This window comes from Rhodococcus sp. 06-156-4, assembly GCF_002259345.1.
GTDB classification, from domain to species: Bacteria; Actinomycetota; Actinomycetes; order Mycobacteriales; family Mycobacteriaceae; genus Rhodococcoides; species Rhodococcoides fascians_E.
Map to the genome: position 1 here is coordinate 228884 of NZ_NPGB01000020.1, position 57399 is coordinate 286282.

A 57399-nucleotide genomic window follows, 5' to 3' on the forward strand; every position below is an offset into this window, starting at 1 on the left:
CCGCGACCCGCGGGTTCCGTTTGATCGACGCGCCCGTCTCGGGAGGCCAGGCAGGCGCCGAGAACGCCACGCTGTCGATCATGGTCGGTGGAAGCGCGGAGGACTTCGCCTCCGCCAAGCCGGTTCTGGACGTGGTCGGAAAAACGGTGGTACACGTCGGTCCCAGCGGGTCGGGGCAGACCGTCAAGGCCGCCAATCAGTTGATCGTCGCCGGCAACATTCAGGTGCTCGCCGAGGCCATCGCATTCCTCGAGGCGTACGGAGTGGACCTCGCGGCGTCGGTCGAGGTGCTCGGCGGAGGCCTCGCCGGGTCAGCAGTGCTGAACCAGAAGGCACAGAAGATGCTGGACAGATCTTTCGAACCGGGGTTCCGAATCGACCTGCACCACAAGGACCTCGGCATCGTCACCTCCGCTGCCCGAGAGGCAGGCGTCGTCGTGCCGATGGGTGCTGTCCTGGCCCAGCTGATGGCGTCGGCCCGGGCCAACGGCGACGGCGGGCTGGATCATTCGGCTCTCTACCGCGGGGTCGCTCGCCTGTCCGGAACCCTCGACACAGAAACCACGGTGAACTGACATGCCCAAGATGCGCGCGGCCGATGCGGCCGTCAAGATTCTCGAACTCGAAGGCGCAACGACCGCGTTCGGTCTGCCCGGCGCGGCGATCAATCCCTTCTACGCCGCGATGCGGGAGCACGGCGGCATTCGCCACGTCCTCGCGCGCCACGTCGAAGGCGCCTCGCACATGGCCGAGGGGTTCACCCGCGCCGCCGCAGGCAACATCGGAATCTGTATCGGAACGTCCGGCCCGGCCGGCACCGACATGATCACCGGCCTGTACTCCGCGATGGCCGATTCCATCCCGATCCTGGCCATCACCGGCCAGGCTCCCGTTGCACGGCTGCACAAGGAGGACTTCCAAGCCGTCGACATCGCCGCGATCGCCGGGCCCGTCACCAAGATGGCGATGACCGTTCTCGAACCGGCGCAGGTACCGGGCGCGTTCGCTCAGGCATTCCACTTGATGCGGTCCGGCCGACCTGGGCCGGTCCTGATCGATCTGCCCATCGACGTACAGCTCGCCGAAATCGACTTCGATCCCGATACCTACCAGTCTCTACCGGTGCACAAGCCGCTGTGCTCTCGGGCGCAGGCCGAGAAGGCGATCGACATGCTCCTCGCCGCCGATCGTCCGTTGATCGTCGCCGGCGGCGGCATCATCAACGCCGACGCATCCGACCTCCTCGTCGAACTGGCGGAAATCCTCGACGTCCCCGTCGTTCCGACCTTGATGGGATGGGGCACCATTCCCGACGACCACCGCCTCGCCGCGGGCATGGTGGGACTGCAGACCGCACACCGGTACGGAAACGCCACGTTGCTGGCGTCGGACTTCGTGTTGGGCATCGGCAATCGTTGGGCCAACCGGCACACCGGGGGCCTCGACACCTACCGCAAGGGGCGGAAGTTCATCCACGTCGACATCGAACCCACCCAGATCGGACGCGTCTTCGCGCCCGACTACGGAATCATCTCCGACGCCAAGGCTGCCCTCGAGCAGTTCATCGCGGTCGCCCGGGAACGCAAGGCAGCGGGAACACTGCGCGATCTCGGTGACTGGGTCGCGGCGTGTGCCCACCGCAAATCCACCATGCACCGACGCACCCATTTCGACAACGTGCCGATCAAGCCACAACGCGTGTACGAGGAGATGAACAAGGTCTTCGGCCGGGACACCCGATACATCAGCACCATCGGTCTGTCGCAGATCGCGGGCGGACAGTTTCTGCACGTGTTCTCCCCGCGCAACTGGATCAACTGCGGGCAAGCCGGCCCGTTGGGTTGGACCATTCCGGCCGCCCTCGGTGCCGTCGCCGCCGATTCGTCGGCGAACGTCGTTGCCCTCTCCGGTGATTACGACTTCCAGTTCATGATCGAGGAACTGGCCGTCGGAGCGCAGTTCAACCTGCCGTACGTGCACGTCGTCGTCAACAACTCCTATCTCGGTCTGATCCGTCAGGCGCAGCGCGCCTTCGACATGGACTTCTGCGTCCAACTCGGATTCGACAACATCAACACCCAGGAAACAGAGGAGACCCTGCCCAAGGGATACGGCGTCGACCACGTCCGTGTCGCAGAAGGATTGGGATGCAAAGCACTTCGCGTGACCGAGCCGGAGCTGATCGGTGAAGCACTCGTCCGTGCCCGGACCCTGGCGTCGGAACACAAGGTCCCGGTCGTCGTGGAGATCGTGCTCGAGCGCGTCACCAACATCGCTATGGGCACCGAGATCGACAACGTCGGTGAGTTCGAGGAACTGGCCGTCACGTCGGCCGACGCACCCACTGCCCTGCTGATGATGGACTAGGAAAGGCACAGATGACCATCAAGGATTTCACTCACCTCACCGATCTCGCCTCACGCGCCCTGGGCGGAAGCGTCTCGGCCGCCAACGACGAACTGTTCGCCCAGCGGGAGAACCTGATTCGTCCCGAAGCACCGTTTTTCGATCCCCACGATTTCGGACACAAGGGCAAGGTGTACGACGGCTGGGAGACGCGGCGGCGACGCGACGACGGTGGCCACGACTGGGCAATCGTTCGTCTCGCGGCGCCGGGCATCGTCCACGGCGTGGTGGTCGACACCGCGTACTTCAAGGGCAACTATCCGCCTTTCGTGTCGGTCGAGGCCGCATTCGTCGACGGCTACCCGTCGATCGACGAGGTGATGAAGGCCGACTGGCAGACCATCGTCGCCAAGTCCCCGGCGGACGGCGACACTGCGAATCTCTACGAGGTCGCCGATCGACACCGCTGGACGCATGTCCGGTTGTCGATCTACCCGGACGGAGGTGTCGCTCGATTCCGTGTACACGGCAAGGTCGTCCAGGACCCTCGATTCCTCGGCGGCACAGTGGACTTGCTCGCCGCCGAGAACGGGGCCTCCCTGACCGAATGCTCCGACGCTTTCTACTCCTCCCCCGCCAACATCATCCTTCCGGGGCGCGCACGCAACATGGGCGAGGGCTGGGAGAACTCTCGTCGGCGCGGCGGCGGAAACGACTTCGCGATCTTCGAGCTGGCAGCAGCCGGCGTTCCCCGTCACGTGGAGGTCGACACCAGCTACTACGTCGGCAACGCGCCGGGATGGATCCGGCTCAGCGCGGTCGACTCTCGTCGGCGACACAAAGCGGACCACACCGCGTGGACCGAGATCCTCCCGCGCACAGCCGTACAACCGGATACCCGCCATCGTTTCCTGATCGATCGAGCCGAGTCGTACACGCACCTGCGCCTCGACGTCTATCCCGACGGCGGGCTGTCCAGGCTCAGACTCTTCGGCGAACTGGACGCCGAAGCGTTGGACAGCGTCGATCAGGCCTGGCAGGCGGCGTCCCCCTTCGAACTGGTCGGAGCCGACGGTGGCCGATAGGTTCGACCTGCTGATCAGGGCACCGCGCGCGATCGTCGACGGATGGGAGTGCGCGGTGTCGGTGGGAATTCGAGACGGGCGCATCGCTTCCCTCGATGCTCGGCACGCCGACGACGTCGTCGAACTCTCCGACGACGAAGTGCTGCTCCCTGGTCTCGTCGACACTCATGTGCACGTCAACGAGCCCGGACGCACCGAGTGGGAAGGCTTCGCCAGCGCCACCCGTGCCGCGCGGGCCGGCGGCATCACGACGATCGTCGACATGCCACTCAACAGCATTCCGCCGACCGTGGACGTGGACGCTCTCGAGATCAAGCGACGGGTGGCGGCCGATCGATCGGTGGTGAACGTCGGCTTCTGGGGTGGCGCAGTGCCGGGCAACGTCGACCAACTCCGTCCGCTGCACGACGCCGGTGCCTTCGGGTTCAAATGTTTCCTGCTGCACTCCGGCGTCGACGAGTTTCCACCGCTCTCGGCACCGGAACTCGAGAAGGCACTCATCGAAATCGCGTCGTTCGACGGGTTGATGATCGTCCACGCCGAGGACGCGGGCGTGATCTCGTCCGCGCCCCCGCCGTCGGGCACCGCGTATTCGGGTTTCCTCGATTCGCGACCCCGCGCAGCCGAGAACCTCGCCATCGCACAGGTCGTCGAGTTGTCCCGGCGCACAGGATGTCGTGTGCACATTCTGCACCTGTCGAGCTCGGACGCGCTGCCGCTGATCGCTGCGGCCAAGCAGGACGGAGTGCGCGTCACCGCCGAAACATGCCCGCACTACCTGTGTTTCGACGCCGAGGACATCCCGCCCGGTGCCACACAGTTCAAATGTTGTCCCCCGATCCGTGAGGCAGGCAACCGAGAACTGCTGTGGCAGGGCCTCGCCGACGGCATCATCGACACCGTGGTGACCGACCACTCCCCCTCGACCGTCGACCTCAAACGACTCGACACCGGCAATTTCGCCGACGCCTGGGGCGGGATCGCGTCGCTCCAGGTCTCACTGCCCGCAGTGTGGACCGAGGCGTCGCGTCGCGGACACTCGTTGGCCGACGTGGTGCGCTGGATGGCGGTGAACACCGCAGACCAGGTCGGCCTGCCCGACCGGGGGCGCATAGCCGTCGGCGCCGTGGCCGACCTCGTCGTCTTCGCCCCGGACCAGGAGTTCACCGTGGACGTCGCCTCCCTGCACCACAAGAACCCCGTCACCGCGTACGACAAGCTCGGCCTTCGCGGTGTGGTGCGTCGTACCTTCCTCGCCGCTCCGCAGCTCCTCTCCCGCAGGACCTGACCCGTCAATGCACACGAGTCCGCCCCGGAAGCCACATTCGGCCCCGGGGCGTCGACTTGTGTGCAGTCAGGACACGCGTGCGTTCTCGATGTCGCGGTGAATCGGACCTGTGGACTGCACGAGGGGCAGGCAACTGCCGTCCCGTCGCAGTGCGGTGAATTCCGCGGCGATGGACAGGGCTGTTTCCTCCGGGGTGCGGGCGCCGAGGTCGAGGCCGATGGGCGATCGCAGCCGCGACAGCTCGCGGTCGGTGAGCCCGACGTCCCTGAGACGGCTCAGCCGGTCGAGGTGCGTTCGCCGCGAACCCATGGCTCCGACGAACGCGACGGGTAACCGTAGCGCCACATCCAGCAACGGAACGTCGAACTTCGCGTCGTGCGTCAGGACGCAGACGACGGTGCGCGAATCCACCGGTGTGCGTGCGAGGTAGCTGTGTGGCCACTCCACCACCACCTCGTCGGCGTCGGGAAAGCGGGCCTCGGTCGCGAAGACCGGACGAGCGTCGCACACGGTCACTCGGTAACCCAGGAACTTCCCCAGCCTGGCCAGTGCGCCCGCGTAGTCGATGGCACCGAAGATCAGCAGTCGCGGCGGCGTGGCGTGAGACTGGACGAACACCTCGGCGTCGGGGCGGCATCGTACCGAACGGATGCCGGACGACCCACTTTCCAGCATGGCGAGCGCTTCGCTGGAGACCACGGCGTCGACGTCCGCGAAACCCGTTGTTCCCGTTGTCCCGTGCGCGCCGACCATCAGCACCGCACCGGTGGCGTCCAGCAGCTGGGCCACCGCCACGTCGGCACCGGTGGCCACCGCGTCGACGACGGACGCCGGCGGCGCGGTGGAGACGAACACCTCGATGACGCCGCCGCAGGTCAGTCCGACCGCGAAGGCGTCGTCGTCGCTGTATCCGAAGCTCTCCCTGACGGGCACACCCGTTGCGAGAACGTCGCGGCACAGCTCGTAGACAGCACCTTCGACGCATCCGCCGGACACACTTCCCAGTGCTTCGCCGTCGGCTGCGACGGCCATCGCCGCCCCCGGCAGGCGAGGTGCGCTGCCGGAGACGGAGACGACGGTGGCGATGGCGTACGGCATTCCGACGGAATTCCAGGTCGCCAGTGACGATGCGATGTCGCGCATCAGGAGATCCCGAGCGCTTCCTCGATGGGATGCAGTGCGAAGTAGACCAGGAAGACAGCGGACATCACGTACAGCAGCCAATGTGTCTGTCGCACTTTGCCCTTGGCCACGCGAACCAGGGTGTAGGCGATGACACCGGCTGCGACGCCGACGGTGATGGAGTAGGTGAACGGCATGAGCACGATCGTCAGGAACGCGGGGATCGCGATGTCGGTGTCCGCCCAGTCGATCTTGCGTACGTGGGTCATCATCAGCGCACCGACCAGCACCAGTGCGGGTGCTGCCGCTCCGACCGGCACCACTCCGGCCAACGGGGTGAAGAAGATCAGGCTGGTGAGCAGTCCTCCGGTGACGACGCTTGCCAGTCCGGTCCTCGCTCCTTCGGTGACACCGGCCGCGGATTCCACCACGGCGGTGTTCGCGGATCCGTTGAACGCGCCGCCGACGATGGCACCGATGCCGTCGACGGTGAGGATGCGGCTCAGTCCTGGCATCTTGCCTTTCTTGTCGACCAGGCCTGCTTCCTCGCCGACACCGAGGATGGTGCCCATGGCGTCGAAGAATCCGGACAGTACGAGGGTGAACAGGACCACCGAGGCGGTGACGACTCCGGCTCGGGCGAACCCGCCGAAGATGTCCACGTCGAACAATAGGCCGAATTGCGGTGTGGCGACGATGGAGTCCGGCACCTTGGGCACGACGGGCCCCCACGCCTTCGGGTCGATGTCGATCACCGCGTTCAGAACGATCGCCAGATTGGTGGCGACGAAGATCCCGATGAGCATGGCGCCGGGTACGCGTCGGACGAACAGCATGAGCATCACGACGAGACCGACGCAGAACACGAAGACCGGCCAGCCGGCGAGTTTGCCGAACGTCCCGAGAGTCACGGCGGTGGCGGCAGATTCGTGGTGTCCGACGAAGCCGGCGTCGACCAGTCCGATCAAGGCGATGAACGCGCCGATACCCACTCCGATGGCCTGCTTGAGCACCAACGGTATGGCGTCCATGATGAGCTGTCGAACTCCGGTGAGCGCGAAGATCACGATGACGACGCCTTCGAGTACGACGAGTCCCATTGCCTGCGGCCACGTCATGTAGGGCGCGGCCTGGAACACCACGATGGGGGTCACACCGAGGCCGGCGGCCATGGCCAGCGGTGCGTTGCCGACGACGCCCATCAGTATGGTCGTGAGCCCGGCGGACAGCGCCACCATCGTGGACAGCTGTGCCGGATCGAGGGTGGCACCGGTGACGTCCTTGGCGTCACCGATGATGAGCGGAATCAGGACGATCAAGTACGCCATGGCGACGAATGTGGTGATGCCGCCACGGATTTCTCGGGACACGGTGGATCCGCGCAGGGAGATCGAGAAGAACTTGTCCAGCGGCGAGGTACTGCGTTCGCGCGTGCCGGACGAATCGAGCTGAGTCATGTGCCCTCCTAGGGCGCGACGATGTGTTCGGGGCGGATGGGGACACGGGTCAGGGCAAGCCCGGTCGCGTCGCGGATGGCAGCGACGACGGCCGGCGTCGAGGACAGGGTGGGCGGCTCGCCCGCACCACGAAGGCCGTACGGCGCCAATGGGTCTGCATTCTCCAGGATGTCGAGTTTCATGGGCGGCATGTCGAGGATCGTCGGGATGAGGTAGTCGGTGAAGGACGGGTTCTTCACGAGTCCGTCCTTCACGACGATCTCCTCCATGACGGCCAGACCCAGGCCCTGCGCCGATCCGCCGTGGATCTGTCCTTCGAGCGAGAGCCGGTTGAGGATCTTGCCGACGTCCTGCACGGCGGCCATTTCGACGACCTTCACCAGACCCAGCTCCACGTCGACGTCGACGACCGCTCGGTGCACGCACAGTGCAAGCTGCGTGTGGCTCGCACCCTGACCGGTGACGGGGTCCATCCCGCTGGTCGGTCGGTGGTGAAATTCGCGTGTCTGCTCGATCACGCGGTCGCCCAACACATCCTCGATCGTCGCGAGTACTTCACCCGACGACACGATCTTTCCGCCGTCGAGGGTCAGTCCGCTGACGGCTCGTCCGAGGTGCAGGCTCGCAAGTACGAACACGGCGTCACGGACGGCCTCGCACGCGGCCTTGACGGCTCCGCCGGTCATGTAGGACTGACGCGACGCCGACGACGAACCTGCGTTCCCGACTGCAGTGTCGGCCGGATGAATGACCACCTTGGTCACGCCGAGCTCGGTGCGCGCGATCTGCGCCTCCAACGTGACCAACCCTTGACCGACCTCGGCCGCCGCGGTGTGCACCAGGGCGGTTGCCTCCCCGCCGATGACTTCGAGACGTACTCGGGCGGTGGAATAGTCGTCGTAGTTCTCGGAGAAGCAGATGTTCTTGATTCCGACGCCGTAGCCGATGCCGCGTACGACGCCTTCGCCGTGCGTGGTCTGGGAGGCACCGCCCGGCAGGTTACGGATGTCCGACGCGTCGAGCGGGGCCGGCAGTGCCATTGCCTCGGCCCGGGCGAGCATGTCGGCCAGCGGCGCGGGTGCTTCGATGACCTGTCCGGTCGCCAGGATCGATCCTTGGCTGACGGCGTTGATCTGCCGGACTTCGACGGGGCTGATTCCGCAGGCCTCGGCGAGTTTGTCCATCATCGACTCGTATGCGAAACATGCTTGTACTGCGCCGAATCCACGCATCGCCCCGCACGGTGGGTTGTTGGTGTACACGCCGTACGCGTCGATCTCGATGTTCGGGATCACGTACGGCCCGACGCCGAGGGACGCCGCATTGCCTACGACGTTGAGCGTTGCCGACGTGTACGCACCTCCGTCGAGGATGATCTCGACGTCGGCGTACAGCAGCTTGCCGTCGCGGCTGGCGCCGTATTCGTAGTGCATCTGCGCGGGGTGGCGGTGGACGTGGCCGAAGAAGGATTCGTAGCGGTTGTAGACGATCTTCACGGGCTTGCCGGTGTACATCGCGAGCATGGCGGCGTGGATCTGCATGGACAGGTCTTCGCGTCCGCCGAACGCGCCGCCCACGCCGGCCAGGGTCATGCGGATCTTCTCGTCGGGCAGGCCGAGGCACGGTCCGATCTGGGCCAGGTCGTTGTGCATCCATTGAGTGGCGACGTAGAGGTCGACACCGCCGTCCTCGCCTGGAATCGCGAGGCCGGATTCAGGTCCGAGAAACGCCTGGTCCTGGATGCCGACGGAGAAATCGCTGGAGACGACGATCTCCGCGCGCTCTCTCGCCGAGGCGACGTCGCCCACGCGTACGGGCTGATGCCTGGCTACTCCCCCACGCTCCTGCACCTTCGGATACGTCGGGTCGAGCGCCGCGCGCCGTGCATCCGTCAAGGGCTCGAGTATCTCGTACTCGACGGCGATCTTCTCCATTGCGCGGCGAGCGGTCTCGGGGTGGTCGGCGGCGATCAAGGCGATCGGCTCGCCTTCGTGGCGTACCTCGTCGAATGCGAGAACGGGCTGATCCCACGTGTGATCGAGGCCGAAGCACTTGCGGCCCGGCACGTCCTCGTGCGTCAGTACGGCTTCGACGCCCGGGGTGGCCAGAGCCTTCGAGATGTCGATCGACAGAATTCGCGCACGTGGATGCGGACTCCGAAGCGTTGCGCCCCACAGCATCCCGTCGATGAACAGGTCCGACGAGTACGCGAACTCTCCCTTGACCTTCAACGTCCCGTCGGGACGCAACGGGCTGTCACCGACGCGTCCTTGTCCCGGGGCTGCGATGTCGTGGGGAGCCCTGGTAGGAGCAGACCTGGCAGGAGCTGTCTTGGCAGGAGCGGTGTCGGTCGGGGCGCTCACAGTACATCCTTCGCAAGTGTCATGAGCCGACGGTGCGCGTCGGCTCCTTCTCGGGCTACCGCGTCCTGCGGTGCGCTGACCAGAACGTCGTCCTCGACGATCGTGCGGCCCCCGACCAGCAGCCGGGCCAACGGTGGGGTCTGTCCGTAGGCGAACGCGACGATCGGATCGTCGACCGCGGCGTAGAAGCCGTCGGTGCGCCACAGCGCCAGATCGGCCACCTTGCCGACCTCGATGGACCCGATCTCGTCCTGACGACCGAGTACTGTTGCGCCGCCGAGCGTCCCGATCTCCAATGCCTGGCGTGCGGTGAGCGCGGTCGGACCGTACTTGGCGCGCTGCATGTACATCGCCTGACGGATCTCTCCGGCCAGCGGCACCATCTCCGCGGACGCGCTTCCGTCCACTCCGAGGCCCACCGGAGCGCCTGCGGCGAGCAGATCCGAGATCCGCGCGATCCCTGCTCCGAGGCGTGCGTTGGAGCTCGGGCAGTGGGCGGCTCCGGTCCCGGTGGCCGCCATCTTCGCGATGTCGGAGTCGTGCAGGTGCACCGCGTGTGCGAACCACACGTCGTCCCCGAGCCAGCCGACCTGCTCCATGTACTCGACGGGGGTGCAGCCCATCTGAGCGACACAGTGCTCTTCCTCGTCCAGCGTTTCGGCCAGATGCGTGTGCAGCCGAACGTTCTTGCTTCTCGCCAGAGATGCGGACTCGACGAGCAGGTCCTTGCTGATGGAGAACGGCGAACACGGAGCGACGGCGATCCGCAGCATCGAGCCGAACGAGCTGTCGTGGTAGGTGTCGATCGCGTCCGACGTCGCGGTCAGGATGTCGTCGAGGCTCTCGACCACCTCGTCCGGTGGCAGACCACCGTCGGACACCCCTCGGTCCATCGAACCGCGACACGGCTGGAATCGCACTCCGATTCGGCTCGCGGCGTCGATCTCGGCGGCGAACAGGTCACCCCGCCCCTTCGGGAAGATGTAGTGGTGGTCGGTGGTGGTCGTGCATCCTGATTTGGCGAGCCAGGCGAGGCCGGCCGCAGCGGCTCCGCCGACCACCGCCGCGTCCATCTTCGACCAGGGCTTGTACAGCGCGACGAGCCACTCGAACAGGGTGTTGTCCTTGGCCAGCCCTTGTGACGCCCACTGGTAGAGGTGGTGGTGGGTGTTCACCAGCCCTGGCGTCAGAAGAGCTCCGCCCGCGTCGATGATCTCGGCTCCGTCGGACGCAGGTGCGTCTCCCGATCCGATCGCGGCGATGACGCCGTTCTCGATCACGACGTATCCCCGCGGGATCTCGTGCCCGACGATGGGTGCGATGTATGCGTTCCGAATCACTGTGCGTGTCACTGGGCTTCGGCCTTCCTGGTTGCGGCGAGACGCACTGCGTCGAGGATCTTCTCGTATCCTGTGCAGCGGCAGAGGTTTCCGGCGAGTGACTCGCGAATCTCCGCGTCGGACGGATTCGGTACCCGCTCGATCAGATCGTGAGCTTGCACGACAAGACCCGGAGTGCAGAATCCGCACTGCACCGCTCCGCATTCGACGAAGGCCTCCTGCATCGGGTCCAGCTTCTCTCCCTCCGCCAGTCCTTCGACGGTCCTGACCTCGCGCCCTTCGACCTGACCCGCCGCCACCAGGCAGGCGCAGGCGGGTACTCCATCGAGATACACCGTGCACAAACCACATTCACCCTGTTCGCATGCATTCTTCGATCCGGGCAAGCCCATACGTTCGCGGAGCAGGTACAGCAGGCTCTCTCCTTCCCACACGTCGTCCGCTTCGAGTTCCTTGCCGTTCACAGTGCAGTTGACTCGCATGAGATCACGCTGCCTTTCCGTTGTCGCCGAGCTCTTTCCAGGACCAGCCCAGAGTTCTCTTGGCCATGACTGCCAGTGCGTGCTTGCGGTACTGCGCTGTGCCGCGCACATCGTCGATGGGGCTTGCTGCTTCCGAGACCAACTCGCCGAAGCGGGCAGCGATCCGGTCGTCGAGCGGACCGGACCAGTCGAGCTCGCCCGCCAGAAATTCCTCGGCAGCATAAGCCCGCCGGGGCGTGGGCGCAGCGGAGCCGAGCCCGGTTCCCACGCGCTGTTGCTCGGGGAACAGTGCGATGGAGAACGAGCACACGGCGATCACCATGGCGTTGCGAGTACCGATCTTGGAGAAGTACTGCGGGCCCGCCGCAGGCCGTACGTGAAACGCGCGGATCAGTTCGTCCGGTGCGCACGAGTTCCGTTTGACTCCGACGTAGAACTCGGTCGCAGGAATCATCCGAGTTCCGCGGGCAGCCGATTCGACCTCGACGACGGCACCGGCGGCCAACAGGGGTGCGTGAAGGTCTCCCGCGGGTGATGCGCCACCCAGATTGCCCCCGACGGTGCCGCGGTTACGGATCTGCGGGGAGCCCACTGTCCGCGACGCCTGCGCGATACCCGGAAGCCGGTCGCCGAGTTCGGCGATGATGCGCACGTACGGGACACCCGCCCCGACGCGCAGCGTCCCGTCGGGCAGCTGCTCCCAGTCGGCGAGTTCGGTCACCGGGTTCAGGTCCAACAATGCGCCCGGGCGTTGCACGTCGAAGTTCATCTCGACCATGACGTCGGTTCCGCCTTGAATCGGCACCGCGTCGACGTCGTCCGCCTTGGCGGACAGCGCCTCGGTCCAGGTCTGAGGCCGTAAGAATTCCATGCACCAAGTACAGCCGCGGGCGTCCGAAGGATCGAGAGACAAGAACGACGAACTATGACGCCGATCACAGTGTAGGTTCTGGAGGTTCCTACAAGAGCAAGGAAGACACGCGGTGAGGCTGCACGATTTGATGGGTTTGTCGGACCTGAACCTGCAGCAGGTGGTTGCTCCCGAATATTTCGACCCCGTCATCAGATGGGTCGTCACGACGGACATGCTGGATCCGAGTCGCTACCTCAGCGGCGGTGAACTGGTGCTCACCGGACTCATGTGGCGTACGGGCCCGGGCGATTCACACGAGTTCGTAAAAGCCGTCGCCAAGGCAGGCGTCGCCGCGCTGGCGGCGTCCGAAGGTGGATCCGTCCCGGACGACCTCGTCGACGCGTGTCGCGCCCACGGACTTCCACTGTTCCGTGTCCCCGCGGACGTTGCGTTCGCAACGGTCACCGAGCGGGTGGTCCGGCAGTTGTCGGCGGCACGGGCGTCCGACGTGAAGGCGGTGTTGGAGCGGCACCGGAGATTGGTGGAGGGTACGGGAACAGGTGGGATCGGTGCGCTGCTCGATCTGGTCGCAGCCGAGCTGGGCATCGAATGCTGGATCCTCGCAGCGACGGGTCGCGTGGTTGCCGGCTCCGAATCCGTGCCCGACGCGGCACTGCTCGCACACGAGTTCCTGACCGCGCGTCGGCTTCCGCATTATTCGCCCGCGCTCGACATGTCGATGCTTCCCGTCGACAGGAATTCCACAGCCCGCGTCGTCGATTGGTTCGTGGCGGTCGGAAGCGATTGGCAGACGTGGCACCCCGAGCGCCGCGCACTGGCCGAGCAGGTCTGCTCGATCGTTGCCCTCGAACGAAACAGGTTCGACGACAGGCTGACCGGGGCCGGAATCCTCGCCCAGGAATTCATCCGTGCCCTCGGCGAGGGTGTCGATGCTTCGTTCGTGACGCAGCAGATGGGGCTTCTCGGCCTGCCCGTCGACTCGCACTATCAGGTGATCGCCGCCTCGGTGTCACCGTCTGCACACTCGAAGCAGGACGTGCTGCGCCCGAGCGAGGTTCGTCGTCTGGTACAGGAATTGTCGGTGCCCCACATGTCGGCGGTCGGCATCGTCGGTGGTGAGGTGCTGGCCGTAGTGGCAACCGACATCGATGCGACCGCGTCGATCGGTAGAGGGGTGGACATTCTGTCGCCGGGGCTGGCCGGTACCGGGCTGGCCGTCGGAGTGAGCGCCCTGGTCGGTGCGCGGGACCTTCGCAGCGCCGTGGAGGAAGCGCGCCATGCGCGCAGGTTGGCCGCCGGGCGAACCGACGGTCGGTACGTCGTCGGGCACTCCGAGCTCGCGACTCTGGTGTTGCTGCTGGCAGGTGTTCCCGACGACGTTCGGCTCATGTTCAGGTCGAGGCTGCTGGCGCCGCTGACCGAGTACGACGAGGTCCACGGCAGTGACCTCGTCAGGACGCTGGCCGCATTTCTCGACACCAACGGTTCGTGGACGAAGTGCGCCGAGCAGATGCACCTGCACGTGAATTCCGTGCGCTACCGAGTCCAGCGAATCGAGGAGTTGACCGGCAGGGATCTGTCGCTGCTCGAACATCGTGTCGAGTTCTATCTAGCCCTGCGCTTGAGGTGACCGAAGTGTCTGTCACTTCCCATCTGATACCGATCGGTGTCAGTATCTTTCCGTGAGCTCTTCCGAAACCGAGATCGCTCCCGGCAGGCCCTACCGCGGGTCGAGCGCGGAGGCGCGACGTGATGCCCGCCGAGAGAGGCTGCTGGACGCAGCCGTGGACATCTTCGGCACGAGCGGCTACCGGTCCGCGTCGATCGATCGGATATGCAGCGCCGCCGGACTGACCAAACGCTACTTCTACGAGTCCTTCGACAGCAGCGAGGCACTTCTGGAGGCCGTGTACCGGCGAGCAACCACGACGATGCTCACCAGCATCCACGTCAGCAGCGACGCGCAGATCACCGGCGCCGAGCATGTTCTGCAATCGGCGTTGTCGAACTTCTTCCGCACCATCGCCGACGACCCTCGATCCGCGCGCATCGTGCTGCTCGAGGTTCTCGGCGTCTCCGCCGAAGTGGACGCGCTGTACCGGCAGACCACAGGACTGTTCGTCGACGCCGTCCTCGCCGTCGCGGATTCGGTCGGAACCGCTCGCGGCCTGGCCGGGCCCAACCGTCGAACACTCGCGGTCGGTCTCGTCGGTGCCGTGCTCATGATGACCCAGCAGTGGTTGCTCGCACCCGACTCCGAGCCGTTGGACGGGGTCATCGCGAGCGCCCACACCATCCTCGGCGCCGTCGCATTCGGTCGGCTCGACTGACGCATCTATCCCGCTACTGGGGCTGTTGGCGCTGGTACAGCTGCTTCTCGTAGGACGGGCCGTAGTACTGCTCCAGCTCGGCGAGAGTTTCGGGCGAATCCGGCATGACCGCTTTGGTGATCCGAGCGACCGTCGGGAGTGCCGACGGATTCCAGGTGTCCGGCTCCCAGAGCCGTGACCGCATGAACGCCTTGGCGCAGTGAAAGAACACCTGCTCGATGTCGACGAGCAGACACAGGATCGGACGATGCCCCTTGACCTTCATGTCGTCGAAGAACGGCGCATCCTTGAGCAACCGCGCTCCGCCGTTGACACGCAGAGTGTCTCCGCGGCCGGGGACGAAGAAGTTGATTCCCACGTGCGGGTTCAGCAGGACGTTGCGGTAGCCGTCCATCCGCTTGTTTCCCGGCCGTTCGGCTATGGCGAGTGTGGTCTAGTCGAGCACGTGAACCAGCGCCCCCGCCGGGTCCCCCTTCGGCGACACGTCGCATCTTCCGGTGTCGTCGGCCGTTCCGATGAGGCAGAACGGAGACATGGACAGCCACTCCCGGTGGATCGGCAACAGTGCATCGCGGTCCTTGTTGGCCGCCCGGTAACTCGGCGTGCCGAACAGTGCGGTCAACTCGTCGGTGTCGGTGATCTCGTCCCATGCCACGCGAGGAAGCCTAACAACGCCGGGGCACCGAGTCATCGGACTTTCGGGCGCATCTGGCACAGTGACGTGCATGACCGCTCGCACCACCGTCGTCACCGGAGGAAGCCGTGGCATCGGGGCCGCGGTGTGCAGACGGTTGGCCGCCGACGGCCACGACGTCGTCGTCACGTACGTGCGTGACCGCGCAGCCGCCGAGTCCGTTGCCGCAGACGTCGAAGCTGCGGGACGTCGTGCGTTGGTGTGCCGCGTGGACACGACCGACGAGGAATCCGTTATCGCGATGTACGGAGAGGTCGCGGATTTCGGGACGCTCACCGGGCTGGTCACCAATGCCGGGGCCGCCTCTGCCGTGGGCGATCTCGTGGACAACGATCTCTCCGACATCAGGGCCGACATCGACCTCAACCTTGTCGGTGTTCTCGCCTGCATCAAGTACGCCATCGCGCCGATGACGCACTCGGGTGGCTCGATCGTCAACATCTCCTCTGCCGCAGCCACTCTCGGAAGCCCCGGGATGTACGTTCATTACGCGGCGTCGAAGGCGGGAGTCGACGCACTCACCGTGGGGTTGGCCAAAGAGTTGGCGGACAGAAACATTCGCGTCAATGCCGTTGCACCCGGGACCATCTGGACCGATTTTCATCGAGATCCGAACAGACCGGCGAAGGTCGCTCGGTCGGTGCCCATGAAGCGTGCGGGCACTCCGGACGAGATCGCGGGCGCCGTGTCCTGGTTGCTGTCGGACGACGCGTCCTACGCGACGGGTACGACCATCCGCATCGCGGGCGGTCAGTAGCCTCGAATCACGACCGCGACACCGGCGCCCGCCAGATCCCTACCGTCGCGTCGATGAGATCGGTGCCGCAGTCGGTCCAGTTGGGCGGGACGTCCGGATTCTCCGCGAACTCCATTTCCTTGTCGGCGCAGGTGTGCATCATCAGGTTGCGGGCCATGTCTCCGCGAATCTTTCGGACACTCACCGGTAACTCGGGCAGACAGCGCTCCAGTCCCGCGAGGGTGGGTTTCAGCGCCGTCAACTCGCCGGCACGGGCGTAGGCGACGGACCGCAGCACCGGGTCGGATATCAGTTGGACGCTGAATCTCCCGTACCAACTGGGCGATCCGAGAGAGTCGAGATGCGAGACGTAGGGCCTGATGAGGCACGCAACCCAATCCTGCAGATCATCCGAACCCTCCACCCGCGCGACCATCTGCGATCGAATCTCTTCGATCGATCGCGAATGTTTCTCCAGAATTGCTCGCACCAGATCCGTCTTCGTCCCGAAGTGGTACGCGACAGCGGCGTTGTTGCCCTGGCCTGCCGCCTCGCTCACGTGCCGGTTCGAAACCGGATGGATACCTTCCTCCGCATACAACCTCTCGGCCGTGGCCAACAGCGCCTCACGCGTATCGAGGTTGCGGTCTGCACGCGTCATGTGGACCAGCCTTCCACAGTCATCACCGTCTGATTCGTCATCAATCGGACATACCGACCACAGTGAACAACGCCACTTTGACCTGCGTCAAGCAGTTGCTTTAAATTGATTCAGTCAATTGCTTTAAAACTAACGCCGGGAGGCTCGAACCCATGTCGACCACTGCCCCACCACCCGACAACGCCACGGTGGCACCAGCAGGCGTCGTCGTTGCCGTGCTTGCGTTCACCGGAATCGTCGTCTCACTGATGCAGACGCTCATCATTCCGTTGATTCCCCAACTTCCGACCCTGCTCGACGCATCGGCATCGAACACCGCCTGGGCCATCACCGCCACTCTTCTTGCAGGCGCCGTCGCTGTTCCGGTGATGGGTCGTCTCGGCGACATGTTCGGCAAGCGATTGCTGTTGATGGTCAGCCTCGTCCTGATGATCTCGGGCTCGATCGTCGGCGCGCTCAGCGAATCACTGGTTCCGCTCGTCGTCGGCCGTGCGCTGCAAGGGCTGGCGGCCGGTGTCATTCCCCTCGGCATCAGCATCATGCGCGACGTTCTTCCACGAGAGAAGCTTGCCGGCGCGACAGCCACGATGGGCGCTTCCCTCGGTGTCGGCGGTGCGCTGGGGCTTCCCGCAGCGGCGCTCATCGCGGAGTACGCCGATTGGCATTTCCTGTTCTGGGTGTCCGCCGCACTCGGCGTGATCGTCGCGATCCTGGTGCTGACGCTCGTGCCCGAGTCCGAGGTGCGGACCGGCGGAACGTTCGACGCGGTCGGAGCGGCCAGTTTGTCCGTCGCTCTCGTGACTCTGCTGCTGGCGATCTCCAAGGGCGCGACATGGGGGTGGAGCAGTTCCACCACGCTGGGTCTGTTGGCCGTCGCCGTCGTCTCCCTCGGTTTCTGGGGATGGTGGGAACTGCGCACGAAGCAGCCACTGGTGGACCTCCGCGTGTCGGCTCGCAGGCAGGTGCTGTTGACCAACCTCGCATCCGTCGTGTTCGGCTTCGCGATGTTCGCCATGACGCTGGTCTTCCCGCAGGTTCTTCAGTTGCCCGTCGAAACCGGCTTCGGACTGGGCCGCTCGATGCTGGTGACCGGTCTCGTCATGGCCCCCTCCGGCATCGTCATGATGCTGGTCGCGCCGATCTCGTCCAAGATCACCACGACGAGGGGCCCGAAGACGACGCTGATGCTCGGCGCGATCGTCGTGGCCGTCGGCTATCTGTTCGGTGTCGTCACGATGAGCGCTGTGTGGCAGCTCGTTGCCATCTCCTGCATCATCGGCGCAGGCATCGGTCTGTCGTACGGCGCGATGCCCGCCCTCATCATGGGCGCGGTCCCGCCCTCGGAGACCGCCGCGGCCAACAGCCTGAACACGCTGATGCGTTCGCTCGGGACATCGACCGCGAGCGCCGTGGCAGGCGTAATCCTGGCACAGATGACGATCACGCTCGGATCGGCGGAACTGCCGTCGCAGCAAGGGTTCCGGGTGACGATGGCCGTCGCCGCAGGCGCTTCGCTGATCGCACTCGCGCTCGCCGCGTTCCTACCGAGATTCGCGCCGGCAGCCCCCAGCCGTCAGGAGTACGCCCCCGTGAAGGCCGCGACGCGCCCGTAGGCGGACTTCGGCGTGAAATCGCGCCGAAGCAGCCCGAAGTTCTGTTCCGGATCGGCCAGGTTCGTGCCTGCATCTCGCAGGCTGTACACGTAGGACGGCCCGATCCACGCATTACCGAGGACCGCATCCATCACGATGACGATCGAGTCCGCTTGGACCTGTTCGCTCACCGCGTTGGATGCGGTTCCCGTCGGCGCACCGAACTCCGTCAACCAGATCTGCTTGCCCGCATCGCCTCCGGCAACCATGGTGTCGCGCATCGGCCACAGCGCGAACGCTGTACTCCATTCCTGGGTACTCGGGTCGTTCGGCAGCCACGGGTAGGTGTACGGGTGAACGTTGAACGCGTCGAAGTACTTGTTCGCGCCGAGCTGGTACATGGCGGAGAGAAACGACTTGGGGTTCATGTTCGTGCCGTTGTCCGTTGCGGGAGCCAGCCCACCGCTGAGGACCGTCGACGCCGGCTGCACCTGCTTGATCGCCTGATAGGCCGCGCGCAGCATTATCGAGTACGCAGCCACGTCGGGCTTCGGTTTCCAGAATCCGACGATGTTCGGCTCGTTCCAGATCTCCCACAGATTCATGTGGTCGCGGTACCGGGTGACGACGGTACGCGCGAATGCGGCGTAGACGTTGGGGTCCGCGGGCCGTGAATGCGAGTCACCCATCGCCTCGGGTACGCGCGCCCACTGCGGTGTGTAGGCGATGACGCCGAGCGGACACATACCGTGCGCCACCACAGCGGCCAGCACACGGTCGGTGTTCGTCCAATCGAACTGCCCGCGATTGCGTTCGATGGTCGACCAGTCGATGTCCACCCGAACCGAGAACAACCCGGCGTCGCGCGCCAGATCCAACTCCGCGTTCAGATCCGCGTTCGACGCCGCAGCCAGTGTGGCACCGGGCGAGGCACCGATGCGAGGGGAGCTGGTCATTCCGGAACACCGTCCGTCCGGTGACGAGGGCGCTGTGCGCCCGGGCGTCGTAGGTGACGCGTGCGCGGGTGTGATCACCGCAGCGATGGAGACAAGCAGAAGTGCAAGCGTGACCACGATCTTCGGCACGCTCAGCGTTGCGCGCCGAAACATCGGCAGAATATAACAGCAGTTCTGCCGAATACCATCATCTGTTCGAATTACTGCCACCGACACGACCTCGAGTGAATGAATACGCCGACTTCGTTCGACTGCATTACCATCGGGAAAATGACAGACGTTGTTTCCGGGTTCGACGACCGCTTACACGAAATTCTCGCGCAACAGGCGGAAAAAGCCGGGGAATCGGTCGAAGCGTATGTGCGCCGCGCGGTTGTCACGCGGCTGGTTCAGGAACTCACCGCCGACGACGATTCCGAACTCGGCCAACTGCTGCGCCATCTGCAGGCCGCACGGATCGAGGTACCGACCTCGGACGAGGAGCAGCCCGAGTCCGATCGCCCGTTGCACAACCGCGACCGCGTCAAGGCCGTCGAGAAGACGGGCCTGATGGACACACCGAAGGAAGACAGTTACGACCGACTGGTATCCATGGTCGCCGACGCCTTGATGGTCCCGTCCGCGGCCATTTCCCTGATCGACGACAAGCGCCAGTTCTACAAGAGCGCAGTCGGTTTGCCGGCCGAGATCGCCGAGTCGCGCCAGCTGCCGATCGACCAGAGCATCTGCCAGTACACCGTCGACGGCGGTGAACCGCTCGTCGTCGAGGACGCCCGTCTGCACGAACTACTGAAGAATCACCCGGCAGTCCTCGGCAATCTCGCGGTGTCCTACATGGGCATCCCTCTCGACGACGGCCAGGGCCACACGGTGGGGACTCTGTGCGTCTGGGACGAACAGCCCAGGCAATGGACTATCGGCCATCAACAAACCCTTCAGGATCTCGCGTGGATTGTTCGCGAGCGAATATTCGGATGAGAACGTCTATCCAGAACTTTCACCCCGGTATTTCGATCGATAACGGGAAATCGGTCGCTTTTCCGTAACACGATCGATAAAGCAAAAGGGGGTTCGGGCCAAATGTCTGAGATAGCCTTTGACGGTGCTTGGAACACGAACTGGGTCCCGTACGGAGTAATGGCCCGTGTCTAAAACTCTCGAATCACCCTTGGCGACTGCCGACGCACTGCGCGAGGTCCAGTCACGTCCGCGAAGCCTGACGGACCGACTGCGCGTCGATCCACTGCACACGGTGGTGACAATCTCGGTCGACGTGATCGCCGCAACCATCGCCGTGATCGAGGGGGTGCTCTGGCGAACCGGAAGCCTCACCGAGTTGGGATGGCTGCCCTGGCTGTTCATCCCTCTGGTGATTGCTTTCCTCGGCGCCGGAGGAATGTACCGACGGAGCCTCCGGAAGAACTTCCTCGACGAGATCGGCCCGGTCGAGACAGCCATCGCGTTCGCGACTCTTGCACTGCTGTCGATCATGATCGTCGTCGACACCGAGTACCGCCCCGGCGCACTGATGGTCCGCATCTGGATCTGTGCAGCGGTGTCCATCGCAATAGGACGCTTGATCCGCGTGATCATCCAACGTCGCATCAGGGCGAAGTACAACTCGGCGGCACCGACGCTCGTCGTCGGTGGTGGACCGATCGGTCATCAGCTCGTCGCACGGATGCGTCAGTTCCCCGAGTACGGGCTGAACCCCATCGGTCTCGTGGACGTGACACCGGTGGCACCGGTGGACCCCACCGCGCCGGACTTCATCGACGTTCCCTACCTCGGCACACCGAGCCAGTTCGAGATGATCGCCAAGACGACCGGGGCCGAGGAAGTCATCGTGGCGTTCTCGTCCGTTCAACACGAGGAGCTCGTGGCTGCCGTCAGGTCCGCCCACAAGTTGGGTATCCGAGTCTGGGTGGTGCCGCGTCTGTTCGACACCGTCGGACTCAAGACGCGTGTCGAGCACATCGGCGGACTCCCCCTCATGGTTCTTCCTCACGTCGATCCCAAGGGATGGCAGTTCCTCCTCAAGGGACTCACCGACCGGGTGCTGACCAGCATCGGCCTGCTACTGATCTCACCGATCTTCCTGCTGCTCATGCTGCTGGTGAGGTTGAGTTCGCCCGGCCCCATCTTCTTCGCTCAGGAACGCATCGGACGTGACGGAATTCCGTTCGACTGCCTGAAGTTTCGGTCCATGCGTCCGCCACGGGCGTCCGATGCAGAGTTCGTGCGAGTCGAGGGCGCTGCGCCGGGCGGCGTGGAAGGCGTGGATCGCCGTACCAAGATCGGCAAGATCATGCGGCAGACCTCGCTCGACGAACTGCCACAGCTGCTCAATGTGATCCGCGGCGACATGAGCCTCGTCGGCCCGCGACCCGAGCGGCCCGAGTACGTGGACCTGTTCGCCATGCAGATCCGTCGCTACGGAGAGCGCCATCGAGTGAAGGCCGGTGTCACGGGCTGGGCACAGGTACACGGCCTCCGGGGACAGACGTCCATCGCGGACCGTGCGGAGTGGGACAACTACTACATCGAGAACTGGTCCATCTGGCTCGACATCAAAATCCTGTTCCTGACCGTTCTGGCCGTGCTGAAGCGGGCCGAGGACTGAGTGTGAACATCGCTCCAGGCCAACCACACTCACGAGCCCCGGGTCGTCCGTGATCGCGTACGTCGCGATCGCCTTCGCCGCCGTTGCGGTGGTGGGGGCGGGTCTGTTCGTTGCCCGTGCGATCCTGCACCGCCCCCAGCGAGGCCTGCTGCTTCTCGCGGCATTCGTGCCGCTCAACGGCCTGCTGGCCATCCTTCCCCTCCCCGGCGTCGTGTCCGGATGGAAGGAAGGCCTTGTGCTGTTCACCCTCGGCTGTGCGTGGTTGCGGCGGGTCAGGCCGCGACCACGGACACCGACACCACGCCCACATCCGCCACTGACCATGCCCTGGTGGCCCGCGGCCGCCTTGTTCGTCGTCTTCGGAGTCGTCTCGGCGCTCGTGTCGTTCGGGCTCATCGGATTCGTGGCCATCAAGGTGACGTTCTTCTACATGCTGCTGGTGGGGATCCTCTGGCTTTCCCCGTTCGACGCCCGTGACCGCGACAATCTGGTCAGCGTGCTCATGGGGATGGGCGTGTTCACCTCGTTGGTCGGCATCGCACAACTGGTGCTCGGCCCGGCTTTTCTGGTGTCGCTCGGATACGAGTACGGCACACAGGTCAGAACCTCCGGCGGTCTGCTTCGAACGTTCAGCACGTTCAACCTCCCGTTCCCGTTCGGCCTGTACGTGATGCTGGCGCTGCTCGTCGGCGGCGCCGTCGCCCTGGCCGATCCGGCCCGCCGTCGCAACGCCGCGTTCCTGTGGATGACACCGATCATGGTCGTCGCTATGGCAAGTTCGATCGTCCGAGGCGCAATCCTCGGCTTGCTGGTCGGTTTGATCTACCTCATTGCCATTCGTTTTCGCTTCCTGGCCGTGCCGCTGGTCGTATCCGGTGTAGCTGTCGCAGTGATCGTTCCGTTCGTGCCCAAGATCTCGTCCGTCTTCTTCTCGTCGAGCAGTCTGAACGAACGCGGTGACGGATGGAACGACATCATCGCGAGCATCCTGATCCACCCGTTCGGTCAAGGTCTCGGTGCGAGCGGTGCAGCAGCCGACCGTATTTCGACCGCCTCGGGCGTGACGTTCAGCGGCCTGTCCACCAACTACCAGCCGGACAACTACTACGTGAAATCTGCGCTCGAACTCGGCCCTGTCGGATTGTGGGCGGTCGTTGCGCTTCTCGTCACGGCTCTGCTGTGGTGCACACGCCTGTCCAGATCTCTGCCCGAGGGCGACGACGCCCTTGCACTCGGTGTCGGTTCGTCGATCGTCGCGGCGATGTTCGCGAGCCTCGTCTCGACCTATTTCGAAATTTTTCCGATCGACGTTTATTTCTGGCTTCTGTTAGGAGTGGTGGGATGCGCAGCAGCGCAACACGAATCAGCAGCAACCCCCGGATCGTCTACGGGGCGCTCGCCCTTCGGCCGGGCGGCAGCGGGGTCCAGACCTACATCCGCGAGCTACTGAACGAGATTCCGGCGCTGCTCCCCACAGCAGATCTCGCGGCAGTCGTCCAACGCGATGCCGTGGCCGAACTCCCGGGTGACGTGCACCCACTCCCCCGCCGTGTGGCCGACGGCGCGGTGCGTGCCGTTCTGGGGGCACTGCCCGTCGGTGACTGCGATATCGTCCACGGCCTCGATGTCGACCTTCCTCTCGTGACCAAGGCAGCCACCGTGGCGACCGTCCACGACCTGTCCGTGATCGACATGCCGTCGGCGTCCAGCAAGTTCCGGGCGTTCGGTGAACAGAAACTCGTCCGGCGTGCGCTGCGGAAAGCCGATCTGTTGATCGCGGTGTCGCAGTTCACCGCAGATCGCATCAAGGCGGTCAGCGGCCGAGAAGCCGCCGTCGCGGAACTGGCGCCCGCAGCATGGGCGACGCCGCCGGCGGAATCCGCCCTCGACGCCGTCCGCGAGAAGTACTCCCTTCCCGAGAGATTCGTTCTCCAGGTCGGCACCGTCGAACCGCGCAAGAACGTGCAGCTCGTCGCCGACGCGGCCGAACGACTCGGCATCCCGTCGGTGCTGGCAGGCGCTGGATCGAAGGGGCCGAATGCTCCGACGTCGTCGATCGGTCTCGGATACATCGACGTCGAGGACCTGCCCGCTCTGTACGCCACCGCCACGGTCACCGCCTACGCCTCACGCTACGAGGGGTACGGACTTCCACCCGTCGAGGCGATGGCCTGCGGCGGGGCGGTCGTCGCCAGTGCCGTCGGCGCCCTGCCCGACGTCGTCGGCGACGGTGCTGTGCTTCTCGGCTCGGAGCGGGTGGACAACTGGGCGGACGCCATGCGTCCCATCGTGTTCGACGCCGATGCTCGCGCCGCCCTCGTGTCGAACGCCGCGGCAGTCTCCGCGGGCCTGACCTGGCGGCGCACGGCCCAGCGCACGGTCGAGGCCTACCGAAAAGCGGGGATCGTCTCGTGACCGAGGACCCCTCGCTGGAGGGTACCGAACAACCGCCCGATTACCGTGCGATAGCTGCGGACCCTAAAGCGGCTGCCCGAGCCACCGCTGCGGTCCTGATGAGCCGCGTCGTCATTGCGGGACTGGGCTGGGTCGGCAGTGTGATCGTGGCCCGTTCGCTCAGCCCCGAGGGTTGGGGCCAGTTCAGTTTCGTGTTCGCCCTGCTGGGGCTGATGTCCGTCGTCACCGATCTCGGGGTCGGCCGAGTGGTATTGGCACGCTTGATGGACGGCAGCCCGGAAGAGATTTCGAGGACCGCGTCGTCGTTCCTGGCCTTGCGCACTGTTCTCGGCCTGGTCGGGTACGTGCTCGCAGTGGGGTACGTACTCGTGCTCCGGTACCCCACCGAGGTCGTTCTGGCGACAGCGGTGGGCGGTCTGGTCGTCGTCTTCGCCACGCCGAGTCATGCACTGTCGGTTCTGTTCCAGAGTCGCCACCGACTGCTGATGGTCGCCATCGCCGAGAGTCTGGGCCAAGCTCTTCAGCTGGCATTGACCATCCTCGCCGCGGTCTTCGCGCCGACGCTGCTCGTGTTCGTGCTGCCTGCCGTGATCAACGAGATCTTCAAACTGGTGTCGAAGTCGATCGGTATCAGGCGACGATCGCTCGGGCTGAGGCCGTCCCGGCACATCGATGTGCACCGGTGGGGCCCGTACCTGCGCGAAGCGATACCGCTGGCAATCGGTTTCGCACTGACCATCGCGATGCTGAAGATCGACGTTCTGATGCTCAGCCTGCTCGATACGTTCGACGCGGTCGGACTGTATTCGATCGGCTACAAGTTCTCGGACATGATGGACACCATCATTCTGGCCGCGGTCGCCCCCATCAGCACCCTTCTCATCGCCGCGTGGCCCGACGACCTCGCGACGTTCCGCAAGCGAACACGTTCGGCAGCAACTCTGTTCGCGCTGTTCGGAGCTGCGGCGGTTGTCGCGTTCTGGCCGTCGGCCGACCACCTGATCGAGCTTCTCTACGGCGAGCGCTTCGTGGCGGGCGCGGACGCTGCTCGACTTCTCGTCCTCGGCGCTGCCCTGATGTCACTGATCCTCCTCGGAATCTTCCTCCTCGCGTCGGCAGGCATGCAGCGCCACTACCCGGTCGTGGCGCTGTTCGGTCTCGCACTCAACGTGGGGCTCAATCTCGTTCTCATACCGCGCATGTCCTACGACGGAGCCGCCATCTCCACCGTCGCGACGCTGGGAACGACCGTCGTGCTGCTGTGGATCGTCATTGCCCGAACGGTTCCGGTGTCGACGTTGCTCCCGCTGGGGCCCATCGCACTGATCGTGGTCCTTGCGGCTGCGTTGTCCTTCGCCGGTTCGCTTGCCGTCTCGGCATTTCCATCCCTGTGGCTCGTGGTGTCCATCGCGTTCGCGCTCCTGCTGGTCGTCATCGTGTTCGGTGCCGCGAAACTCGGACTCGTCGAATCACCCTTGGGCAAGGACACTCCCCCCGGCGCGGCCACACCGCGGGCCGGCGGCCGACACCGAGCGGAGAAACGATGACCGACACGTCCACCGTTGTGTTCGTCGCCCACACCGGACAGGTGTCCGGAGCGGAGAAGATGCTGCTCGCGCTCGTCGATCGCGCGTCGGAAACGGGACACACCGTCGTGGTGGCCAGTCCCGGAGGCGCGCTGGCGACAGCACTTCCCGACGGCGTTCGGCACGTGACCATCCCGGAACTGGGGCTCGGTGGGCAGCGGGGCGTCGCACGGGTGATGGCGGCCGGCCAGATGCTGGCCCGCTGGTGGTCGGCGGGACGAACCCTGCGCCCCCTGGTGCGAGGAGCGGGGACGGCGACCGTCGTGAATTCCCTTTTCGCACTGCCGGCTACCCGCATCGCACGCCCACCTCGCGGTGCGTCGTGGCTTGTCCACGACGTGATGGCGAGCGGGCGGCAACGCGCGGTGACGAGGCTCGGGCGCGGTGTCGTACGCAGAGCAGTGGCGTGCACCGAGGCGGCCGCCGCTCCCGTCCGCGCTGCCGGTCTCGACGTCGAACTCGTGCCGTACGGCGTGCCCTGGCCCGTCGAGGATTTCGGCCGCGAGAGTGTCGGCACACCTCCTGTCGTCGGCATGCTTGCGCTGCTGACTCCGTGGAAGGGACACCGGGTACTCCTCGACGCGCTGGCGCTGACCCCTGGGGTGGAGGTCGAACTCGCCGGAGGCAGTTTTCCCAGCGACGAGACCTACGTCGCCGAACTGCGCGAGCGCGCAAGCGAACCGGATCTGTCCGGCCGGGTCAGGTTTCTCGGCCATGTGAAGCTCGACGATGCGCTTCGGCGATGGGATGTGGTGGTGTCGACGAGCGTTCTCCCCGAGGCCGGTCCGCTGGCCGTGCTGGAAGCGATGTCGCATGGACTGCCCGTGATCGCAACCGATCACGGTGGGCCGACCGAGTTCCTGCGCGACGGTGCAGGTGTTCTGGTTCCCCCCGGTGACCCGACGGCGTTGTCGCGGGCGGTTCAGGACGTGTTGTCGGACGGGACGCGCCGGGCCACGCTCGGGGCTCGCGCCCGCGCGAAAGTCGGCGCCGAACACAACATCTCCATCACGATGCCCGCGTTGCTCGAGGCTCTGATCGCATGACGCGGGTCTCGGGCTTCGTTCGGCCACGGACTCTCGAACCAGAATCCGTCCGGTTCTCGCCGGTCGAAACCGCGACTTCGACTGCTTCCTGCCGCCCGAAAGAACTGCAATCCCGTTTCGCGGCAGTGATTTTCGCAAAGCTTCCGTTCACGCGCCACTTCGGGCGTACCGAAGCACCGAGAGGCGGTTTGGGTATCATCGCACCTGTCCGGTCTTCACATTCGAGTGAAGGAATCTCTGCCCATGTAGGCGATCAAAGGAGCTTCGGTTGGCATCCGTGAACGATCCAGTGCACCGTAGCGACGTGCCGCCGCCGATCGACCTCGCCGGGCACATGAGAGAACTCGGTCGTGCTTTCCTTCCCGCGCTCGTCATCGGCTTGCTGGTGGGCGCTGCGGTGTTCTTCGCCCGAACCGAGTTGAGCGAGAAGCAGTACTCGGCATCGATCGTCACCGAAATCAAACCTGCGCAAGCTCTGGTGCCCGGTGATGCGTTCATCGAGCAGATGCGAGCACCCTTCATCGGTCTCGCGTCGGACAACGACGTGCTCGAACAAGTGGTTTCGGAGGTGGACACGGACTGGACCGCGGGCACGCTCGCGTCCAACCTGGCACTCGAGCCCGGCACCTCGCCTGCTCTGCTGGTCTTCACCGTCACGGCGCCGTCACCGGAACTTGCCCTCCAGTTGACCCAGTCGACGGTCTCGACGGTTGCGCAGGCCGCCAACGCGAACAGTGCACGCGACACCCAGAGCCAGCTCGAACAGCTCCAAGCAGCGGTGGCTGCGGAAGAAGCGCGGAACAACGCGCTTCCGGACGGGGACGCCAAGACTGCATCGAACGCCACTCTGAGTGATCTTCGAGGCCAGCTGGCACAGGTACAGAGCGGCGGTGGTGATCAGCTCGTCGTTCTGTCGACTCCCGAACAAAGCGATACCCCGGTCTCCCCCAAGCCGTTCTCGGAGGCGTCGGTTGCCGCGCTCGCGGCATTGGTCATCGCTGCAGAGCTGATCGTGCTGCTGCGCAGCAGAATCGGATCGCGGCCGACGCGGGCGTGGGCAAGCCGGGTCGCCAAGAAGTACCGTGCCAGTTTCGATCCTCAGGGCGGAGATGCGCTACCTCCGTCGGTGGTCGGCAGAATTGCAGCACGCGAGCGCGGGGGGCCCCGCACGTCGGGTTCGGCGCGGCATTCCGCTCCCGGACGCGACGGCTACGAGGCCGTCATCCTCATCGGCCAGGACGCCGAGTCCAACGCAGGCAGCACCACCCCGATCGCCGGATACGCGGTCGCCGAGGCGGTACCGCCCCAGGACGGGCGTGCGTTCATCGAGGGAGGTCTGGCGAGCGAGTGGTGGACGGTCGTCGATGTCGCGGACGTCGAGAGTGCCGTGGTGATTCTCTCGAAGGGCGGCAAGGACAGGAAGGCCGCCGAGCACGCACTTCGCCGCCTGCACGAGTTCGCCGTACCCACGTATCTCGTGCTGCAACAAGCCAGTAGCAAACGACGCAAGAAGTCTGCCGAGCCACAGAATGCGGAGGCCCCGAGCAATGACAACTGACCGGGTTGCAATCGTCCACGAGCGACTGACCGAGATCGCAGGTTCGGAACACGTCATCGAACAGCTCGCGCTGCAGTGGCCCGAGTCCCAGGTGTATGCCGCGGTCGCACGGGCACAGGGCATTCCGAAGGACCTGCCTCGCCCACCGAAGACGACGTTCCTCGACAGGGGATACAAGGCACTCGGCGAGCGCTCCTACGCCCCGCTGCTCCCGCTGATGCCCACGGCGTTTCGGCACTTGGAACTCGGCGACATCGACGCCGCCATCGTCAGCCACCACGCGTTCGCGACGCAGGCTGTGTTCGCCACCGACGCACCCGTCGTTGCGTACGTGCACAGTCCGGCGCGATGGGCGTGGGATCCAGCGCTGCGCGCGGGCGAGGGCGGCGGCAAGGCAGGTGCCGCGATTCTCACCGCGTTGTCCGCTGTCGCGCGCAAGTGCGAGATCGCTGCCGCCCCGAAGCTCCGCACCGTGGTGGCCAACTCGTCCGCGGTCGCCGATCGGATCTCCAACTGGTGGGGACGCGACGACGCCGTGGTCGTTCATCCCCCCGTCGACACCGAGGGATTCACACCCGACGCGTCGGTCGAGCGCGAGGATTTCTTTCTGCTGGCGGGCCGTCTCGTGCCCTACAAACGGCCGGACATCGCGGTGAAGGCCGCCGCGGCGGCCAACATCAAACTCGTGGTTGCGGGCGACGGTCGCGCGATGAACGCATGCCGAGAGCTCGCCGGGCCCAACACCACGTTCCTCGGTCGTGTGTCGCACGAAGACCTGCTCGGGCTTCATCGCCGCGCTCGCGGCCTGCTGATGCCCGGTGTGGAAGATTTCGGGATCGTGCCGGTGGAGACGATGGCGACGGGCACTCCGGTGATCGCTCTCGGTGAGGGCGGAGCGCTCGACACGGTCGTCCCCGGAGTGTCCGGTCGACTCGTCGCATCCGGTTCCGACGAGGAGGTGGTCGACGGGTTCGCCGCGGCGATGTCGTCGTTCGATCCGTCGGCGTTCGACCGGCACGAGATCCGCGCCTGGGCGGAAGGGTTCTCCCGGGCCAACTTCCGAGCCAAGATGCAGGAGGTTCTCGATGACATCGTCTGACCGCACGACAACGTATCGATCCACCGCGATGGATCGAGTGTTCGCCGAAGCCCGCACCATTGCCGTCATCGGCCCGTGCGTGACGTTGGACGAGGACGCCATCCGCAAGGCCCTGACCGTGGCAGAGCAGAGCACGGCGACTCCTCGGCTCGCAGTGGAACCGGACACTCACACCGTCCAGTGGCGCTACCGTCGAAACCTGGGCGAGCGGACCCCGATCGCGCACCTACCCGCCGAGGACAGTCGCGACCTGGGCCACCTAATGGGCGTGATCCGGCGTCGCCCGGGCGTTCGGGAGCCACTGGAGGTGGTCATCGCAGGCGACTACATCGCGGTGGACTACTCGCACGGCGTCGGTGACGGTCAGATGGGTGTGCTGTTGCTCGCCACTCTGGGCGGAAACATCGATTTCGGCCGCGCCCCGGCTCTCGCCAAAGGCTTGCCGAGCAACACCACGTGGACGGCGATTCGCCACCATTACTTGTCACGTCCTGCAGCACTCCGAGATTTCTGGCGCCTGCGCAAACAGAACAAGAAGCCGCCTCGCCTGGTAGCGGGTGCCACCAAGCGCATCGAGGACTGGGAGTCCGGCAAGACGTCGCGAGCGGACTTCATGGCCCCGGATCGTGTTGCCCAACTGAAGAAGTGGGCGTCCACCCAACCGGGCAAGGCGACGACCGCGTCGGTCACCATCGCGTTGTGGATTGCCGCACTGGAGGCAGAAGGCGTGACCGTCGACGAGTCGGTGATGATCCTCTTCAACAGCCGTCGCTACCTGCCGCCGAAACTTCAGGACGGCCACGGCAACTTCGCCGTCGGTATTCCCGTTCGGATTCCTCCGTCGCCGAGCGCCACGGACATCGCGGCCCTGATGCGGCAAGTGATCGATTCAGGTTGGCCCATAGCGATTCTGGGGATGTCTCAGATCAAAGCCGCTCTGAAGCGCTCGGCTCCGGCCGCGCACGCGTCGACCGAACCCTCGATCGAGGTCAACGACCGCATCCGCCTCGCAGTCAGCGATCTCGGCAAACTGACCATGTTCGACGACGGACTGTGGATTCGCGACGAGCGGCCGCCGCGCCTGGCCGCGTTCCTCGAACCGGACGGGCCCGACGGTGCCACTCTGCTGGTGTCGGAGATCGACAACGGGCGTACGTTCACTGCGTCGTTCTGCGACAAGATGATCGACCCCGCGGTGATCGAATCCGCTCTGCGTCGGATGTGCGACGACCCCGTCGGGACCCTGCAGGCCGAACCGAAGTGATGACCGATGATCCGTGGAGCGCTCCGTGCACGAGCAATCGCCGCTGCACTCGTCGGCGTCCTTGCACTGGCGGGGTGTTCGAGCTCGTCCGGTGACGGACCGAACGACGACGCCACGGCGACGGACGGGTCACCGGGTCGGTTGTTGGCCGAGCCGGTCGAGTTCCTGGGGTATCCCGCGCTGGCGGACCTGACCGGCACGTCGGTATCGGTGCGTTATGCCTCGACGTCCGGTATAGACGGCTCCCCCACCGAGGTCACGGGAGTAGTGTTCGCGCCCAAAGGAACTCCGCCCGAGGGCGGGTGGCCGATAGCATCCATCGGACATGCAACGACCGGGGTGAACAGTCGATGCGCCCCGTCGACCCGTATCGGCCTGCTGGGCAGCCTCACGACGATCATTCCGTTCCTGTCCAACGGGTATGCCGTCACGATGACCGACTACCAAGGCCTCGGCACCTCGGAAGTGCACCCGTACCTGGAGCCGACGACGGCCGGTTACAACATCATCGACGCGGTGCGCGCGGCGCGGGAGGTGCTGCCGGAGAGTTCCACAGACTGGGTGGGGTACGGGGTGTCCCAGGGAGGGCAGGCCGTGTGGTCGGCCAACGAACTGTCCGACGACTACGGCCAGGGCCTCCAACTGCTCGGCACGGTGAGCATGTCCCCCGCCACCGACCTGACCGGGTTGGTGGACGAGATGCAGAACGGCACCTTGACCACCGCCCAGATCGCGGCTCTGCCGTCCATCCTGAGCGGTATCGCAGCCAAACATCCCGAACTCGAAACGAGCGACTACCTGCACGGAGTGCTCGAACGCAGAAGCGACGCGTTTCTCACCTGCCTCGGCGAGAACTCCGCACTGCAGTCCACTCTGGCCGACTCCGTTGTTCCCGCCGACTACGCTCCGGTGTCCCCGCAGGCAGCGGACCGGTTACGGACGTGGCTCGCCGAGTACAGCATTCCGAAAGGGCCCGCGCCCCAGCCGATGTTCGTCGGTTACGGTGACCAGGATCAGCTCGTGGCACCGCAGTGGACGATCGATGCCGTCCGCCGGGGATGCGCCATGGGCGATGTCATCGAAGTGCAGGTTGCAGCCAACCAGGGCCACGGCATCCTGAATCTCGGTGCACTACCGGCACAATGGCTCGACGGACGTGCGGCAGGCACTCCGCCGCCGAACAACTGCGGCGGTTGATGGCCGCTACGCCAGGGGCTTCGGCGGCAACCCGAAGGACAGTATCGCGGTGTCGTCGGACAGCCCTTCGCCGAAGCCCGTCAACAGTTCTCGGAGATCGTCGACGAAGTCGAGGGGTGATGCGGGCGATCGGGCGGTGGCGAACTCCAGCAGTGCGCCCTCGTCGTCGTAGCGTTTCCGTCCCACTCCGGTCCGAGCCTCGGTCAGGCCGTCCGTGTACAGCACGAGTGTGTCCCCCGGCAGTAACTGCACGCGCAGCGACACGAACCGCGGCGCGGGGAGGATGCCGACCAGCTGGCCGCCGGTGGTGTCGAGATAGCTCGCGGTGCCGTCCGCTCGCATCAGCAGCGCAGGTGGGTGCCCGCCGCTGGCGAGTTCGACGTCGAGCCGGCCTTCGCGCACGGTCATGACGCCGAAGATCACGGTGCAGAATCGCGAGTCCTCGTGGCCGAATTCGTGGAGCAGAAGCGAATTGAGGTTGTGCAACACCTCGACCGGGTCCTGGGCGTACACCGCCGCCGTGCGCAGCGAGTATCGCGTCGCCGACGTGACGACGGCGGCGTCCGACCCCTTCCCACACACGTCTCCGAGGAAGAACCCCCATCGATCGTCGGACAGCGGGAACAGATCGTAGAAATCGCCTCCGACGTCGTCCTGCGACGCGAAGTGGTAGTACGCGGCGGAGTCGACGCCTGCGGGTGGTGACAGCGCAGGCGGCAGCAGCGAGCGTTGCAGTGTGCGTGCGAGCACCTCGACGCGCTCGCGCTCGAGCTCGGCACGCCGTCGTTCGGCGATCAGCTCCCGCTCGTACGCCCGCCGCTCGCCGGCATCGAGAGCGGTGATACGGACCAGAGCAGGAAGCCCGTCGGGTCCGCGACCGATGTTCGCCGTCACGAACATCGGGTGGCGCTCGCCGTCACGGGCTACGAGGTCGAGCGCGACGCTGTCCACCGTTCCGCGGGTGAACAGCAGGGGCACGAAGTGCGTTTCGTAATGGATCCGACCTCCCGCCGTCAACAACTCGGTGAAGCGCAGACCGAGCAGTTCCTCGCGCTCGAATCCGAGCCACCTGGTCAGCGTGGAGTTGACCTTGGCGATACGGCCGTCCGGCCACGTCGAGAGGTAACCGCACGGTGCGTTCTCGTACAGATCCTCCGCGGATTCGACGAGGAGCGGATCGACGTCGCTCACGTGCGGCCGACGAAGGACAGTATCGCGGCCGCCGTCAGGTCGGGATGGCTCACGTGCGGACAGTGTCCACTGGCGTTCAACGTGATCAGCTCACTGCCGACGATGTTGTCGTGGACGAAGCGGCCGACCTCTCGCGGCGCCAACGCGTCGTGCTCGCACTCGATGACGAGCGTGGGGGTCACGACGCGCCCGAGGTCGGTGCGGTTGTCGGAGAGGAACGTCGCGCGGGCGAACGACCGGGCACAGGATGGATCCGTCCGACAGAACGTGTCGGTGAGTTCGGCCGCCAGTTCGGGACGATCGGGGTTGTCCATGATCATCGGTGCGATCGCTGCGGACCAACCGAGGTAGTTCGCATCGAGCGATTCGAGTAGTTCGTCGATGTCGCCTCGGGTGAAGCCGCCCTGGTAGTCATCGTCGTCGATGTAGCGCGGTGACGGCGTGACCAAGACCAGCTTGTCGAAGAGTTCCGGGCGCTCGGATGCGGCGAGCACCCCGATCATCGACGCGACGGAATGGCCGACGTACACGACGGGACCGAAATCCAGATCGACGAGAAGATCGACGACGTCCGCTGCGTACGCGTCGAGTCCGGAGTAGTCCTCCTCGTTCCATGCGGCCAGGTCCGATCCGCCCGCCCCGACGTGGTCGAACAACACGACGCGGCAGGTGGAGGCCAACAGCGCGGTCACGCCGCGCCACAGATGCTGGTCGCATCCGAATCCGTGCGCGAGCACGACGGTCGGGCCGTCGGGAACCCCGGTGACCCTCACGTTGTTCTTCACACGCACATCCATCGGCACAGTCTCTCACCTGCTGCTACGTTCGGACGATGGTACCCACGACACCGGAGTCGCAGCCGCCGTCTTCCTCGGGTCCGCGCGGCGCGACATTGACCGGAGACGGCTGGACCGTGACCGTCGCGTCGGTGGGCGCGGAGTTGGTGTCCGTACGAACACCGTCCGGGCGAGAATTGTTGTGGGACGCGGGTCCGCAGTGGCGTCGGCACGCCCCGATCCTGTTCCCGTGCATCGGCCGATCGCCCGGTGATTCGGTCACCGTCGACGGGGTGGCGTATCCGATGCCGCAGCACGGGTTCGCCCGAGACATGGCATTCACACTCACCGCGTCGTCCGACGACACGTGCGAATTCGAGCTCGCCTCCGACGATCGCACTCGCCGTCATTACCCGTTCGATTTCGCGCTGCGGGTCCGTCACCGTGTGCGCGGCAGCGAACTGAGGTCCGACTACAGCATCGTCAACACCGGTTCGCGGATCATGCCCGCGTCCTTCGGGCTGCACACGGCGTTTCTGTGGCCCACCGAACCGGCTGCACGTGAAGCCAGCTCCGTCGTGTTCGCGGAGGCTCAGTCGGACCGTGTCCACCGCGTCGTCGACGGTGTCCCGCTGCCCGAGCCACAGCCGTCTCCGCTGTCGGGGCGAACCTTGGCCCTCTCCGACACACTGTTCGACGCAGGTGCCGTGGTGTTCGAGCGCGTCGCGGGGACCGAGGCCACATACAAGTCCGAAGCGACGGGAACGTTGACGCTGACGTGGGCCGGTTTCGAGCAATTCGCGGTGTGGTCTCCGCCGTCGCGTGCGGGTTTCGTGTGTCTGGAACCGTGGGCGGGGCTGCCCGCTCCGGAGACGTCGAACGGAGAGCTGGGCGCCGGACCGGCGACTCTGGTGATACCCCCGGGGCAGGAACGCGTGTTCTCCTGCACCGTCGACCTGGACGCGGAATAGTCGCGACAGACGAACAGTTGAAGCGACAATGAAGAAGATCGGGTTCCTTTCCTTCGGCCATTGGACGCCGTCGCCCCAGTCGCAGACACGCTCGGCCTCCGACGTTCTGCTGCAATCGATCGATTTGGCGGTCGCCGCCGAGGAGTTGGGTGCCGACGGGGCGTACTACCGCGTCCATCACTTCGCCAACCAGCTTTCGTCGCCGTTTCCGCTGCTCGCAGCCATCGGAGCGAAGACGAGCACCATCGAGATCGGCACCGGCGTCATCGACATGCGGTACGAGAACCCCTTCTACATGACCGAGGACGCAGGGTCTGCGGACCTGATCTCCGGAGGAAGACTGCAGCTCGGCATCAGCCGTGGATCGCCCGAGCAGGTCATCGAGGGGTACAAGTACTTCGGGTATTCCCCGAAGGAAGGATCCGATCATGCCGAGATGGCGCGCGAACACACCCGCGTCTTCCTCGACTTGCTGGAAGGTAAAGGGTTCGCGCAGCCGAATCCGCGGCCGATGTTCCCGAACCCCCCGGGGCTGCTGCGCCTCGAGCCGCATTCCGCGGGACTACGCGAGCGCATCTGGTGGGGTGCGGGCAATCGCGAGACTGCCGAGTGGACCGCACGGCAGGGTATGAACCTGATGAGCTCGACGCTACTCACCGAGGACACGGGCATTCCGTTCCATCGGTTGCAGGCCGAGCAGATCGAGCGGTTCCGCAAGACCTGGGCCGACGCCGGCCACTCGCATCAACCACGAGTTTCCGTCAGCCGCAGCATCTTTCCCATCGTCAGCGATCTCGACCGGGCTTACTTCGGACGTCAGGCCGACGGCCAGGATCAGGTCGGATACATCGACGGCGGCATCGCACGTTTCGGCAAGTCGTACGCAGGCGAGCCCGAGCAGCTGATCGAGGAGCTGGCGGGCGACGAGGCCATTGCGGCCGCCGACACCGTGTTGATCACCGTCCCCAACCAGCTGGGCGTGGACTACTGCGCACATGTCATGGAGGCTCTGCTCCGCGACGTCGCTCCCGCTCTGGGCTGGCGCTGACCGACGATGTTTGGGCCCCGGCCGGACCGGTTACTCGCGTAATCGGCTGCGGGGGCCCGGGCATTCGTATGCCCCCGAAATGAGCCAAACAATTTGAAATACAATTGATTTCGGCTCATTTTGCGGTTTCACGACACAGACGCGGTGTTGGCGTTACGTTTCAGGTGTGGCAGAGCGGGGGGCCAAGCCCCAGGTATCTTTTGTGCGAAGAACAGCGCTTCGCGCGGTTCGAATGCTGTTCAACCCGTTGAGACCGGACGACTATCTTGCGTTGATCAACCCGTTGTGGACGACGCGGGAACTGCGTGGGCAGGTAGTTCGCGTCGCGCCGGAGGGCTCGGAGGCGGTGTCCGTCTTCATTCGTCCCGGCTTCGAATGGGCTGGTCACGTGCCAGGACAGTACGTCCGGCTCGGTGTTCTCATCGACGGTCGTTACCACTGGCGGGCCTATTCCTTGACGTCCGACCCGGACCCTGTCGACGGCCTGGTCAGCGTAAGTCCCAAACTCGTGCCCGAGGGGACTGTGTCGCCGTACCTTGTCGGCACCATCCGCACAGGCGACATCGTTCGTCTCAGTGAGGTCGAAGGCGAGTTCACCCTCCCCGACCCGCTGCCGGAGAAGATGGTCTTCATCAGCGCGGGCAGCGGCATCACGCCGATCATCAGTATGCTGCGCAGCCTCGACCATCACGACCAGGTTCGAGACATCGTGGTGGTTCACTCGGTTCACACCCGCGAGCAGCTCATGTTCGCGGACACCCTCGACGAGCTGGAGGCCAAGCACAACGGCCTCGCCGTGAAGCTGCGCATCACCAGCGACGAAGGCCGCATGAAGGCGACCGAATTGGACGAACTCGTGCCCGACTGGCGAGAACGTGACGCATTCTGCTCCGGCCCGGGTGAGCATCTGGACGATCTGAAGTCCTACTGGAAAGACCAGGGCGATTACGACAGATTCCACCACGAGAGTTTCCAACCGGTCATCGGGGGGAACGCGGAGGAAGGTGAAGGCGGCGTGGTCGCGTTCACCAACAGCCAGAAGAAGGTCGAATGCGACGGTGGAACGACCATTCTCGCGGCCGGTGAGGACGCCGGTCTCGACCTCACCTTCGGGTGCAGGATCGGCATCTGCCACACCTGCGTGGGAACTCTGAAATCCGGACGGATACGGGACCTTCGAAACGGGGACGTCTCAGAACCGACCGGCCAAGCGGTACGCATCTGCGTGAACACAGCGGAAGGCGACATCGAAATCGAGCTTTGACATCTTCTGGGAGGACATAGATGACGATCGACGACGCAACCAGGACCGACCCGAGCAGGACCGAACCGGTCAATCCTCTGGCGCATCTGAGCGACGAGACCATAGCCGAGCTCGCCAAGGAGTTCGACGCCATTCACGACGAGGTGTACGCGAGCCTCGGCGCCAAGGACCGCAAATACATCACGTCCGTCATCGCAGCTCAACGGCAGTTGTTGGTTGCCGGCAGAGTTCTGCTTCTGGGCTCGACGAGCAAGCCCGCCTGGGTTGCAGGTACCGCGTGCCTCGGGATCGCGAAGATTCTCGAGAACATGGAGATCGGCCACAACGTCATGCACGGTCAGTGGGACTGGATGAACGATCCGGAGATCCATTCGTCCGTGTGGGACTGGGACACCGCGTCGACGGCCCAGTCGTGGAAGCACTCGCACAACTACGTCCATCACACGTACACGAACATCCGTGGCAAGGACAAGGATCTCGGTTACGAGATCATGCGCATCGACCCCAACCAGAAATGGCACCCCGTCTATCTCGCGCAGCCGTTCTACAACGTTCTGCTGATGGCGTTCTTCGAATGGGGAGTCGCGCTGCACGATCTGGACATCGAGGCGATCCGCCGGGGCGAGAAGCCCGTGAAGGAACTGGTCCGCGATCTCAAAGGAATTGCAGGAAAGGCACGCCGGCAGTTCGTCAAGGACTACGTGGGTTGGCCGACCATCAGTGCGGGCGCGTTCGCTCTGGCGCAGCTGGCGAGCGGCGGCCGCCTGCGTGAGAGCAAGAAGTCGAGGCTAGCAGCGAAACTGCGTGGCTCCAGCCGCTTCGGAAAGTCGAAGAGGACGACCGGTTTCCTCGACTCCCGGTTCAGCGGCGTCGAGAGCACGTTCCTGGCGACCCTGGCCGCGAACTTCACCGCCAACATCATCAGGAACGTGTGGTCGCACGGCATCATCTTCTGCGGTCACTTTCCGGATCAGGCCTACACCTTCAGCCAGGAGGAAGTAGAGAACGAGACACGGGGCGGGTGGTACGTCCGTCAGTTGGTCGGCGCCGCGAACATCGACGGCGGGCCGCTGTTCCACCTGATGAGTGGCAACCTGAGTTACCAGGTCGAGCACCATCTGTACCCGGACATGCCGAGCACCAGGTACTCCGAGGTGTCGCCCAAGATCAAGGACATCTGCGAGCGGTACCAGCTCCCGTACAACACCGGACCGCTCATCCAGCAGTGGACCATGGTGCATCGCACGATCGCGCGTCTCGCCTTACCGGGTGGCAAGGCTCGGCCGAAGCCCGGACCGTACCGACCGGAGGAAGCATGGCGCCGCAAGTTCGACGATGCTCCCTCCGAGAGCGAGGCCGCGCGGTCGCGTAGCCGCGTTCCCGCAGGCCATCCGGACGCAGGTCCGGAGCACTCGTCCGGTGGCGTCGACGTCGAGCCGCCGCCCCGCGGCGACGACTGACGGTCTCGGTTCACAGCACACCATGTCGGGCGTCCTCGGTTCATGGAACCGAGGACGCCCGACGTGTGTTCCGGCTGGGTGTGCTCAGGCCTCGTGGCGTGCGTACAGGGCCCGGGCGGCGGCGTCGAACTCGGCGGCACTCATCCGGCTGTCGACGGCTCGCTTGACCAGTTCGGCATGAGTCTCGCCCGCCAACCCCGTCAACGGCTGGTCCAGATCGAGGTTCGACGGGAACGCGTACCCCTCGGCCGACGCAGCGATGACGTTCTCCACGTCACGGGTGCGGCCGCTCTCGGTCCACTCGAGCAACGTCGGGTACAGAGCCGATCCGATGGCTTCACGGTCGACGCTGTCCAGTGCGCGGCCGAACGCCGAGGAGACCTGCAGCAGATTCGCCATGCGGTAGATGTCCGTCGACGTGTTGTGACCTGCCGCATGGAAGAGCGCCGGGTTGAAGAAGACGGCGTCGCCCTCCTCCAACGGAAGCTGAATGTAGTTCTCCGCGAAGTACTCCCGGAACTCGGGCAGGTTGAACGCGATGTACCCGGCCTCGAACTTCTGGGAGTAGGGAAGGTACATCGTCGGGCCGCTCTCGATCGGCATGTCGCAGTGAGCAACTGCACCTTGAAGGGTGAGGGCGGGCGACAGACGATGGACGTGCGCACGGAATTTCGCGGCGGTGTCCGTCGACATGAAGCCGAGGTGGTAGTCGCGATGCGGGTTCTGAGCCGCACCACCGGGATTGACAACGTTGATCGCCGAGGTGACCTGATACATCGGGCCGAGCCATGCCTCGGAGACGAGAGCGAGAATGTCGTTGGAGTAGTAGCGGGCGTAGAGCTCCGGCTGGACCAAGGCCAGCTTCTGCAGCGCAGACCAGATCCTGTCGTTGGCGCCCGGCTTGGCGAAGTGATCGCCACCGACGACGCCGGTTGCGTGCTGCTGCTCGATGATTCGCCGGTACTCCGCCGTCGTCTCCGCAAGCGCGTTCTCCGACGTGAACGCCTTCTTGAACACCACGATGCCCGGACCGTTCAGCAAAGCGTCGGCGAGCTCGTCCTGGATGTCCGAGCGGGCGTCCGCATCTGCGGCCTGCGCCGTCAGTGCGGCGGCGTCGTAGATCAGGACGTTCGACGCGACGTCGGCCGCATGGGGGTAGTCCGCCAGTTCGGTGGTCTGCGCGACGAGTTCACGAAATTGGTCGATGTTGCAGTCCGATTCGCTGAGCCTGTCGGTCCGCGGGGTCTGCCGGATGTCATTGGTCATGATGAGGTTCCTCGAAGTTCGGAGGGATCGTTCCTGGATGCAAGCTTGCCAAGACAGATGTGGCCGATCAACGAAAAAAACCATCAAGATCCCCTCGAGCAACGGACGCGTTTCTCGAGGGGAATTTGATGGATCGGCCCGTTGATCGAGACCTGCGTTCCCGGGGACGATGAGCAGATGATCTCCGATGAGCCGGTGAAGTCCACGGACAATGCGCCCCGAGTCCCCGCCGACATGATCGCCGCGTGCTGGACGTCCGCAGGCAACGTGCGTCCCGACGCCTCCCCCGCGGTGAGCCCGATTCCCATCTCCGAACGGATCGCCGCCGTCGCGTCCGCGGGTTTCGCCGGGATGGGCATCGTGGCGGCGGATCTGGCCGCGATCGAGTCCGGCGTCGGATTGCACACTCTCCGAGCGATGTTGGACGATTCGCCGCTGAAGTTCGTCGAGATCGAGTTGCTGGAGAAATGGTGGATTCCGCGAGGCGAGGACGGCAACACCTTCGCCGTCCGTGACTTGCTGTTCCGCGCATCCGACGTGCTCGGTCCGACTCACATCAAGATCGGATCGGAGAACGCAGAACCTCGCGACCTCGCTCCGTACACCGAACCACTGCTGGAACTCACTCGCCAGGCCGCAGAACACGGAACGCGGATCGCGATCGAACCGATGCCGTTCTCGATCGTCTCGACCATCCCTGCCGGGGCCGATCTCGCCCGATCCACCGGTCACCCCGATTGCGGGATCATCGTCGACGCGTGGCACGTGTTTCGGGCGGGCACGACGTTGGACGAGCTGCGCGACTCGCTGACGTCGGATGTCGTGTTCGGGATCGAACTGGACGACGCCGATGCAGAGGTGGTGGGTACGTTGCTGTCCGACACGATGGACAATCGTCGGCTCTGCGGCGACGGCACGTTCGATCTCACCGGACTGGTCGGGGTCCTGCGCGACATCGGCTACACCGGTACGTGGGGTACGGAGATCCTCTCGACCGAATTCCGTTCCACTCCCCTCGATCTCGCTCTGAAACGAGCGATCGACACCGCACGCGCCTTCGTCGAGTAGTCAGAACATGTTGAACGGGGTGAGCACGCGAATCGCCGACGACTTGGCGGACACCGGCGCCAGCGCGCCTTGCGCGTGCATCAGCATTCGGCATGCTCGATTCGCGTCCGCGCGCAGGTCGTGATCGAGCACGACGGTGATCCGATGCCGGTACAGCAATTCACGGTTGTCGGCGTCCAGGTCGTGGGCCACGAACACCGAACAGTCGCGGCCGAGCTTGTCGAACGCACGCACTATCGCGGAGTTCCCCCCGCCGCACGAGTAGACGGCGACGATGTTCGGGTTACGTTCCAGCGCATCGAGAACCAAAGTCTCGACGCGCGAATCGAGCCCGTCGTTCTCCGCGATCTCCACCACCGACCGCGGACGGTTGTCGCCGGTTCCGGAGATCCGGCGCATGGCGCTTCTGAATCCGATCTCTCGTTCTTCCTCACCGCGGTAGGAGTTGCTGCTCAGGGTGATCAGCACGTCGCCGGGGGTCTCGCCCAGCATTTTGGTGACCAAGTACGCGGCCGTCTCCCCCGCTGCACGATTGTCGATCCCGACGTAGCCGACCCGTCGGCTCCCCGGCACGTCGGTGACGTGGGTGACGACAGGTATTCCGGCTGCCACGACACGGTCGATCGCGTCGACGATCTCCGGAACGGCGGGAGCCTTCACGATGACTCCGTGGGACGACCCGGCAGCGATCCGGTCCAACCGCTCGACGAGCGAGCCGACGGATCCGTGCTCCTGCAAGTGGAATCGAGCTCGGACCAACGCAGGTTCGAGAGCCGGTAGTTCGGCCTCGATCGCGCGTTTGACGGCACCCGAGAATCGATTGGGAGCGGACATGACCACGTCGAACATGAACTTGCGTCCGGCGACTCGCAGCTGAGCTCGTTGATTGTCGAGGTCTGCGATGGCCTTCTCGACCGCGTCCTTGGTCGATTCACGAACGCCTGGACGCTTGTTCAACACTCGATCGACGGTGGCTTCGCTGAGTTCGGCCTGCTGGGCTATCTCGCGCACCCGGTATCGGTGGGGCATGGGTGCTCCTGATGGGATTTCGGCATCCGTACGGCGCGAAGGTCCATCACCGTACCCGCAGAGAATATCAGCGGCCGTGAACCGTTTTTCCTGAATCCAGCATCTCGAATGCGTCGAGGATCATGCGTCGGGCCACGTCGATCCTCCGCTCGTTACCGGCGAACCGATCGAGCAGTGCCCGCTGGAAGATTCCGTCGAGCAGGATGTACGCAGCCCCGCTGTCCAGCGCCGGCTCCGTTCCTCTGAGCGCGCAGAACCTGCTCACGACGCGCCAGATCATCTCCTCGCGTCGGCCCTCGATCTCGAGTACGTCGTCCCGGAACGAACTGTCGAACAGACTCTGATTGCGCAGGTCGTACCACAGTCGATGCACCAATGCGTCCGACTCCAGTGTGTCGAAATACATGGTGCGGAATCCGGTGAGCAGCTGTTCGTCGCTCTCGGCGGCCTCGACCACTTCGTCGTACCGGGTGACGCAGATGGCTTCGTACTGGCGCACGGCGTGCGTGATCAGGTCGAGTTTGTCCGAGAAGTAGTAGTGCAGCACGCCGTGCGAGTACTCGGAGTTGAGGGCGATCTCTCGCAGTGAGGTGCGCGCATATCCCAACTCGGCGAGGGTGTGCAACGTTGCTTGCGCCAGCTCGGTCCGCTTGGCCTCGAACTTGTTCTTGGCGCGCTCCTCGATGCGGCCACGTGCGTCGGCGGCCTCGTTCATCACCCAGCCCTCCCTTCGCGACGAACACCAGCAGGTTCCAACCCTGCGGCGTCATCGCAGTGTATTCCCGACGGCGTTCGAGTTTTCTGGGCACTTGTCCAAATTTTTCTTGACGTTCGTCCAAATATTGCCATAGTGTGACTCGTGACACACAACGGGCCCGGAGTTCTTCTTCCCGAACGCCCCGATCTCGATCCCACCGTGGCCGACTCCTGTGCGCTCGGCCGATGACGAGAGGACCTACTGCCATGCCAACCGACAAGCGTGTAGTCGTGTACGGAGCGTCCGGGTACACCGGCCGCCTGATCTGTGAGTATCTGCGCGAGTACAACATTCCGTTTCTCGCGGCAGGACGCGATCACGCGCGGGTCGAGGCCATCGTGGATGCCGTCCCCGGAATCGATACCGTCGAGCACGACATCGCGGAGGTCGAACATTCCAAAGATGCACTGGTGGAGGCTTTTCGCGGAGCCGAGGTAGTACTGAACACCGTAGGCCCGTTCTCCAGATGGGGTCACGCAGTGGTCGAGGCAAGCCTGGAGATCGGGGCTCATTACACGGACACCAACGGCGAACAGGACTGGATGATCGACGTCGAGAAAAAATACGGCGCGGCGTTCGCCGAACGAAACCTCGTTCTCACACCAGGATTGGCGCAGATGTACAGCATCGGCGAGATCGCGGCGAACATCTGCCTCGAGACACCGGGGCTGGACACGCTCGACATCCAGGTGTTCTGGAAGGGGCATCCCACCGTCGCATCGACCAACACGATCCTCACCAACGCCGCATTCTCCAAGGCGTACTTCCTCGAGCAGAACGAATACGTGGAATGGCCCGCCGAGGACGGTATCTACCAGGTGGTGGTCCCCGGGCAGCACGATCTCGGCCTTGCCTTGCCGTGGGGCGGAACGTCACATCCGGTGTGGTTCAAGAACGATCCCCGCGTAGCCAATGCACGCGCACTCGGCGGCGTCATCAATCGACCGCTCATGCTCGGGGTCCCCCAGATCATCGCTGCGGCGCTCGAGCAGATGGAAGGAAAGTCCGACGCCGAAAAGTACCAGATCATCGACACCATATCGGCGTCCGTACGTAGCGAGACTCCGCCGCGAGAGAATCCACGGATCAACACCTCGTTGGATTCGGTCTACGCATCCGGACCCCTCGGACGGGTGCACACCGTCATCCACGGCAACTGCAACTACAAGCAGACGGCGTTGCTCAACGCGTACGCAGCGTCGCATCTACTTCAGGCACCGCCCCGAGCAACGGGCTTCGCGTCGAGCTGCCAAGCGTTCGGCCACCGTGAACTCCTCGGCGTACTGCGCGCGTTCGGTCTGGTTCTCGATCCCATCGTCACCGCGCACAGCTAGGCCGGGACGATGCGATTGTCCGACTATCTCGACAAAGGGATGTCCCTCGGCCGTGATGCACCGTGTATGACGATGGGTGAGTACACGCGAAGCTACGGCGACGTCCACGACGACACCGTGGCCATCGCGGGGGCGCTTCAGCGTGCAGGTATCGAGACCGGCGACCGCGTTGCCGTGCTGTCGGCCAACGATCCGCGCGCGTTGACGTGCGTGTTCGGTATCTCCCGTGCTGGGGCGGTGTGGTGCCCGGTGAACCCGCGGAACGAGGCCGACGAGAACCGCCAACTCTTCGATCTGTTCGGGTGCAGGTTTCTCTTTTTTCAGAAGGCGTTCGCGGAACTGGTGACCGAGATCCGTGACCGGCTCCCCCTGCTCGAGTGGCTGGTGTGCCTCGACGGCGATGTTCCGGGTGCACTTGCGTACGACCGATGGCTCGCCGATCACGTGGCCGAACCCGACACCAGCCGTCGCCCCGCCGACGGTCTGTGCATGATCGCCGGTACGGGCGGAACTACCGGCAGGCCGAAGGGCGTTCGCCTCACCGAGGAGAACATGATGGTCTCCACGGCCACGGCTCTGATGAGTTACCCGTTCGGCGAGCGGCCGCAGTACCTCGCGCTGGCGCCGCTGACACACTCTGCCGGGGTACTGACTTTTCCCATCCTGAGCCTGGGCGGACACGTGGTGATCATGCCCGCGCCCGACGTCGGCCGGTTCCTGGAGCTTGTCGACGAGCATGGCATCACGCACGCCTTCCTACCTCCCACCGTCGTGTACGGATTGCTCGACCACCCAGCACTGGATTCGACGGACCTGTCGTCGTTGCGGTGCCTCTGGTACGGCGCCGCACCGATGTCGCCGACCCGGCTCGAGGAAGCACTGCGACGCATCGGCCCCGTCCTCGGGCAGTTGTTCGGGCAGACGGAGGCACCCAACATGATTGCCACGCTCGCGCCGGCCGACCATTTCCGAGACGACGGTTCGATCGCCACCGAGCGGCTCGCATCGGCCGGCCGGCCGACGCCGCTCACCACGGTCGCGATCATGAGCGAAGCCGGGCTCCTGCTCGGGCCGGGCGAGCGAGGTGAAATCGTCGTCCGGGGTCCACTGGTGATGGCGGGCTATCACGAGAATCCCGACGCGACAGCAGAAGTCGGTGCGTTCGGCTGGCACCACACGGGCGATATCGGGTACCTCGACGACGACAACTTTCTGTACATCGTCGATCGAGCGAAGGACATGATCATCTCCGGCGGTTTCAACGTGTACTCCGCCGAGGTCGAGCAGGCACTTCTCGCACATCCAGCGGTGAAGGAAAGCGCCGTTGTGGGGTTGCCCGACGACAAGTGGGGAGAACGTGTCTCGGCCGCTGTGCAGCTGAGACCGGATCGACAGGCATCCGAGACCGAACTGATCGCTTTCGTGAAGAAGCGCATCGGAAGCATGAAAGCCCCCAAACAGATAGAGATCTGGGACGACCTCCCCCGCTCCAAGGTGGGGAAGATCCTCAAGACCGAAGTACGCACCACGATGCAACTCCACTCGAACACGAAAGGAAACACACCATGACCGAACTCGAGGGCAAGCGCGTGTTCGTCACCGGATCCGGCGCCGGAATCGGAAAGGCCATCTCGGCACTGTTCGTGCGACGCGGAGCCCGAGTCGTGGTCAGCGACATCGACGAGGCGGCCGCCGCCCGAGCGGCCGAGGAGATCGGCGCGGCCGGGATCGCCAACTGCGACGTCACCGACGAGGAACAAGTGCAGGCAGCCGTCGGGCAGGCCGTGGAAATCCTCGGAGGTCTCGACGTTCTGGTCAACAACGCCGGTATCGAGATCTCGTCACCGCTTCTTCAGCAGTCGACCGAGAGCTTCGACAAGATCTACGCCGTCAACGTGCGCGGGCCGTTTCTGGCCATGAAAGCCGCAATCGGGCCGCTCGTGGAGTCTCGAGGGAACATCGTCAACATAAGCTCGGTCGCCGGCATCGGCGGAAGCCCGCTGCTCGGATCCTACTGCGCCACGAAAGCTGCACTGATCCAGTTGACGCGCGTCGCGGCTGTCGAGATGCGGCCGTCCGGCGTTCGAGTCAACGCGGTGTGCCCCGGGTTCGCGGACACTGCGATGGTGGACCGACTCGTTCCGGATTTCGAGGCGGCAACACAGGTTCCGTTCGGAGACCTGGTTGCCGCCAAGCAGGGCCGACTCGGCACTCCGGAAGACATCGCCGAAGTGGCCGCGTTCCTGGCGTCGGACCGCGCATCATGGGTCACCGGTAGCCACTACGTTCTCGACGGTGGTCTCACGGCATCCCTCGTGTAGCGCGCCGCTACCGGGTGCCGGCGGCAGCGAGGTCCGCGATGGCGTCGATGTTGGTGTTGTCGATGAACGACGGACCGGTCAGCACCGCCTGGCCTCCGCCGATCGTGTTCTTGTTGTTCAGGTACAGCCACAGCGAATCGATCGCGAGGTAACCCTGTAGGTACGGCTGCTGGTCGATGGCCCATTGGACGTCGCCGGACTTGATGGCATCGACCAACGCTGCATTGGTGTCGAAGGTGGAGACAGTCGCGCCGGACCCCGCCGCGGACACCGAATCCACTGCGGTCAGTGCGATCGGCGCTCCCAGCGTGACGATCGAATCGATGCTCGGATCCTGTTGCAGTTTCGCTTGGATCGTCGATTGCACGGACGGCAGGTCCTGTCCGTTGACGTTGAGGTTCTCGATCGTCCCACCGAATCCTTCGGCGATGCCTGCGCATCGCGCTTCGAGCTGAACGGCGCCTTGTTCCTGAATCACGCAGATGGCGTTGGTCGCGCCGTCCGCCTTCAATCGTTCGCCCGCGGCGATGCCCGCGATCCGCTCGTCCTGCCCGAAGTATCCCTGCAGTCCCATGTCTTTCCAGTTGTCGTAACCGGAATTGAAGGCAACCACGGGTAGCCCCTGGTCGATTGCGGACTCGACGTTGGTCTTCATCGCGTCCGGCTTGGCCAGTGTCACGGCGATCGCGTCCACGCCCGAATCGACCGCATTCTGAACGAGATTCGCTTGGCCCGGGGCGTCGACTTCGCCGTTGTAGCGCAGTTCGATGTTGTCCTTGGCGGCCGCGGCCTCGGCGCCCTTGCGGATCAGATCCCAGAAGGTGTCGCCCGGAGGCGCGTGGGTGATCATCGCAATCGTGGCCCTGGGCGTGTCCGCAGTCCCGCCCTCTGCAGACGGGCCGGTCGATTCCGGGGCTCCCCCGGTGCTGCTGCACGCAGTGAGCACCACGGCAAGAGCTATCGATGCGGCAAGTGCGGTCGGTGCGGTGCGCGCGGTGGACGCGGCCCTGCTGCGACGATTCGTGATCACGTGTTGTCTTCCTTCTTCGATTCGAGATGCGCCGGGTACGCGCGTTGAGATGCCAGCTAGACCGAACTATTTGACCGGTCTAAACAACGAGAACGCCACCACTATGAAGCAGGTCACATCCCTCTGTCAACACCCCGCAGGCGCCTCTTCCAGCGGTTCGTCGCGCCCGAATTGGTAAATGTGATTCAGATCACAACGACGTTTGCTTTTCCCATTAGAAACCGACTGAGTATCTGCAATTTTCAATCACACACAGAAGAGGTGCTCCGATGAGCTTCATCGACAAGGCCAAGAACGCAGCAGAAGACGCATTGGGCAAGGCCAAGGAGGTCGTGGGTGACGCGACCAACAACAAGGACCTCGAGGCCGAGGGCAAGAAGGACCAGGGATCGGCGGGCGTGAAGAAGGTCGGCGAGAACATCAAGGACACGTTCAAGTAACCACCGTTCAGGCCCGCCAGGGTCCCCGCACACGCCGGGACCCTGCGGGCCGAACCCTTCGACACGACAACCGCGCCACCGCCAAGTTTCACACTCCGAGTTCCAATTCAGCCCCGAGGAAGCATCATGACCACCACCGACTCCACCTCCGTACGCCCCGCACCACGCCGCCGCGGAGGAATCACCTCCAAGCTCGCGCTGATCGTCGCCCTGATTCTGGCCATCGCGCTCGTCGTGTTCGTGCTCCAGAACACGGTGCACACCCGGATCAACTTCATCGGTTGGAACTTCGACCTCGCGCAAGGTGTGTCCCTACTGGGCGCTGCGGCAGTCGGCGCGGTCATCGCCCTCGCGGTGGTTGCGGCTCTGCGGCTTCGACGCGCGGTGCGTTGACCGATGCTTCCACTTCTGGCTCGAAAGTACTTGTACCGGTACCTGTTCGTCGCGATCGCGCTGCCGATTCTCGCGCGAATTCTGGTGCTCGGGGGTCTGGCAATCGAGAGGCGATCCGGCAAGCCGAACTTGATCTCCAAGGTGTTGACGAAAAGCGGGAGGTTCGCCGAGCGCCGAGCGGAAAAGGCCTCCGGTAAGCACGCCGCATGATGACGTAGGCGGTTACTCGTGTCGACGGCGATCGGAGTCGACACTCGGGAACAATCGGTAACAGTCGATGGTTCTCTTCCTCATGGCTCCGATCACCGTCGACATCTGGTCCGATATCGCCTGCCCGTGGTGCTTCATTGGCAAGCGCCGCTTCGAGGAAGGCCTCGCGGCATCCGGCCAGGACGGAAACGTCCACGTCGTGTACCACAGCTTCGAGCTTGCGCCCGACACCCCAGTGGACTTCGACGGTTCCGAGGTCGACTTTCTGTCGGGGCACAAGGGCATCCCCGCCGATCAGGTCCAGCAGATGCTCGCGCACGTCGAAAATATCGCCGCGTCCGTCGGGCTGAACTACGACTTCGACGCGCTGCAACACACCAAGACGCTCAAGGCGCATGAACTTCTGCATTACGCCAAAGCGCACAACAGGCAGCTCGAGCTTGCCGAGCGCCTGTTCCTGGCCTACTTCACCGAGGGCAGGCACGTCGGACGGATATCCGATTTGGCCGACCTCGCCGCCGATGTCGGACTCGACCGGGCGGACGCCGAAGCCGCTCTGACGGCGGGCAGGTATTCGGATGCCGTCGCTTCCGACATCGACCAAGCCCGCACCTTCGGCATCAACGGTGTCCCCTTCTTCGTGATCAACGGCAAGTACGGGGTGTCGGGTGCACAGGAGCCCAGCGCGTTCGCTGATGTCCTACGCACCGTAGCCGCAGAAACCACAGCCGACACCGCCGCGGCCGATGTCTGACCCGGCATCAGGGGCCGCTTCGGGCACGTCGTTCCGCATGCTCGGTGAACCCGCCGAGGCATGCGCGGGCGGCGTGTGCGCATGGCCCCCGGCGGGTGAAGAAGAGCTCTCCGACGCCCCGGCCGACCCGACGTAGCGAACCAGCGCTGCATCGCGTGGTGACTTCAGCGAGATGCCGTGGTCACTAGACTGGCGGCCGTGTCCAGTATCGATCAGCCTCACTCGGATCGACCGCCGGCCGAGCCGTCCGGAACCGGCCGCCGCCAACAGGACCGGAGCCGGGAGACCCAGGGCAAGATCCTGAGTGCGGCAGTCACGGTGCTGATCGAGCACGGGTACTCGGGAGCGTCGACCCTGCGGATCCAGCAGCAGGCCGGGGTGTCTCGCGGCCGATTGTTGCATCACTTTCCCTCGCGCGAGAAGTTGCTCAGTGCGGCAGTCCACCACTTGGCGCTCGAGCGCATCCGTGGTCTGCACATCAGCTCGGACATTCCCCAGGAACTCAAGGCGCGGATTCGGGCAGCTATCGACGCGATGTGGTCGAACTACAGCCAGCCCTACTTCTGGGCATCGAACGAGCTGTGGAATGCTGCGCGCACCAACGACGAGCTGCGAGCCGAGCTCCGGCCCGTGGAACAGCGAATGGGTCAGGTCATCCGTGATCGGACCGACGCACTGTTCGGTCCGGAGTGCACGACCCGACCCGGCTACAAGCAGATGAGGGAACTCCTCCTGACAAGCATGCGCGGAACCGCCATGACCTACACGTTCGATCCACACGATCCGACGACCGATCGCCATCTCAGCCAGTGGTACTCACACGCGGAAAGCGTTCTACTGCACTAGAAATGCACGTAATCGACGGGCCCGGATCACCGGCCGACCATCGAAATCTCTTGTTTGCAGGCTCACCGGCGAGAGCGTCTGTGCGGCTCGCTCGGACCGTGGTCCACCGGACATCCCGTGGGAAACGTCCCGAGTTCCGAGATCCGATACCCAGCGGGATAGGAACGGACCGCCTTCTGATCGCGGGCGCGGTATGCCGTCGTACGCGGAGGGAGGAGCCGGACCACACGTGCGCGCGCCTTCACCATGGCTTCGGCAACCGACCGTTCGAGCTTCGTCGGCCCCGGGTAATGGAAGGCGTCGAGCAGAGGCTTGTCCATCAGCGCGTATGCCATTCGCCGAAAGACCTTCTTCGGCAGGAACTTGTACGGCGCGAACGTGGACATGAGGTCGAGGGTGGCGTCGGCGACGGCGGTGCTGCCCACGTCGTAGGCGAAGTGCTGCTGCTCGTACTCGTCCATGTAACTGGCGAACTGGTCGTAGGTCTCGGGGATCTCTTTGATTCCCATGTGCCGCCCCAGAGTGCGGTAGTACATGACCATCGCGTCGCGCTCACCCACTCCGACCGGACGCCATCCGAACCTCTCGAGCCAGCGGACCGGCACGACCACGAACGTCGCGAGAACATACAGAAAATCTTCGTTGGAGATGTCGTACGCACCGTGCATTCGATTCATCCGACGGATCGCCGTGCGGCCGTCGACGCTCGCGAACCCCGACTCGACGACCTGGTCGAGGATCAGATTGGTGTCGTCGTAGCGCTGCTGTACACGTTCGGTGAACTCGCCCGTCGCGGCCAGCAGGCTTCCGACGGTCGGGACTGCGTAGGTGCGGAACAATGCAAAGCTGAGGGCCTGAACCGTGTCCCACGGGAACGCGTAGGAGTAGTGCAGGCGGTATATCTCTTCGTAATCGGTGGTCGGGTCCAGAGACTCGATTCTCGTGGTCCACGGATCGTGAAACATGCGCACTCCGATGCAGTCACAGTGACCTCACTCGCTCACTGGTGAATGTAAGGGTTGACGCTTAATCAGTCAACAGTGACCGTTTACGAGTCCGGCGACGCACGACGAAGCCGAGAACCAGGACATCCCCGACCCGGTTCTCGGCACAGAAGTCGGCTAGCGCCCGATGCAGCCTTGAAGAGTGGTGAAGCTACCCGCGAGACTGAGACCGGTGCAGACTGCACCAGTCGGCGTCAGCGTGACGGTTCCGCCAGGACCTGCCACCGCAATCGACAACCCCGGCCCCACCCCTTCGTTCACGGCCGAACTGCCCGGCCCGAACGAGATCGCTGCCGGGCCCGCACCGGCGGTGGCGTCGGACACCGCGGTGCCGCCGTTCAGACCGAGTGCGAGTGCCGCTGCCTGTTCGAGCGCCGCCGCAGAGCCCCAGCCCTCGAATCCGTAACCTGCGGCCGCACTCGTTCCGTCGGCGACGCTGTCGCACTGCGACTGGCCTTCCACCGCGGCTTCCGATGCTCCGCCGGGGGCCGTGGTACACCCGACGGGCGCGGCCGAAGCGGCGGCGGGAGCGAGAAATGACATGCCTGCGGCCAGACCCAGAGTTGCTGCACCACCGAAGAGCTTCGTGAGCGTTCTCATCTTGACGCCTTCCTTCGAACGACTTGGAGATCGAGTACCTGCCTCACGCTGCTCCGCCGACAGCACGACCGTCGATCGCGAATATCTCGAATCAGCATCGACCTGGTCACGTCAAGGTAACACCGCTCCCTGTCGATGAACCGGGAACTCCAGAACCCGCGTCGGGTAGGCCGCGATTGATCGGCCGCCGCCCGGGTACACGAACCTCATGAGCGCACCAGCGCACGCCGCTGTATCCCCGACCTTGCCCACACCGGACGGCGAAGTGTCCGCGTCCGTTGTCGATTACCTGTCCGGCACGACCACGTCGGTGGCCACCACTTTCGACGTCGATCCCGTCGGCCGGGACGCGCAACTGGCGCTGACCATCTGCTACGAACTCCACTATCGCGGATTCCACGGCATCGACGACGACTTCGAGTGGGACCCTGCAATTCTGGCGTTCCGGCGATCGATCGAAGAGCCGTTCCTGGCGCACGTCCGCGAGTCCGTCGAGGACGGCGTCGACGCGGTTGCCGAGATGGACGCTCTGTCCATCGAACCGAGGAGCGGCAGCGGTCCGTCCTGGTTTCTCAGAGACGAGGGAACGTGGGACCACATGCGCGAATACTTCGCCCATCGGTCGCTCTACCACCTCAAGGAAGCCGATCCGCACGCCTGGGCCATACCTCGGCTGATCGGTCAGGCGAAGGCGTCGTACGTCGCCGTCGAGTTCGACGAATACGGCGGTGGCCGCGGCGATCACGTCCACCAGCAGTTGTGGAGCGCACTGATGGACGCGGCCGATCTCGACTCGTCGTATCTGGGTTATCTCGACCGTGTACCAGCGCAGACCCTGGTCTGGGTGAACTTGATGTCGTTGTTCGGCCTGCATCGGAGCTTGCGCGGAGCGACGGTGGGCCACTTGGCCGCAACGGAGATCACGTCCTCGCCGGGTTCCCGACGGTTCGTCGACGGTCTGCGCAGGCTCGGGGCTCCCGAAGCGTGCGTGGCCTTCTACGCCGAACACGTCGAAGCCGACGCGGTTCACGAGCAGGTCTTGCGTCATGATGTCGTCGGGGATCTTCTGCGCCGGGAGCCCGAACTGGAACGTGACGTGGTGTTCGGGATGCGCGCTCTGTCCTACGTCGAGGATGCCCTCGCCGACCACATCATGGGTGCGTGGCAGAAGGGCAAGTCGTCATTGATGCACCAGTGACGCGATGCAACGGTGACGCCTCGAGTCATGCGGGCCGTTGCTTGCGTCGGTGGCTCGTGTCGCACAGCGGGTAGGTCTTGCTGCGCTTGCACGTACAGATCGCGACCGCGAACCGGTCGGACGTCGTGTGGGTTCCGTCATCTGTTTCGATGTCCACGGGACCCGACACGATGATCGGTCCGTTGGCCACGACCCGGATCGATGTTCGCGCGCGGTCACCGCTTGTCGGCACGGATGACCACCAATCGTTCCGTCCGTTGACCGGTGCGCGCGATACCCACGTTCTCGAGCCACTCGGCGCGCGACGACATGACCGGACCGTAGCCGATCGTGCGCGAATCGACGATCGCCGCGGACATACCTCGCGCCGCCAGCATCGATACCGTGAGCTGCGGATCCGCGAACTCGGACTGGACCGCCAGCAGCGTGCCACCCGTAGACAACATGTCGAATACGTTGTTGCACAAGGTATCGAGCACGAGACGGCCGGTAGGGCCCGCGTCCCAGGCCCGGGCCGGGCCGAGCTCGACGGGCACGTTGTCCGACGGTACGTACGGCGGATTGCACACCACCACGTCGAACGGCCCTGTTCGTCGAGCATCGTCGAACGACCCCAGCCGCACGTCCACGTTCAACCCGGCATTGCGGGCGTTCTTCTGGGCACACGTCGCTGCGACGGGATCGATGTCGAACGCGTGCACGCCTCGAGCCCCCGACCGTGCGGCATGAACCGCGAGCACCCCCGAGCCGGTACACATGTCCACGACCCGAGCACCCACGGCAATTCCCGACGCAGTGAGGGCCTCGGCCAGCAGCCACGAATCCTCTTGCGGTCGATACACACCCGGATCGACCGCCACGTCGAAGAACTTCTGCATCTCGTGACCGGCACGGACTGCCGTCGTGTTCGCCATAGGGTAGGTATGCCGCCTGGCGAAAGACCCAAACCTCGAGGATCCGCGCCACCCGAACCATGGGTCGTTCTCGCTCTCGGCTGACGTTTGAGTTGTCCGGTTCGGGGAATCCGTCCCGAAGCAGCGAGGGTCTTCGGTTGAGCGTGCAGCCGACAACTCTTCATTTTCCAGTCGAAATTTTCGTCCTGCCGACGCCGGTCGCGCCCGGAGCACATCTCTCCTGCCGTGATTCGCCTCCGTCGCGGCTTGCGCAGGCGTCGGGACGCGAGAACAGGTGATTGCCGTGATGGATCGTGACCGATACCGAGCGGAGTGGTCGACGCTGCACGGGGGTCTCGACGCGTCGTCTTCGCGTTTGATCGACGGCTGGCTCGGGATCATGTACCTCTGCGCTGCCCCCTTCGTTCGACGGCGTGTCTCCCCGACGACCGTGACGGTCTTGGCGCTGGTGTGTGCGGCGATCGCGGTGGCGGCGAGTGCATTCGGTCGCTGGGGCGTACTGGCGGCAATGGTGCTGATTCTGGCGTCGACCCTGCTGGACGGCGTGGACGGTGCGGTGGCCGTCATGTCCGACCGCGCATCCGCGTGGGGGTCGGTCCTCGATTCCACCGCTGATCGCGTCAGCGATCTGTGTTTCTATGCGTGCGCCGCCGTAGTGGGTGTGCCGCTGCCGCTGATCGCGACGATGGCAGCCTCCACGCTCGTCCACGAATCCGTTCGCGCCCGAGCGGCCGCAGTCGGCATGCCGGAGGCGGGCGTGCTCACCGTGTGGGAACGACCGTCTCGCGCTGTCACCGTGTTGCTGATACTCGGCGCGAACATGATCTTCCCGGAGCAGACCTGGACTTCCGCGGCAGGTGGAGCCGTCGGAGCCGGATTGGCGCTCATCGGGTTGTTTCAACTCCTGGTGGTGGTGCATCGTCGGCTCGCGGCCCCTGCGCAACAACCTGCGCGGTCGCCTGGGTGAACGTCCAGCCCGTGATGAGCAGGACATGGAGCACCCACATCCACAGACCGATCGCGATCGCGGCTCCCACAGTGGTCAGGCCTCCGAACGGGGCGCCGAGCGACACCGGAATCGCCAGAAACAGAACGAAGCCCTGAACGAAGCCTGCGATGAACGACGCTGTGACCGCGGCACACCACCAGACGACGGTAAACGGAATGTCCTCTGCCGCAACTATCGAATACGCACCCGCGACCAGGACACCGAGCACGAGCCACACGACGACGAAGCCCAACCACACGCGCAGCAACAAGGCCGCTACTCCCCCGCCCGTCGTCGCATCGGCGAGCCATTCTGCCGACGCCAGCACTCCCAGGAGCAGAAGCGGCGCGACCACTGCCACCGGCACCAGGGCAAGCCGGCCTCGCCAACCGTCGAAGGATGTGGGGCGAGGTCGCCTCCGCGAGGTCAGCGCTCGGCGCAGGCCCTCGCCGTAGAACGTGGCAGGGAAGATCGCCAGTACACAGTGCAGCAGACTCAACTCGGCTCCCGCCGAAACCAGCTGCAGCACAACGCTCCGCGCCCCGAGCGCGTCGGGTAGCAACGATGCGACGTCGTCGCCTCTCGCTTCGACCCACGACGCCGACGTGACCAGAGCACAAGCTCGCAAGGACAACAGCAGCAAGGGCACCACCGCGATGGCACCGTAGAACGTCAGTGTGGCGGCCAGAGCGCTCGAGTCTCGTGTAGCCGAAATTTCCTTGTATCGCGCGACCGTCGCCGACGCTCGTCGCCTGACGGATCCGAGGTTCCGAGTGCTGGGCAGTATGTTCATGATCTGTTGCCAATTCCCCGCGAGCCCGGTGATCAACCCCAGCGCTGGTTTTCGCGCGACCTACCTGGGTATGCCTCGCACAATGACATTCGACGGTACTCCCGCACCCACTGCCTTTTCTGCGCCTCGACATGGGCCGGAGGTGACCGACACCGTCGATGTTCTGATCATCGGAGGCGGCAATGCCGGCGTCAGCACCGCCGCTCGTCTGCTGCGAGAACACGTGACCGACAGCGTTGCCATCATCGAGCCACAACAAGTGCACACGTACCGGCCGATGCTGTCCTACGTCGGATCAGGCCAGGCTCGCCTGGCCGATGCGCAGAAGACGCAGCGGTCGGTAACTCCCGACGGGTGCAGGTGGATCGAGGACTCGGTGGTCTCGATCGATGCGGAGTCCAGAACGGTGCGCGCCGGTTCGGGCCGCGAGTACAAGTACACCGACCTGATCATCGCGGCTGGTCTCGTGCCGGATCTGGATGAGCTTCCCAACGTGTTCGATGCCCTCGAGACTCCCGCTGTCGCCAGCAACTATCTCGACCGCGCGGAGAAGACCGCGGCGCTCGTCGACTCGATTGCTCTGCCCGGGCACGCTGTGTTCACGCTGCCACGACCACCGGTCAGTTGCAGCGGCACCACACTGAAGCCGCTGTTTCTTGCCGCGTCGCAGTGGCAACGAGACGGCCGCCTGCCGAGGATCGACATCACACTCGTCGTCGACCGCTCGTATCTGGTCGGTGTTCCTGCCTTGGACGACATCCTGCGCCGCAGGCTCGACGAACTGGGTGTGCGAGTTCTGTTCGACACCAGCATTTCCGGAATCGAGGCGGACCACCAGCGCCTGCACGTTCACGGCGGCGGTAGCCAGAACCGCATCGACTACGACTTCCTTCACCTCGTCCCGCGGTTTCGTGGGCCGAGCTGGCTGGCGGACCTCGCCGACGACACACCTGCCCACCTCGTCGACATCGACCCGATGACCTTCAGGCACGTTCGCCACGACTCCGTGTGGTCACTAGGTGACATCGCCGCAACCGGCACCGACCCGTCGGGAGGCGCCCTCCGCAAGCAAGCTGCGACTCTCGTCGACAACATCGCGGCTGCCCGGCGGTCGCAGCCGTTGGCCTCGTACGACGGTTACACCGTTGCACCTGTGGCGGTCGATTCGCATACCCTGATCGCGGGGGAATTCGACCGAGATTTCGTGGTCTCGTCCTCACTTCCGAGTTTCCTCGATCCGCTCAAACCGCGTAGGTCGGCATTTCTTTTCGACCGCTACGCCTTGCCGCAGGCCTACTGGCGCAGGATTCTCCGCGGACGTCTGTGACGCCGGTGCTGAACAGTCGTACGAGCCGCACGGTTTGGACGACCATGTTTGTGGACACCCACACCACATGACCGCTGAGCTCTACACCGCCCTGGTAACCGCGACGGAAGCAGGAGTGACGTCCGACGACGGATTCCTGTCACTCGACGTCCACGAGCCCGAAAAGCTCGGCGGGCCAGGAGAAACCACCAATCCCGAACAGTTGATGGCCGCAGCCTTGGCCAGCTGCCTCGTCCAATCGCTGCGCATCGCCGTCGGTACGGTCGAAGGAAGCATGGACTCCGTCGCCGTCGAAGGCAAAGT

General features: G+C 64.7%; 55 protein-coding genes and 1 pseudogene (2 of these 56 only partly in view). 36 read left to right on the forward strand and 20 right to left on the reverse strand.

Annotated features, from left to right (window positions below; all coding sequences use genetic code 11):
* The 4 genes in view from CH290_RS15155 to allB are tightly spaced (at most 11 nt apart) and all read left to right on the forward strand, a layout consistent with a single transcriptional unit that may run on beyond the window.
* A protein-coding gene (locus CH290_RS15155; RefSeq protein WP_033190409.1) for a 2-hydroxy-3-oxopropionate reductase crosses the window boundary here: on the forward strand, positions 1-575 show its 3' portion. It extends 325 nt beyond the left edge of the window; the window shows 575 of its 900 coding nt (coding positions 326-900); its start codon lies off the left edge, out of view; the stop codon is at positions 573-575.
* 1 nt (position 576) lies between these two features.
* Positions 577-2367 (forward strand): glyoxylate carboligase, encoded by a 1791-nt coding sequence (gene gcl, locus CH290_RS15160; RefSeq protein ID WP_033190408.1) that lies wholly within the window; start codon positions 577-579, stop codon positions 2365-2367.
* An 11-nt stretch (positions 2368-2378) separates the two neighbouring features.
* Entirely contained in the window at positions 2379-3431 is a 1053-nt protein-coding gene (alc, locus tag CH290_RS15165) for an allantoicase (RefSeq protein WP_020111715.1), read from the forward strand.
* Entirely contained in the window at positions 3421-4719 is a 1299-nt protein-coding gene (gene allB, locus CH290_RS15170; protein WP_020111716.1) for an allantoinase AllB, read from the forward strand. The genes alc and allB overlap by 11 nt, the downstream gene beginning before the upstream one ends.
* Before the next feature lie 66 nt (positions 4720-4785).
* On the opposite strand, the gene CH290_RS15175 is transcribed toward allB, so the two are convergent.
* The 6 genes from CH290_RS15175 to CH290_RS15200 are packed head-to-tail and all read right to left on the reverse strand — an operon-like array spanning position 4786 to position 12354.
* Positions 4786-5862: an XdhC family protein gene (locus tag CH290_RS15175; RefSeq protein WP_033190407.1), complete on the reverse strand. Its 1077-nt coding sequence runs from the start codon at positions 5860-5862 to the stop codon at positions 4786-4788.
* On the reverse strand, positions 5862-7298 hold the full coding sequence (locus CH290_RS15180) for an NCS2 family permease (protein WP_019664810.1): 1437 nt from the start codon (positions 7296-7298) through the stop codon (positions 5862-5864). Before CH290_RS15180 ends, CH290_RS15175 begins: the two co-directional genes overlap by 1 nt.
* 8 nt (positions 7299-7306) lie before the next feature.
* Positions 7307-9661 carry a xanthine dehydrogenase family protein molybdopterin-binding subunit gene (locus CH290_RS15185; protein WP_230621100.1) on the reverse strand — a complete coding sequence of 785 codons (2355 nt, stop codon included), beginning with the start codon at positions 9659-9661 and terminating at the stop codon, positions 7307-7309.
* A complete protein-coding gene (locus CH290_RS15190; protein ID WP_020111719.1) occupies positions 9658-11001 on the reverse strand; it encodes an 8-oxoguanine deaminase in 1344 nt (447 codons plus the stop codon). The genes CH290_RS15185 and CH290_RS15190 overlap by 4 nt, the downstream gene beginning before the upstream one ends.
* Before the next feature lie 8 nt (positions 11002-11009).
* Positions 11010-11483, reverse strand: coding sequence for a (2Fe-2S)-binding protein (locus CH290_RS15195; protein ID WP_033190406.1), 474 nt, complete (start codon positions 11481-11483; stop codon positions 11010-11012).
* A 4-nt stretch (positions 11484-11487) separates the two neighbouring features.
* Complete coding sequence (locus CH290_RS15200; protein ID WP_033190405.1) at positions 11488-12354, reverse strand: FAD binding domain-containing protein; 867 nt, start codon at positions 12352-12354, stop codon at positions 11488-11490.
* A gap of 112 nt (positions 12355-12466) precedes the next feature.
* On the opposite strand from CH290_RS15200, the gene CH290_RS15205 reads away from it, so the two are divergent.
* Together CH290_RS15205 and CH290_RS15210 are read left to right on the forward strand one after the other, a co-directional pair.
* The gene (locus tag CH290_RS15205) at positions 12467-13987 is read left to right on the forward strand and encodes a PucR family transcriptional regulator (protein WP_230621099.1); all 1521 of its coding nucleotides are present in this window, start codon (positions 12467-12469) and stop codon (positions 13985-13987) included.
* A gap of 52 nt (positions 13988-14039) precedes the next feature.
* The gene (locus CH290_RS15210; protein WP_033190403.1) at positions 14040-14687 is read left to right on the forward strand and encodes a TetR/AcrR family transcriptional regulator; all 648 of its coding nucleotides are present in this window, start codon (positions 14040-14042) and stop codon (positions 14685-14687) included.
* Between the two features lie 13 nt (positions 14688-14700).
* On the opposite strand, the pseudogene CH290_RS15215 reads toward CH290_RS15210, so the two are convergent.
* Positions 14701-15378, reverse strand: a pseudogene (locus tag CH290_RS15215) (pyridoxamine 5'-phosphate oxidase family protein).
* A 34-nt stretch (positions 15379-15412) separates the two neighbouring features.
* Here CH290_RS15215 and CH290_RS15220 point away from each other — a divergent pair.
* The gene (locus tag CH290_RS15220; protein WP_020111723.1) at positions 15413-16138 is read left to right on the forward strand and encodes an SDR family NAD(P)-dependent oxidoreductase; all 726 of its coding nucleotides are present in this window, start codon (positions 15413-15415) and stop codon (positions 16136-16138) included.
* A 7-nt stretch (positions 16139-16145) separates the two neighbouring features.
* Here the strand turns inward: CH290_RS15220 and CH290_RS15225 are convergent, their stop codons facing one another.
* Positions 16146-16778: a TetR/AcrR family transcriptional regulator gene (locus tag CH290_RS15225; RefSeq protein WP_019664819.1), complete on the reverse strand. Its 633-nt coding sequence runs from the start codon at positions 16776-16778 to the stop codon at positions 16146-16148.
* 152 nt (positions 16779-16930) lie between these two features.
* On the opposite strand from CH290_RS15225, the gene CH290_RS15230 reads away from it, so the two are divergent.
* Positions 16931-18391, forward strand: coding sequence for an MFS transporter (locus CH290_RS15230; protein WP_020111724.1), 1461 nt, complete (start codon positions 16931-16933; stop codon positions 18389-18391).
* On the opposite strand, the gene CH290_RS15235 is transcribed toward CH290_RS15230, so the two are convergent.
* Complete coding sequence (locus CH290_RS15235; protein ID WP_026347747.1) at positions 18352-19479, reverse strand: glycoside hydrolase 5 family protein; 1128 nt, start codon at positions 19477-19479, stop codon at positions 18352-18354. The two genes, CH290_RS15230 and CH290_RS15235, sit on opposite strands and share 40 nt — an antisense overlap.
* A gap of 117 nt (positions 19480-19596) precedes the next feature.
* Here CH290_RS15235 and CH290_RS15240 point away from each other — a divergent pair, with 117 nt between their 5' ends.
* The 10 genes from CH290_RS15240 to CH290_RS15285 all read left to right on the forward strand — a co-directional run bounded on the left by CH290_RS15240 (position 19597) and on the right by CH290_RS15285 (position 32114).
* Positions 19597-20304, forward strand: a complete 708-nt coding sequence (locus CH290_RS15240; protein ID WP_019664822.1) for a GAF domain-containing protein — start codon at positions 19597-19599, stop codon at positions 20302-20304.
* Between the two features lie 190 nt (positions 20305-20494).
* Positions 20495-21949, forward strand: coding sequence for a sugar transferase (locus CH290_RS15245; protein WP_020111726.1), 1455 nt, complete (start codon positions 20495-20497; stop codon positions 21947-21949).
* A gap of 49 nt (positions 21950-21998) precedes the next feature.
* Positions 21999-23399 (forward strand): O-antigen ligase family protein, encoded by a 1401-nt coding sequence (locus tag CH290_RS15250; RefSeq protein WP_033190402.1) that lies wholly within the window; start codon positions 21999-22001, stop codon positions 23397-23399.
* The gene (locus CH290_RS15255; RefSeq protein ID WP_019664825.1) at positions 23291-24364 is read left to right on the forward strand and encodes a glycosyltransferase family 4 protein; all 1074 of its coding nucleotides are present in this window, start codon (positions 23291-23293) and stop codon (positions 24362-24364) included. The genes CH290_RS15250 and CH290_RS15255 overlap by 109 nt, the downstream gene beginning before the upstream one ends.
* Positions 24361-25911: a flippase gene (locus tag CH290_RS15260; protein ID WP_033190401.1), complete on the forward strand. Its 1551-nt coding sequence runs from the start codon at positions 24361-24363 to the stop codon at positions 25909-25911. The genes CH290_RS15255 and CH290_RS15260 overlap by 4 nt, the downstream gene beginning before the upstream one ends.
* On the forward strand, positions 25908-26996 hold the full coding sequence (locus tag CH290_RS15265) for a glycosyltransferase family 4 protein (RefSeq protein ID WP_020111729.1): 1089 nt from the start codon (positions 25908-25910) through the stop codon (positions 26994-26996). The genes CH290_RS15260 and CH290_RS15265 overlap by 4 nt, the downstream gene beginning before the upstream one ends.
* Positions 26997-27273: 277 nt before the next feature.
* Positions 27274-28554 (forward strand): GumC domain-containing protein, encoded by a 1281-nt coding sequence (locus tag CH290_RS15270; RefSeq protein WP_230621121.1) that lies wholly within the window; start codon positions 27274-27276, stop codon positions 28552-28554.
* Entirely contained in the window at positions 28544-29653 is a 1110-nt protein-coding gene (locus CH290_RS15275) for a glycosyltransferase (RefSeq protein WP_020111731.1), read from the forward strand. The genes CH290_RS15270 and CH290_RS15275 overlap by 11 nt, the downstream gene beginning before the upstream one ends.
* Positions 29640-30917, forward strand: coding sequence for a hypothetical protein (locus CH290_RS15280; RefSeq protein WP_230621098.1), 1278 nt, complete (start codon positions 29640-29642; stop codon positions 30915-30917). The genes CH290_RS15275 and CH290_RS15280 overlap by 14 nt, the downstream gene beginning before the upstream one ends.
* A gap of 6 nt (positions 30918-30923) precedes the next feature.
* Positions 30924-32114 (forward strand): lipase family protein, encoded by a 1191-nt coding sequence (locus CH290_RS15285; protein WP_020111733.1) that lies wholly within the window; start codon positions 30924-30926, stop codon positions 32112-32114.
* 6 nt (positions 32115-32120) lie between these two features.
* On the opposite strand, the gene CH290_RS15290 is transcribed toward CH290_RS15285, so the two are convergent.
* On the reverse strand, positions 32121-33305 hold the full coding sequence (locus CH290_RS15290; protein WP_020111734.1) for a PP2C family protein-serine/threonine phosphatase: 1185 nt from the start codon (positions 33303-33305) through the stop codon (positions 32121-32123).
* On the reverse strand, positions 33302-34102 hold the full coding sequence (locus tag CH290_RS15295) for an alpha/beta fold hydrolase (protein ID WP_019664833.1): 801 nt from the start codon (positions 34100-34102) through the stop codon (positions 33302-33304). The genes CH290_RS15290 and CH290_RS15295 overlap by 4 nt, the downstream gene beginning before the upstream one ends.
* A gap of 35 nt (positions 34103-34137) precedes the next feature.
* On the opposite strand from CH290_RS15295, the gene CH290_RS15300 reads away from it, so the two are divergent.
* From CH290_RS15300 to CH290_RS15315, 4 genes are all read left to right on the forward strand, one after another.
* The gene (locus tag CH290_RS15300) at positions 34138-35052 is read left to right on the forward strand and encodes an aldose 1-epimerase family protein (RefSeq protein ID WP_020111735.1); all 915 of its coding nucleotides are present in this window, start codon (positions 34138-34140) and stop codon (positions 35050-35052) included.
* Between the two features lie 28 nt (positions 35053-35080).
* The gene (locus tag CH290_RS15305) at positions 35081-36100 is read left to right on the forward strand and encodes an LLM class flavin-dependent oxidoreductase (RefSeq protein ID WP_019664835.1); all 1020 of its coding nucleotides are present in this window, start codon (positions 35081-35083) and stop codon (positions 36098-36100) included.
* Between the two features lie 166 nt (positions 36101-36266).
* Positions 36267-37364, forward strand: coding sequence for a ferredoxin reductase (locus CH290_RS15310; protein ID WP_170947461.1), 1098 nt, complete (start codon positions 36267-36269; stop codon positions 37362-37364).
* 20 nt (positions 37365-37384) lie between these two features.
* Complete coding sequence (locus CH290_RS15315; protein WP_019664837.1) at positions 37385-38824, forward strand: fatty acid desaturase family protein; 1440 nt, start codon at positions 37385-37387, stop codon at positions 38822-38824.
* A gap of 84 nt (positions 38825-38908) precedes the next feature.
* Here the strand turns inward: CH290_RS15315 and CH290_RS15320 are convergent, their stop codons facing one another.
* Positions 38909-40090, reverse strand: a complete 1182-nt coding sequence (locus CH290_RS15320) for a phytanoyl-CoA dioxygenase family protein (protein WP_020111737.1) — start codon at positions 40088-40090, stop codon at positions 38909-38911.
* Between the two features lie 177 nt (positions 40091-40267).
* On the opposite strand from CH290_RS15320, the gene CH290_RS15325 reads away from it, so the two are divergent.
* Positions 40268-41158, forward strand: coding sequence for a sugar phosphate isomerase/epimerase family protein (locus CH290_RS15325; protein WP_020111738.1), 891 nt, complete (start codon positions 40268-40270; stop codon positions 41156-41158).
* Here the strand turns inward: CH290_RS15325 and CH290_RS15330 are convergent, their stop codons facing one another.
* Both CH290_RS15330 and CH290_RS15335 read right to left on the reverse strand, forming a co-directional pair.
* The gene (locus CH290_RS15330) at positions 41159-42187 is read right to left on the reverse strand and encodes a LacI family DNA-binding transcriptional regulator (protein WP_026347749.1); all 1029 of its coding nucleotides are present in this window, start codon (positions 42185-42187) and stop codon (positions 41159-41161) included.
* 67 nt (positions 42188-42254) lie between these two features.
* Positions 42255-42902, reverse strand: coding sequence for a TetR/AcrR family transcriptional regulator (locus tag CH290_RS15335; RefSeq protein WP_020111739.1), 648 nt, complete (start codon positions 42900-42902; stop codon positions 42255-42257).
* Positions 42903-43150: 248 nt separating this feature from the next.
* Here CH290_RS15335 and CH290_RS15340 point away from each other — a divergent pair, with 248 nt between their 5' ends.
* Genes CH290_RS15340 through CH290_RS15350 form a run of 3 tightly spaced genes read left to right on the forward strand, consistent with a single transcriptional unit; the run spans position 43151 to position 46599 of the window.
* Positions 43151-44278: a DUF5938 domain-containing protein gene (locus CH290_RS15340; protein ID WP_020111740.1), complete on the forward strand. Its 1128-nt coding sequence runs from the start codon at positions 43151-43153 to the stop codon at positions 44276-44278.
* 9 nt (positions 44279-44287) lie between these two features.
* Complete coding sequence (locus CH290_RS15345) at positions 44288-45847, forward strand: AMP-binding protein (RefSeq protein WP_020111741.1); 1560 nt, start codon at positions 44288-44290, stop codon at positions 45845-45847.
* Positions 45844-46599: an SDR family NAD(P)-dependent oxidoreductase gene (locus CH290_RS15350; protein ID WP_020111742.1), complete on the forward strand. Its 756-nt coding sequence runs from the start codon at positions 45844-45846 to the stop codon at positions 46597-46599. Before CH290_RS15345 ends, CH290_RS15350 begins: the two co-directional genes overlap by 4 nt.
* A gap of 7 nt (positions 46600-46606) precedes the next feature.
* Here CH290_RS15350 and CH290_RS15355 read toward each other — a convergent pair whose 3' ends face one another.
* Positions 46607-47629, reverse strand: coding sequence for a substrate-binding domain-containing protein (locus CH290_RS15355; protein WP_020111743.1), 1023 nt, complete (start codon positions 47627-47629; stop codon positions 46607-46609).
* 269 nt (positions 47630-47898) lie between these two features.
* Here CH290_RS15355 and CH290_RS15360 point away from each other — a divergent pair, with 269 nt between their 5' ends.
* The 6 genes from CH290_RS15360 (at position 47899) to CH290_RS15380 (ending at position 50272) form a co-directional block, all read left to right on the forward strand.
* Positions 47899-48069, forward strand: coding sequence for a CsbD family protein (locus tag CH290_RS15360; RefSeq protein WP_019664848.1), 171 nt, complete (start codon positions 47899-47901; stop codon positions 48067-48069).
* A gap of 126 nt (positions 48070-48195) precedes the next feature.
* On the forward strand, positions 48196-48462 hold the full coding sequence (locus tag CH290_RS15365) for a lipopolysaccharide assembly protein LapA domain-containing protein (RefSeq protein WP_019664849.1): 267 nt from the start codon (positions 48196-48198) through the stop codon (positions 48460-48462).
* 3 nt (positions 48463-48465) lie between these two features.
* Positions 48466-48672, forward strand: a complete 207-nt coding sequence (locus tag CH290_RS15370; protein ID WP_020111744.1) for a hypothetical protein — start codon at positions 48466-48468, stop codon at positions 48670-48672.
* 67 nt (positions 48673-48739) lie between these two features.
* Entirely contained in the window at positions 48740-49426 is a 687-nt protein-coding gene (locus CH290_RS15375) for a DsbA family oxidoreductase (protein ID WP_019664851.1), read from the forward strand.
* The gene (locus CH290_RS30285; protein WP_155290387.1) at positions 49419-49562 is read left to right on the forward strand and encodes a hypothetical protein; all 144 of its coding nucleotides are present in this window, start codon (positions 49419-49421) and stop codon (positions 49560-49562) included. The genes CH290_RS15375 and CH290_RS30285 overlap by 8 nt, the downstream gene beginning before the upstream one ends.
* A 62-nt stretch (positions 49563-49624) precedes the next feature.
* Positions 49625-50272 (forward strand): TetR/AcrR family transcriptional regulator, encoded by a 648-nt coding sequence (locus tag CH290_RS15380; protein ID WP_019664852.1) that lies wholly within the window; start codon positions 49625-49627, stop codon positions 50270-50272.
* A 62-nt stretch (positions 50273-50334) separates the two neighbouring features.
* On the opposite strand, the gene CH290_RS15385 is transcribed toward CH290_RS15380, so the two are convergent.
* Both CH290_RS15385 and CH290_RS15390 read right to left on the reverse strand, forming a co-directional pair.
* Complete coding sequence (locus tag CH290_RS15385; RefSeq protein ID WP_020111745.1) at positions 50335-51237, reverse strand: oxygenase MpaB family protein; 903 nt, start codon at positions 51235-51237, stop codon at positions 50335-50337.
* Between the two features lie 156 nt (positions 51238-51393).
* Positions 51394-51876, reverse strand: coding sequence for a DUF6764 family protein (locus CH290_RS15390; RefSeq protein WP_020111746.1), 483 nt, complete (start codon positions 51874-51876; stop codon positions 51394-51396).
* A gap of 208 nt (positions 51877-52084) precedes the next feature.
* On the opposite strand from CH290_RS15390, the gene CH290_RS15395 reads away from it, so the two are divergent.
* A complete protein-coding gene (locus tag CH290_RS15395; protein ID WP_019664854.1) occupies positions 52085-53074 on the forward strand; it encodes an iron-containing redox enzyme family protein in 990 nt (329 codons plus the stop codon).
* Between the two features lie 25 nt (positions 53075-53099).
* Here the strand turns inward: CH290_RS15395 and CH290_RS15400 are convergent, their stop codons facing one another.
* On the reverse strand, positions 53100-53264 hold the full coding sequence (locus tag CH290_RS15400) for a CDGSH iron-sulfur domain-containing protein (protein ID WP_019664855.1): 165 nt from the start codon (positions 53262-53264) through the stop codon (positions 53100-53102).
* Between the two features lie 25 nt (positions 53265-53289).
* Complete coding sequence (locus tag CH290_RS15405; RefSeq protein WP_020111747.1) at positions 53290-53988, reverse strand: HemK2/MTQ2 family protein methyltransferase; 699 nt, start codon at positions 53986-53988, stop codon at positions 53290-53292.
* A gap of 286 nt (positions 53989-54274) precedes the next feature.
* Here CH290_RS15405 and CH290_RS15410 point away from each other — a divergent pair, with 286 nt between their 5' ends.
* Entirely contained in the window at positions 54275-54955 is a 681-nt protein-coding gene (locus CH290_RS15410) for a CDP-alcohol phosphatidyltransferase family protein (protein ID WP_230621120.1), read from the forward strand.
* Here the strand turns inward: CH290_RS15410 and CH290_RS15415 are convergent.
* Positions 54873-55769 (reverse strand): YhjD/YihY/BrkB family envelope integrity protein, encoded by an 897-nt coding sequence (locus tag CH290_RS15415; RefSeq protein WP_020111749.1) that lies wholly within the window; start codon positions 55767-55769, stop codon positions 54873-54875. The two genes, CH290_RS15410 and CH290_RS15415, sit on opposite strands and share 83 nt — an antisense overlap.
* A gap of 142 nt (positions 55770-55911) precedes the next feature.
* On the opposite strand from CH290_RS15415, the gene CH290_RS15420 reads away from it, so the two are divergent.
* Entirely contained in the window at positions 55912-57096 is a 1185-nt protein-coding gene (locus tag CH290_RS15420) for an NAD(P)/FAD-dependent oxidoreductase (protein WP_019664859.1), read from the forward strand.
* A gap of 67 nt (positions 57097-57163) precedes the next feature.
* On the forward strand, positions 57164-57399 hold the 5' portion of the coding sequence (locus CH290_RS15425) for an OsmC family protein (protein ID WP_020111750.1). It continues 157 nt past the right edge of the window; 236 of the gene's 393 nt are visible here — the first part of the coding sequence; it begins with the start codon at positions 57164-57166; its stop codon lies beyond the right edge, outside the window.

What these genes read in the sequence shown, in the direction of transcription:
- CH290_RS15395 (WP_019664854.1), top strand. Translation starts at nt 52,085, where the DNA reads ATGAGCGCACCAGCGCACGCCGCTGTATCCCCGACCTTGCCCACACCG.
- CH290_RS15255 (WP_019664825.1), top strand. Translation starts at nt 23,291, where the DNA reads ATGCGCAGCAGCGCAACACGAATCAGCAGCAACCCCCGGATCGTCTAC.
- CH290_RS15385 (WP_020111745.1), bottom strand. Translation starts at nt 51,237, where the DNA reads ATGTTTCACGATCCGTGGACCACGAGAATCGAGTCTCTGGACCCGACC.
- CH290_RS15300 (WP_020111735.1), top strand. Translation starts at nt 34,138, where the DNA reads ATGGTACCCACGACACCGGAGTCGCAGCCGCCGTCTTCCTCGGGTCCG.
- CH290_RS15335 (WP_020111739.1), bottom strand. Translation starts at nt 42,902, where the DNA reads ATGAACGAGGCCGCCGACGCACGTGGCCGCATCGAGGAGCGCGCCAAG.
- gcl (WP_033190408.1), top strand. Translation starts at nt 577, where the DNA reads ATGCCCAAGATGCGCGCGGCCGATGCGGCCGTCAAGATTCTCGAACTC.
- CH290_RS15340 (WP_020111740.1), top strand. Translation starts at nt 43,151, where the DNA reads ATGCCAACCGACAAGCGTGTAGTCGTGTACGGAGCGTCCGGGTACACC.
- CH290_RS15320 (WP_020111737.1), bottom strand. Translation starts at nt 40,090, where the DNA reads ATGACCAATGACATCCGGCAGACCCCGCGGACCGACAGGCTCAGCGAA.
- CH290_RS15375 (WP_019664851.1), top strand. Translation starts at nt 48,740, where the DNA reads ATGGTTCTCTTCCTCATGGCTCCGATCACCGTCGACATCTGGTCCGAT.
- CH290_RS15360 (WP_019664848.1), top strand. Translation starts at nt 47,899, where the DNA reads ATGAGCTTCATCGACAAGGCCAAGAACGCAGCAGAAGACGCATTGGGC.
- CH290_RS15365 (WP_019664849.1), top strand. Translation starts at nt 48,196, where the DNA reads ATGACCACCACCGACTCCACCTCCGTACGCCCCGCACCACGCCGCCGC.
- CH290_RS15410 (WP_230621120.1), top strand. Translation starts at nt 54,275, where the DNA reads ATGGATCGTGACCGATACCGAGCGGAGTGGTCGACGCTGCACGGGGGT.
- CH290_RS15305 (WP_019664835.1), top strand. Translation starts at nt 35,081, where the DNA reads ATGAAGAAGATCGGGTTCCTTTCCTTCGGCCATTGGACGCCGTCGCCC.
- CH290_RS15325 (WP_020111738.1), top strand. Translation starts at nt 40,268, where the DNA reads ATGATCTCCGATGAGCCGGTGAAGTCCACGGACAATGCGCCCCGAGTC.
- alc (WP_020111715.1), top strand. Translation starts at nt 2,379, where the DNA reads ATGACCATCAAGGATTTCACTCACCTCACCGATCTCGCCTCACGCGCC.
- CH290_RS15405 (WP_020111747.1), bottom strand. Translation starts at nt 53,988, where the DNA reads ATGGCGAACACGACGGCAGTCCGTGCCGGTCACGAGATGCAGAAGTTC.
- CH290_RS15200 (WP_033190405.1), bottom strand. Translation starts at nt 12,354, where the DNA reads ATGGAATTCTTACGGCCTCAGACCTGGACCGAGGCGCTGTCCGCCAAG.
- CH290_RS15230 (WP_020111724.1), top strand. Translation starts at nt 16,931, where the DNA reads ATGTCGACCACTGCCCCACCACCCGACAACGCCACGGTGGCACCAGCA.
- CH290_RS15345 (WP_020111741.1), top strand. Translation starts at nt 44,288, where the DNA reads ATGCGATTGTCCGACTATCTCGACAAAGGGATGTCCCTCGGCCGTGAT.
- CH290_RS15265 (WP_020111729.1), top strand. Translation starts at nt 25,908, where the DNA reads ATGACCGACACGTCCACCGTTGTGTTCGTCGCCCACACCGGACAGGTG.
- CH290_RS15235 (WP_026347747.1), bottom strand. Translation starts at nt 19,479, where the DNA reads ATGTTTCGGCGCGCAACGCTGAGCGTGCCGAAGATCGTGGTCACGCTT.
- CH290_RS15295 (WP_019664833.1), bottom strand. Translation starts at nt 34,102, where the DNA reads ATGGATGTGCGTGTGAAGAACAACGTGAGGGTCACCGGGGTTCCCGAC.
- CH290_RS15350 (WP_020111742.1), top strand. Translation starts at nt 45,844, where the DNA reads ATGACCGAACTCGAGGGCAAGCGCGTGTTCGTCACCGGATCCGGCGCC.
- CH290_RS15175 (WP_033190407.1), bottom strand. Translation starts at nt 5,862, where the DNA reads ATGCGCGACATCGCATCGTCACTGGCGACCTGGAATTCCGTCGGAATG.
- CH290_RS15195 (WP_033190406.1), bottom strand. Translation starts at nt 11,483, where the DNA reads ATGCGAGTCAACTGCACTGTGAACGGCAAGGAACTCGAAGCGGACGAC.
- CH290_RS15315 (WP_019664837.1), top strand. Translation starts at nt 37,385, where the DNA reads ATGACGATCGACGACGCAACCAGGACCGACCCGAGCAGGACCGAACCG.
- CH290_RS15280 (WP_230621098.1), top strand. Translation starts at nt 29,640, where the DNA reads ATGACATCGTCTGACCGCACGACAACGTATCGATCCACCGCGATGGAT.
- CH290_RS15415 (WP_020111749.1), bottom strand. Translation starts at nt 55,769, where the DNA reads ATGAACATACTGCCCAGCACTCGGAACCTCGGATCCGTCAGGCGACGA.
- CH290_RS15220 (WP_020111723.1), top strand. Translation starts at nt 15,413, where the DNA reads ATGACCGCTCGCACCACCGTCGTCACCGGAGGAAGCCGTGGCATCGGG.
- CH290_RS15275 (WP_020111731.1), top strand. Translation starts at nt 28,544, where the DNA reads ATGACAACTGACCGGGTTGCAATCGTCCACGAGCGACTGACCGAGATC.
- CH290_RS15180 (WP_019664810.1), bottom strand. Translation starts at nt 7,298, where the DNA reads ATGACTCAGCTCGATTCGTCCGGCACGCGCGAACGCAGTACCTCGCCG.
- CH290_RS30285 (WP_155290387.1), top strand. Translation starts at nt 49,419, where the DNA reads ATGTCTGACCCGGCATCAGGGGCCGCTTCGGGCACGTCGTTCCGCATG.
- CH290_RS15225 (WP_019664819.1), bottom strand. Translation starts at nt 16,778, where the DNA reads ATGACGCGTGCAGACCGCAACCTCGATACGCGTGAGGCGCTGTTGGCC.
- CH290_RS15390 (WP_020111746.1), bottom strand. Translation starts at nt 51,876, where the DNA reads ATGAGAACGCTCACGAAGCTCTTCGGTGGTGCAGCAACTCTGGGTCTG.
- CH290_RS15285 (WP_020111733.1), top strand. Translation starts at nt 30,924, where the DNA reads ATGATCCGTGGAGCGCTCCGTGCACGAGCAATCGCCGCTGCACTCGTC.
- CH290_RS15240 (WP_019664822.1), top strand. Translation starts at nt 19,597, where the DNA reads ATGACAGACGTTGTTTCCGGGTTCGACGACCGCTTACACGAAATTCTC.
- CH290_RS15330 (WP_026347749.1), bottom strand. Translation starts at nt 42,187, where the DNA reads ATGCCCCACCGATACCGGGTGCGCGAGATAGCCCAGCAGGCCGAACTC.
- CH290_RS15370 (WP_020111744.1), top strand. Translation starts at nt 48,466, where the DNA reads ATGCTTCCACTTCTGGCTCGAAAGTACTTGTACCGGTACCTGTTCGTC.